At 40.9% G+C, this 57,671-nt stretch carries 57 protein-coding genes (1 of these 57 running past the window's edge); 9 read left to right on the top strand and 48 right to left on the bottom strand.

Annotation, left to right across the window (positions count from 1 at the left end; genetic code table 11):
- The 22 genes from G6W43_RS02305 to G6W43_RS02200 form a co-directional block, all read right to left on the bottom strand.
- Positions 1-494 carry the beginning of a polyribonucleotide nucleotidyltransferase gene (locus G6W43_RS02305; RefSeq protein ID WP_194169047.1) on the bottom strand. It extends 1,705 nt beyond the left edge of the window, so only the first 494 of its 2,199 coding nucleotides appear in the window; its start codon is at positions 492-494; its stop codon lies off the left edge, out of view.
- Positions 484-1,182: a sodium:proton antiporter gene (locus G6W43_RS02300; RefSeq protein WP_103570193.1), complete on the bottom strand. Its 699-nt coding sequence runs from the start codon at positions 1,180-1,182 to the stop codon at positions 484-486. Before G6W43_RS02300 ends, G6W43_RS02305 begins: the two co-directional genes overlap by 11 nt.
- Before the next feature lie 13 nt (positions 1,183-1,195).
- A complete protein-coding gene (locus G6W43_RS02295) occupies positions 1,196-3,358 on the bottom strand; it encodes an LPS-assembly protein LptD (RefSeq protein WP_194169046.1) in 2,163 nt (720 codons plus the stop codon).
- A complete protein-coding gene (locus G6W43_RS02290; RefSeq protein WP_194169082.1) occupies positions 3,351-3,800 on the bottom strand; it encodes an RDD family protein in 450 nt (149 codons plus the stop codon). The genes G6W43_RS02295 and G6W43_RS02290 overlap by 8 nt, the downstream gene beginning before the upstream one ends.
- Positions 3,797-5,044, bottom strand: coding sequence for a phosphoribosylamine--glycine ligase (gene purD, locus G6W43_RS02285; RefSeq protein WP_194169045.1), 1,248 nt, complete (start codon positions 5,042-5,044; stop codon positions 3,797-3,799). The genes G6W43_RS02290 and purD overlap by 4 nt, the downstream gene beginning before the upstream one ends.
- 232 nt (positions 5,045-5,276) lie before the next feature.
- Positions 5,277-5,915 (bottom strand): uroporphyrinogen-III synthase, encoded by a 639-nt coding sequence (locus G6W43_RS02280; RefSeq protein ID WP_194169044.1) that lies wholly within the window; start codon positions 5,913-5,915, stop codon positions 5,277-5,279.
- Positions 5,908-7,068, bottom strand: a complete 1,161-nt coding sequence (locus G6W43_RS02275; protein WP_194169043.1) for a multidrug effflux MFS transporter — start codon at positions 7,066-7,068, stop codon at positions 5,908-5,910. Before G6W43_RS02275 ends, G6W43_RS02280 begins: the two co-directional genes overlap by 8 nt.
- 111 nt (positions 7,069-7,179) lie before the next feature.
- A complete protein-coding gene (locus G6W43_RS02270; RefSeq protein ID WP_103611098.1) occupies positions 7,180-7,824 on the bottom strand; it encodes a cupin domain-containing protein in 645 nt (214 codons plus the stop codon).
- Positions 7,825-7,899: 75 nt separating this feature from the next.
- Positions 7,900-9,765, bottom strand: coding sequence for a bifunctional tRNA (5-methylaminomethyl-2-thiouridine)(34)-methyltransferase MnmD/FAD-dependent 5-carboxymethylaminomethyl-2-thiouridine(34) oxidoreductase MnmC (gene mnmC / locus G6W43_RS02265; RefSeq protein WP_194169042.1), 1,866 nt, complete (start codon positions 9,763-9,765; stop codon positions 7,900-7,902).
- Positions 9,762-11,207 (bottom strand): N-acetylmuramoyl-L-alanine amidase family protein, encoded by a 1,446-nt coding sequence (locus tag G6W43_RS02260; protein WP_107833159.1) that lies wholly within the window; start codon positions 11,205-11,207, stop codon positions 9,762-9,764. The genes mnmC and G6W43_RS02260 overlap by 4 nt, the downstream gene beginning before the upstream one ends.
- Entirely contained in the window at positions 11,204-12,295 is a 1,092-nt protein-coding gene (locus tag G6W43_RS02255; protein ID WP_103617123.1) for a nitronate monooxygenase, read from the bottom strand. The genes G6W43_RS02260 and G6W43_RS02255 overlap by 4 nt, the downstream gene beginning before the upstream one ends.
- Positions 12,296-13,504, bottom strand: a complete 1,209-nt coding sequence (gene tyrS, locus G6W43_RS02250; RefSeq protein WP_103607601.1) for a tyrosine--tRNA ligase — start codon at positions 13,502-13,504, stop codon at positions 12,296-12,298. It abuts the gene before it with no gap.
- Positions 13,505-13,513: 9 nt separating this feature from the next.
- Positions 13,514-15,703: a RelA/SpoT family protein gene (locus tag G6W43_RS02245; RefSeq protein WP_107796960.1), complete on the bottom strand. Its 2,190-nt coding sequence runs from the start codon at positions 15,701-15,703 to the stop codon at positions 13,514-13,516.
- Positions 15,690-15,905, bottom strand: a complete 216-nt coding sequence (locus G6W43_RS02240; protein ID WP_004317259.1) for a DNA-directed RNA polymerase subunit omega — start codon at positions 15,903-15,905, stop codon at positions 15,690-15,692. Before G6W43_RS02240 ends, G6W43_RS02245 begins: the two co-directional genes overlap by 14 nt.
- 18 nt (positions 15,906-15,923) lie before the next feature.
- Positions 15,924-16,640 (bottom strand): UMP kinase, encoded by a 717-nt coding sequence (pyrH, locus tag G6W43_RS02235; RefSeq protein ID WP_194169041.1) that lies wholly within the window; start codon positions 16,638-16,640, stop codon positions 15,924-15,926.
- A 73-nt stretch (positions 16,641-16,713) separates the two neighbouring features.
- Complete coding sequence (locus tag G6W43_RS02230) at positions 16,714-17,931, bottom strand: murein hydrolase activator EnvC family protein (RefSeq protein ID WP_194169040.1); 1,218 nt, start codon at positions 17,929-17,931, stop codon at positions 16,714-16,716.
- Positions 17,928-18,743, bottom strand: a complete 816-nt coding sequence (locus G6W43_RS02225; RefSeq protein WP_194169039.1) for an FtsX-like permease family protein — start codon at positions 18,741-18,743, stop codon at positions 17,928-17,930. The genes G6W43_RS02230 and G6W43_RS02225 overlap by 4 nt, the downstream gene beginning before the upstream one ends.
- Complete coding sequence (locus G6W43_RS02220) at positions 18,730-19,401, bottom strand: cell division ATP-binding protein FtsE (RefSeq protein ID WP_004317228.1); 672 nt, start codon at positions 19,399-19,401, stop codon at positions 18,730-18,732. The genes G6W43_RS02225 and G6W43_RS02220 overlap by 14 nt, the downstream gene beginning before the upstream one ends.
- On the bottom strand, positions 19,385-20,572 hold the full coding sequence (trmB, locus tag G6W43_RS02215; RefSeq protein WP_194169038.1) for a tRNA (guanosine(46)-N7)-methyltransferase TrmB: 1,188 nt from the start codon (positions 20,570-20,572) through the stop codon (positions 19,385-19,387). The genes G6W43_RS02220 and trmB overlap by 17 nt, the downstream gene beginning before the upstream one ends.
- Positions 20,572-21,054 (bottom strand): hypothetical protein, encoded by a 483-nt coding sequence (locus G6W43_RS02210; RefSeq protein ID WP_242040031.1) that lies wholly within the window; start codon positions 21,052-21,054, stop codon positions 20,572-20,574. The genes trmB and G6W43_RS02210 overlap by 1 nt, the downstream gene beginning before the upstream one ends.
- Positions 21,055-21,103: 49 nt before the next feature.
- Complete coding sequence (locus G6W43_RS02205) at positions 21,104-21,778, bottom strand: fibronectin type III domain-containing protein (RefSeq protein WP_194169037.1); 675 nt, start codon at positions 21,776-21,778, stop codon at positions 21,104-21,106.
- Complete coding sequence (locus G6W43_RS02200; RefSeq protein ID WP_194169036.1) at positions 21,711-22,682, bottom strand: RluA family pseudouridine synthase; 972 nt, start codon at positions 22,680-22,682, stop codon at positions 21,711-21,713. The genes G6W43_RS02205 and G6W43_RS02200 overlap by 68 nt, the downstream gene beginning before the upstream one ends.
- Positions 22,683-22,734: 52 nt before the next feature.
- Between G6W43_RS02200 and G6W43_RS02195 the strand changes: the two genes are divergently transcribed.
- Positions 22,735-23,841: an FtsW/RodA/SpoVE family cell cycle protein gene (locus tag G6W43_RS02195; RefSeq protein ID WP_021088649.1), complete on the top strand. Its 1,107-nt coding sequence runs from the start codon at positions 22,735-22,737 to the stop codon at positions 23,839-23,841.
- A 651-nt stretch (positions 23,842-24,492) separates the two neighbouring features.
- On the opposite strand, the gene G6W43_RS02190 is transcribed toward G6W43_RS02195, so the two are convergent.
- The 6 genes from G6W43_RS02190 to gap form a co-directional block, all read right to left on the bottom strand.
- Positions 24,493-25,161 carry a DUF2625 family protein gene (locus G6W43_RS02190; protein WP_149706144.1) on the bottom strand — a complete coding sequence of 223 codons (669 nt, stop codon included), beginning with the start codon at positions 25,159-25,161 and terminating at the stop codon, positions 24,493-24,495.
- A 78-nt stretch (positions 25,162-25,239) separates the two neighbouring features.
- Positions 25,240-26,058 carry an enoyl-ACP reductase FabI gene (gene fabI / locus G6W43_RS02185; protein WP_149712083.1) on the bottom strand — a complete coding sequence of 273 codons (819 nt, stop codon included), beginning with the start codon at positions 26,056-26,058 and terminating at the stop codon, positions 25,240-25,242.
- A gap of 17 nt (positions 26,059-26,075) precedes the next feature.
- Positions 26,076-26,735 carry a hypothetical protein gene (locus G6W43_RS02180; RefSeq protein ID WP_103617535.1) on the bottom strand — a complete coding sequence of 220 codons (660 nt, stop codon included), beginning with the start codon at positions 26,733-26,735 and terminating at the stop codon, positions 26,076-26,078.
- Positions 26,732-27,412: a triose-phosphate isomerase gene (locus tag G6W43_RS02175; RefSeq protein WP_194169035.1), complete on the bottom strand. Its 681-nt coding sequence runs from the start codon at positions 27,410-27,412 to the stop codon at positions 26,732-26,734. The genes G6W43_RS02180 and G6W43_RS02175 overlap by 4 nt, the downstream gene beginning before the upstream one ends.
- A 3-nt stretch (positions 27,413-27,415) precedes the next feature.
- Entirely contained in the window at positions 27,416-28,615 is a 1,200-nt protein-coding gene (locus tag G6W43_RS02170) for a phosphoglycerate kinase (RefSeq protein ID WP_149722214.1), read from the bottom strand.
- 16 nt (positions 28,616-28,631) lie between these two features.
- Positions 28,632-29,630 (bottom strand): type I glyceraldehyde-3-phosphate dehydrogenase, encoded by a 999-nt coding sequence (gene gap, locus G6W43_RS02165; RefSeq protein ID WP_194169034.1) that lies wholly within the window; start codon positions 29,628-29,630, stop codon positions 28,632-28,634.
- A gap of 79 nt (positions 29,631-29,709) precedes the next feature.
- On the opposite strand from gap, the gene nadD reads away from it, so the two are divergent.
- Positions 29,710-30,591, top strand: coding sequence for a nicotinate (nicotinamide) nucleotide adenylyltransferase (gene nadD, locus G6W43_RS02160; protein WP_107697517.1), 882 nt, complete (start codon positions 29,710-29,712; stop codon positions 30,589-30,591).
- On the opposite strand, the gene G6W43_RS02155 is transcribed toward nadD, so the two are convergent.
- Complete coding sequence (locus G6W43_RS02155; RefSeq protein ID WP_194169033.1) at positions 30,575-31,558, bottom strand: YeiH family protein; 984 nt, start codon at positions 31,556-31,558, stop codon at positions 30,575-30,577. The genes nadD and G6W43_RS02155 overlap by 17 nt on opposite strands.
- Positions 31,559-31,661: 103 nt before the next feature.
- Between G6W43_RS02155 and G6W43_RS02150 the strand changes: the two genes are divergently transcribed.
- The gene (locus G6W43_RS02150; protein ID WP_149712078.1) at positions 31,662-32,591 is read left to right on the top strand and encodes a sugar transferase; all 930 of its coding nucleotides are present in this window, start codon (positions 31,662-31,664) and stop codon (positions 32,589-32,591) included.
- A 49-nt stretch (positions 32,592-32,640) separates the two neighbouring features.
- Here G6W43_RS02150 and argS read toward each other — a convergent pair whose 3' ends face one another.
- The 19 genes from argS to gpmI all read right to left on the bottom strand — a co-directional run bounded on the left by argS (position 32,641) and on the right by gpmI (position 50,040).
- Positions 32,641-34,224, bottom strand: coding sequence for an arginine--tRNA ligase (gene argS, locus G6W43_RS02145; RefSeq protein WP_103617530.1), 1,584 nt, complete (start codon positions 34,222-34,224; stop codon positions 32,641-32,643).
- A gap of 9 nt (positions 34,225-34,233) precedes the next feature.
- Complete coding sequence (gene tatA, locus G6W43_RS02140; protein WP_194169032.1) at positions 34,234-34,455, bottom strand: twin-arginine translocase TatA/TatE family subunit; 222 nt, start codon at positions 34,453-34,455, stop codon at positions 34,234-34,236.
- A gap of 51 nt (positions 34,456-34,506) precedes the next feature.
- Positions 34,507-35,118: a guanylate kinase gene (gene gmk, locus G6W43_RS02135; protein ID WP_107964797.1), complete on the bottom strand. Its 612-nt coding sequence runs from the start codon at positions 35,116-35,118 to the stop codon at positions 34,507-34,509.
- Positions 35,119-36,669, bottom strand: coding sequence for a Highly acidic protein (locus G6W43_RS02130; protein WP_103617527.1), 1,551 nt, complete (start codon positions 36,667-36,669; stop codon positions 35,119-35,121).
- Positions 36,670-36,725: 56 nt separating this feature from the next.
- Complete coding sequence (gene fliR / locus G6W43_RS02125; protein ID WP_194169031.1) at positions 36,726-37,487, bottom strand: flagellar biosynthetic protein FliR; 762 nt, start codon at positions 37,485-37,487, stop codon at positions 36,726-36,728.
- Between the two features lie 90 nt (positions 37,488-37,577).
- On the bottom strand, positions 37,578-38,222 hold the full coding sequence (locus G6W43_RS02120) for an ABC transporter ATP-binding protein (protein ID WP_002941236.1): 645 nt from the start codon (positions 38,220-38,222) through the stop codon (positions 37,578-37,580).
- Positions 38,222-39,286: a translation elongation factor Ts gene (gene tsf / locus G6W43_RS02115; RefSeq protein WP_084109562.1), complete on the bottom strand. Its 1,065-nt coding sequence runs from the start codon at positions 39,284-39,286 to the stop codon at positions 38,222-38,224. Before tsf ends, G6W43_RS02120 begins: the two co-directional genes overlap by 1 nt.
- Complete coding sequence (rpsB, locus tag G6W43_RS02110; RefSeq protein ID WP_194169030.1) at positions 39,286-40,074, bottom strand: 30S ribosomal protein S2; 789 nt, start codon at positions 40,072-40,074, stop codon at positions 39,286-39,288. The genes tsf and rpsB overlap by 1 nt, the downstream gene beginning before the upstream one ends.
- Before the next feature lie 190 nt (positions 40,075-40,264).
- Positions 40,265-41,404 carry a beta-aspartyl-peptidase gene (gene iadA, locus G6W43_RS02105; RefSeq protein WP_107805185.1) on the bottom strand — a complete coding sequence of 380 codons (1,140 nt, stop codon included), beginning with the start codon at positions 41,402-41,404 and terminating at the stop codon, positions 40,265-40,267.
- Positions 41,405-41,414: 10 nt separating this feature from the next.
- Positions 41,415-41,624, bottom strand: coding sequence for an acetyltransferase (locus G6W43_RS02100; protein ID WP_107805184.1), 210 nt, complete (start codon positions 41,622-41,624; stop codon positions 41,415-41,417).
- Positions 41,614-42,333, bottom strand: a complete 720-nt coding sequence (locus G6W43_RS02095) for a polyphenol oxidase family protein (RefSeq protein ID WP_107805183.1) — start codon at positions 42,331-42,333, stop codon at positions 41,614-41,616. The genes G6W43_RS02100 and G6W43_RS02095 overlap by 11 nt, the downstream gene beginning before the upstream one ends.
- A gap of 10 nt (positions 42,334-42,343) precedes the next feature.
- Positions 42,344-42,958, bottom strand: coding sequence for a riboflavin synthase (locus tag G6W43_RS02090; protein ID WP_194169029.1), 615 nt, complete (start codon positions 42,956-42,958; stop codon positions 42,344-42,346).
- 423 nt (positions 42,959-43,381) lie between these two features.
- Entirely contained in the window at positions 43,382-44,224 is an 843-nt protein-coding gene (locus tag G6W43_RS02085; protein ID WP_194169028.1) for a YwqG family protein, read from the bottom strand.
- An 11-nt stretch (positions 44,225-44,235) separates the two neighbouring features.
- Positions 44,236-45,090, bottom strand: a complete 855-nt coding sequence (locus G6W43_RS10575) for a CbrC family protein (RefSeq protein WP_194169027.1) — start codon at positions 45,088-45,090, stop codon at positions 44,236-44,238.
- 203 nt (positions 45,091-45,293) lie between these two features.
- Positions 45,294-46,229, bottom strand: a complete 936-nt coding sequence (accA, locus tag G6W43_RS02075; RefSeq protein ID WP_021087975.1) for an acetyl-CoA carboxylase carboxyl transferase subunit alpha — start codon at positions 46,227-46,229, stop codon at positions 45,294-45,296.
- Position 46,230: 1 nt separating this feature from the next.
- The gene (locus G6W43_RS02070; protein WP_012140277.1) at positions 46,231-47,442 is read right to left on the bottom strand and encodes a beta-ketoacyl-ACP synthase II; all 1,212 of its coding nucleotides are present in this window, start codon (positions 47,440-47,442) and stop codon (positions 46,231-46,233) included.
- 34 nt (positions 47,443-47,476) lie between these two features.
- Positions 47,477-47,710, bottom strand: coding sequence for an acyl carrier protein (gene acpP, locus G6W43_RS02065; RefSeq protein WP_002941395.1), 234 nt, complete (start codon positions 47,708-47,710; stop codon positions 47,477-47,479).
- An 86-nt stretch (positions 47,711-47,796) separates the two neighbouring features.
- A complete protein-coding gene (gene fabG / locus G6W43_RS02060) occupies positions 47,797-48,540 on the bottom strand; it encodes a 3-oxoacyl-ACP reductase FabG (RefSeq protein WP_021083753.1) in 744 nt (247 codons plus the stop codon).
- 36 nt (positions 48,541-48,576) lie between these two features.
- The gene (gene gpmI / locus G6W43_RS02055; RefSeq protein WP_194169026.1) at positions 48,577-50,040 is read right to left on the bottom strand and encodes a 2,3-bisphosphoglycerate-independent phosphoglycerate mutase; all 1,464 of its coding nucleotides are present in this window, start codon (positions 50,038-50,040) and stop codon (positions 48,577-48,579) included.
- A gap of 79 nt (positions 50,041-50,119) precedes the next feature.
- Here gpmI and mraY point away from each other — a divergent pair, with 79 nt between their 5' ends.
- The 6 genes from mraY (at position 50,120) to G6W43_RS02025 (ending at position 57,530) form a co-directional block, all read left to right on the top strand.
- Positions 50,120-51,184 carry a phospho-N-acetylmuramoyl-pentapeptide-transferase gene (gene mraY / locus G6W43_RS02050; protein ID WP_194169025.1) on the top strand — a complete coding sequence of 355 codons (1,065 nt, stop codon included), beginning with the start codon at positions 50,120-50,122 and terminating at the stop codon, positions 51,182-51,184.
- 3 nt (positions 51,185-51,187) lie between these two features.
- On the top strand, positions 51,188-51,703 hold the full coding sequence (locus G6W43_RS02045) for a hypothetical protein (protein ID WP_194169024.1): 516 nt from the start codon (positions 51,188-51,190) through the stop codon (positions 51,701-51,703).
- Between the two features lie 4 nt (positions 51,704-51,707).
- On the top strand, positions 51,708-52,925 hold the full coding sequence (murD, locus tag G6W43_RS02040; protein WP_194169023.1) for a UDP-N-acetylmuramoyl-L-alanine--D-glutamate ligase: 1,218 nt from the start codon (positions 51,708-51,710) through the stop codon (positions 52,923-52,925).
- Between the two features lie 149 nt (positions 52,926-53,074).
- The gene (locus G6W43_RS02035) at positions 53,075-56,017 is read left to right on the top strand and encodes a hypothetical protein (protein WP_194169022.1); all 2,943 of its coding nucleotides are present in this window, start codon (positions 53,075-53,077) and stop codon (positions 56,015-56,017) included.
- Positions 56,011-56,718 carry a hypothetical protein gene (locus G6W43_RS02030; RefSeq protein ID WP_194169021.1) on the top strand — a complete coding sequence of 236 codons (708 nt, stop codon included), beginning with the start codon at positions 56,011-56,013 and terminating at the stop codon, positions 56,716-56,718. The genes G6W43_RS02035 and G6W43_RS02030 overlap by 7 nt, the downstream gene beginning before the upstream one ends.
- An 11-nt stretch (positions 56,719-56,729) precedes the next feature.
- Positions 56,730-57,530, top strand: a complete 801-nt coding sequence (locus tag G6W43_RS02025) for a hypothetical protein (protein ID WP_194169020.1) — start codon at positions 56,730-56,732, stop codon at positions 57,528-57,530.
- The last annotated feature ends 141 nt before the right edge of the window (positions 57,531-57,671 follow it).

The raw sequence follows: 57,671 nt of genomic DNA, 5'->3' as shown, positions 1-57,671 counted from the left end.
AGCTCAGAGTTGCTTGGATTTATAACAAATTTATCATCTATATAGCCAACTCTTACACCACAAACTGGGCGATTTACAGGGATGTCGCTAAGGTAAAGTGCAACTGAAGCCGCATTTAGGCTCACAACTTGCAAATCAACCTCAGGATCAGCTGAAAGCACCATGACAACGATCTGCGTTGGGTATGCGTAGCCTTTTGGAAAAAGTGGGCGAAGTGATCTATCAATGATGCGAGCCGTTAGTGTCTCAAAGTCGCCTGGCTTGGTCTCGCGCTTGACGTAACCACCTGGGATTTTGCCAGCTGCGTAAGCTTTTTCGATATATTGCACCGTTAGAGGCAAAAAGTCCTCTTCAACTTGCACATCTTCTCTTGCCACAGTTGCTAAAACTACGGTGTTTTTCACCCTTAAAAGCACTGCCCCACTAGCTTGTTTAGCTACTTTATTAAGGTCAAAAATTTCGACCTGATTATTGACTTCTATACTATATTGCATTATTTTTATCTCCTTGTTGTTTTTGTAACGGTAAATAGTGAGGGCTCTCTTCTAATATCGACATGATGCGCTCGCTCGTAGCCTCGATCTTTTTCTCGTAATACGAATCCACATCGATAAAATCAACGATCTTGTTTATCGTGTAAATTTCATCGACCATATCATTTAAATTTGCAAAGACATCAGTGGCTATCATCGGCGTTGCGTATGAGATGGACTTTACCTTCACATCAAGCAGCGTCTTTATACAAATGAGTGCCGTCATGCCAGTCTCACACCCCTCGTCGATCAGTAAAATATTCTTACCCTTTAGCTCTCCTATCAAATTTCCTTTTCGGTATTTATAGACATTTTTTAAAATTTTCTCTTCATATTTTCTATGCGCTTCGCCGTAGATGTAGTCATAGCTTATGTTAAAAGCTTTTATGAGAGGATCGTTTAGCACGATATCCTCAGTTTCACTAACTATCGCTACGTCGCATTCGCTGTTGTTTGGCGCAGGGATTGGCTCGCTAAAGAGCATCTCATAGCTTAAATTTAACCCCCTGCAAACCACATCAGTCAGGATAACTGACTCAAGCGACATGCAAAGAACTATCGTCTTAGCGTCATTTAGCTCTTTTTTTGGCAAGATCTCGATGAGCTTGTTAGCTGCATCTAGTTGATCTTTAAATTTAACGCTTGTCATTTATCTAGCCATCTTATTTGCTACTTGATGAAGTGGTGCTGCTTTGTGAAAAGTCATAGTGCAAGCCGCCCATCGGATAGAAATTTATAGTAAAGTAGATGCCGCTTTTCTTAGTTGAGGCTGAGCCATTTGTCGTTGTTGTAGGCTCGACATCGTGTTGGTAAATTAGCCCGTAGTTCCAGCACTTCCTTTGATGAAGCACGCCAACTCTCCAGCTCTTTGTGTAGCTTCTCTCAAGGTCGTATTGCCAGCCACCGATTAGGCTATATTGATGCGGGAGCTTCACACCAGCACTGCTGGTAAAGTAGCTATCTTTTGTTGCACTATTTTTAGCCTTGCTGTCGCTCTTTTTCATCGTATGGAGCATATTTATCCAAAATAGATCGTGCGTATAGTAAAGTCCGTTTTGCACCTTTTTAAGCTCTCTGTCTTTGTGTGAGTACTCAAGCTTGTTATAAACGCTAAAATTCTCAAACGGATATAGGTAGATGGCATTTTTTAAATTTGAATACTCATCATCTTTTGTGTAGTAACCTTGTGATATGCTATGTTTTACGACTTTTCTACCACTGCCGTTAAAGAAATACTGTGTCAAATAGCCAGAAACTTCCTCTTTGCTCTGATCTTGAGCTAAGAAATTTTCATACTCATTTAGATCTTTATCGTAGATAAACTCATCGTCTAAATTTCCTTTTCTATAGCCTGGCAGCAAGTACTCAGCACCAAAATTTAAAGTGTGATAAAAGCTCTCATACGCCTTTGCAAGGTCTGTGTGAAGGGCAAATTTATGGTAGTTATTTACAAAATTTGCGTGTTTATCTTCTCTTTTGTCATCAAATGAATTTATCTTGTTTTCGTAGTTTATCCTTGAAGCGTAAAGGTACTCGTAAAACGAGAATGTTAGGCTATCATCAAACAGTGGCACATGCACTGAAGCTGGCAAAGTAAATTCATACTGAGTTGCTCTAACGCCTATCTTTCTATCATATCTGTGCGATTGAAGATCGAGCGAGTATAAGATATTTGGCAAGACTATGTCATCTGTAAATTTATGATACTGAAGCGATGGAAGCTCTTGAAGCGTATCTTTGTTTTCGTTCTTTGAGCCGATCTTTTCGGTATCTATGTAGTATTTCGCATAGGCACCAAAGTAGTGATCGTCATTTGCGATGAAGTAGTTAAATTTAGAGGTCACAAGCGAGTCGTAGTCATCGTCTCTGCCCTTTAAATTTAGATAGTCTATATCATTTAGCTTGGTTGCATCTATCCACATGCCCTCTTGCAGATCAGCCTCACTAAGGTATTTTATGAGTTTATCTCTTTCATATTTTAGCCCGACACCTTTGTGAGTTTTGTTTTTTAGCTCAGCTCTGTTTGAAGTCTCGCTTTTTTGCTTGGCTCGGTAGCTATTTTTATCAGTAAATGAACCAAAGCTGATCTCACCTCTTGAATCAGGCGAATCAGTAAATCTAAAAGCACCGTAAATTCCAGCGCCTCTGTTTGTTCTTATCTGCGGATCAAACTCCAGATCCCACTGGTTATAAGGAGCAAAATAGACTGGCTGCTTATAGTAAAAGCCCTCTGACTTGCCATATCCAAGCTCTGGTGGCAAAAGTCCTGTCCTTCTTGTAGTATCAGTTGAGAAGCCAAAGTATGGCAGGTAAAAGACTGGTACGTTTGCTATGCGAAAGACTGGGTTAAAAAGATGCAAAAATTTACTCTGTTTGTTTAGCATGGCTGAGCTTGAGGTGATGCTCCAGTCAGGGTCTTGGACGTTGCAGCTTGAAACCATCGCCTTTCTTACTCTGTAGTACTCGCTATCAGAGCTGCTCTCATCGCTTCTCATCCACACTTCCATGTCTTTGTTCATCATAAAGAGCGACTCAAAGGCAGCGTTGTTGTTTTTTAAATTTAGCTTGGCGTAGTTTGAGCGAGAGACCTCATCTTTGCCTTTCATCATATTGACATTGCCAAATAGCTCAATGACTGAGTTGTTTTGATCATAAACAGCACAATCAGCCGTCACAAGATACTCTTGCGAATATACAACGACGTTTTTGTTTGCCGTTACGATGCCTTTATCTTGCTTCACATCATCAGCCAATAGCTGCACATCTTGCACTGCTGCACTTAAACTAAAAACACAAACCGGAATTAAAAATAAAATTTTACGCATTTATCACCACTGTTTTTGCTATTTTGTCTTGCCACGTCTGCCTTGCAGGGTTTGAAAGTGCCCAAGCAAAGCCAAGATAAAAACAAGCTTCACTAACTATCCTAAAGACCGCCCTAACAAGACTTTGAGTTAAATTTGGCTTATCTAAAATTTCTACATTTATACACATCGTCTTTGTTATCATCTGCCCGAGGCTAGCGCCATAATACCAAACAAAAAATGTGTGATAGATGACTTTTAAAGCAACCACTTGCCAAAATAAATTTAATACCAAATTTCTAGCATCATCATAGTTAGTGCTAGTAGAAAGTGACTCCCAATAGATGATCATAAAAAGAAACGAAACTATGATCTCATCGATAGAAAACGCCATGATCCTCTTAGCAAAAGGAGCAAGTGAAATTTCTTCGTTTTGAAGCTTCTCTTCTATCTGCATACTCATTTTAGAGCCTGCCACGCGATATCTTTTCTATAGTGTGCTCCGTCAAATTTGACATTTTCGCAAAGCTCATAGGCCTTATCACGTGCCTCTTTTATGCTCTTTGCAGTCGCCACGCAGACTAGCACTCTGCCCCCATCTGCGTAAATTTCATCACCCTCTTTGCTCACGCCTGCGTAAGCTATATGGGCATCTTTTACATCATTTAATACTGAAATTTTAGCCTTTGGGCTACTTTTATAAGGATAGTTTTTGCTAGACATTACGACGCCAACAGCAAATTCATCTTTTAAACTAATAGGCTTTAGCTCGCCTTTTGCAGCGTTTAGTAAAATTTCACTCAAATTTCCATCGATCAAAGGCATCAAGACCTCGCACTCAGGATCGCCAAATCTCACGTTAAACTCAAGCACATAAGGCTCATTTTTCACGATCATCAGCCCCACAAAAAGCACTCCACAAAACGGATTACCTTCGTTTTTCATCCCTTTTAGCGTAGGTTTTACCACCTCTTCTTCGACCCTTTTTACTAGCTCACTTGAAGCAAGCGGACTTGGAGCATAAGCGCCCATACCGCCAGTATTTGGACCCTCGTCGTTATCAAGTAGGCGTTTATGGTCTTGCGCCACTGGCAAGCTTACGAAATTTTCGCCGTCACAAATGGCAAAAAAACTAAGCTCAAAGCCGTCTAAGAACTCCTCAACCACCACAAATTTACCAGCATCACCAAAGCTAGCCCCACTTAGCATATCGCTAACTGCCTCTTTGGCCTCCTCTTTAGAATTTGCGATGATCACGCCTTTTCCAGCGCAAAGTCCATCAGCCTTTACGACCATCGGAGCACTTAGGGTATCAATAAATTTAAATGCTTTTTCTTTATCGTTTGTATTTAAATATTTTGCAGTTTTTATATTATTTCTAGCTAAAAAGTCCTTCATATAGGCCTTGCTAGCTTCAAGTCTGGCTGCTGCTTTGCTTGGTCCAAAGATGAGCAAGCCCTCTTTTTTAAAGATATCCACCACGCCTTCGCTAAGAGGCGCTTCAGGTCCCACGATAGTTAGTTCGATACTATTTTTTTTGGCAAAATCTGCTAGTTCATGAAAGTCTTTTATGTTTAAATTCTCGCCAAGGCGTGAGGTCGCACCATTTCCAGGCGCAAAGTATAAATTTATATCGTTTTTTTCACTTTTTAGCTTAAGAGCGATGGCGTATTCGCGGCCGCCACTTCCTATTATGAGAATGTTCATATTATCTCCGTAAATTTAAAAACCCAAGTGGGCGTCGCATAGAAGAGTGGCCCATAAACAAAGCCAATCTTGCAAATAGATGGATACCAAAAGGTTGCAACTTCTCGCTGTTTAAGGCTCAAACGAAGCCACATCGCAAGGCACCCATACCTTTTCGCTAACAAAAAAGTGTTGGACCCCGTAAAATGCTGACTCGCTTCACTCAGGCAATAAAATTATATAAATTCTTTGCTTAAAGTAACGTTTTGGCAAGTGCGATACAAGCGTTTATATCTTGATTTTGGCTCACTATTGGCGTGCTAAATTTTAGCTCTTTTGCAGTGACCTTTCCGATGCTTATCGTCTGATAGCTATCGTCCCAACCAAAATTAGTAAGAAAATTTCTCACATTTATCGGAGATGCGAAGATCAAAATGCTATTTTTTGGTGGTTTTAGCTCCATTTTGCAAGGATTTAAGACATTTTCATAAGCGATGACCGATTTTATATTTACGCCACCCTTTTGTAAAATTTCTAAGAAATTTGAAGCGCTATCTTTACCTTTTAGATAAAGCACATTTTTGCCCTTTAAAAGTGGCAAAATTTCTCTCGCAAAGTCATCTCCGTGAGCGTTTTGTCCAGTGTAAATTTCACTAAAACCAAACTCTTTTGCAGATGTTGCGCAACTATTTGCGATAGCAAAAACTGGTAAATTTATAGGCGAAATGTCATTAAATTTTAAAGACTTAAAAGCATTTTTAGAGGTTGCCACAAGTGCGTCAAATTCGCTTAAATTTATCTCAAATTTCAAAAACTCTATCTTGCTAACGCTTAAATTTACAACGCTCTCATCAGCCGTTTTTGTGTTTGAGACAAGATAAATTTTACGCAACTCTTTTTAGCCCTAAAAATGAGATAAAAGCAAGCACGCTGCAAGCCAAAATGGCTATTGAAGTCGAGTAAAAAATGTCACCAAGCCCAACTAATGGCGAGATGATGCCGCCTAAGAAAAATGGGCAAAATCCAAGCACCGCTGAGGCTGAGCCAGCATACTCTCTGCCCTCATTCATCGCAAGTGATGAGGCTGTTGGTAAGATGAAGCCAGTAAAGAGTAAAAGCAAAAAAAATGCGATGATAACGCCGATCACTTCAAATTTAAAGAAAAGCACAAACGCTATAAAAATGCTAGCAAACAAGGTGCCAAAAAGCCCAGTTTTTAGCGCTTTACGTTCATTTAGCAAGCTTGCAAGCCTAGCACCTATGACGATGGCTAGGCCATTTGCCGCAAAGCAAAAGCTGTAGCTTACTGGGCTTAGCAGGTAAAACTCTTGTAAGATAAAAGAAGATGCCGCGATATAGGCAAACATCGCAGCCATCGTAAATGTCTGGATCGCAATAAATAGCATAAATTTCTTTTTTCTTAAAATTTTGCCAAAGACACTGTAGGTCTGAAGCAAAGGCACTTTTAGGCGGTTAGCAGGGCTTAGGCTCTCTTTGAAGTAAAAATTTGCGATAAATAGCAAAATACCGATGATCGTTAGCGCCATAAAGATGCCGCGCCAGTCGGTAAATTTAAGTAGCAAGCTGCCGCCTATGGGCGAAAATATCGGAGCAAGACCATTTACAACCATCATAAGACTAAAAAATTTAGTCATCTCGTGACCCTTGTAAAGGTCGCTCACAACGGCTCTTGAGATAACCAGACTACCTGCACTTGCAAGCCCTTGGATGATGCGCATAAAGATAAAAAACTGGATATTTTGCGCAAAAAATATAAAAATCGTGCTTATCGTGTAGACGATGAGCGAGATGGTAAGTGGTGTTTTTCGGCCAAATTTATCGCTGATTGGGCCAACTATTAGCTGACCTATCGCAAGGCCTGCCATCGAGGTTGTAAGGGTTAGTTGGGTTGCTGAAACGCTTGTGCTAAACCACTCAGTTATGGCTGGAAGTGCTGGCAGGTAAAGGTCTGTGACAAATGGTCCAAATGCTGAAAGCGCGCCCAAAAATAGTAGTAAAAATGGTTTGGAATTTTCTTTTTTCATAGCTCTTCTTCAAATTTTAAAGAGATTATATTATGACTTTGCTTTTTGGGTTATTAAGGGTAAATTTAATGTGATTTATAAAAGAGAAAAGCCCTAAAATAGGGCTTATTTTTACATTTTGTCTTTTGTGACGATTAGAAGCATTTTGAATTTGTCTTTCACTTTTAGGCCATGTGGGATCTTGCCTGGAAGCACGATACTATCGCCTTTTACTAGATGAAAGCTCTCATCAGCTATCTTTAAATCAAGCTCACCATCAAGCGCGATAAGTAGCGCATCGCCAGGGGCAGCGTGGGTTGAGAGCTCTTGGTCTTTGTCAAAACTAAGTAGTGACATTGAGCCATTTTCGTTTTTGACAAGCGTTTTGCTAACTATCTTGCCACTCTCGTAGCTAACGGCATCTGCGAGACTAAAGACACTCGCTTTGTCTAAATGATCTATCATAACATTCTCCTTAAAATCTATTAGTAAATATTTTGTTTTCTTTGTAAATTTGAGCTTTCGCCAGGTTTTTGCCTCGATAAGGCAGGCCTCATCGCGTCCAAGCTTCATCTGCTTTTCGCCATACTCAAGCTGCGCTTCGCCATCAATGACGAAGGCAAGGCTGTCTATAAAAAGCATCTCGTGATCAAGCTCCTCGCCCTCGTCAAATGCGTATATATCGACACTTGCGTTTTTGTTTTGAAAGAGCCTTTTACTAACGACGCTTTTTTCAACTATCTTTGTGTCTTTGTTGAGATTGTAAATTTGACTCATTTTCTATCCTTTTTTTTGTGAAGGATTATAATGCAAGTTTTGATAATAGTTCTTAACTTATGTTAAGGAATTTGACTATTTTAGTCCTTTTTTTAGCTTTCTTATCAAAAATCTAGCAGGATGAAGCTCGTAAAATAGCGATCTTTCTATGCAAAGTGGGCGAGCAAGCACAAGATCTGTTATCAAATTTGCTCCAAGTATCGCCGTACCAAGGCCACGTGAGCCATGAGCGAAATTTACAAAGAGATTTTTTTCGTAGCTTGCTTTTTTGTTGTTATCTTTATTTTTACTCCAAAATAGCCCTTTGTAGTTTTGCTTGTAAAACGTCTCATCGTGCAAGGCGCCGATTATCGGAAATCTATCTCCGCTGTAACTTCTATATCCCACACGTGAGCCGATGATGGTTGCTTCTCTAGTGTCAAAAAACTCGCTCACGTCGCTTAAATTTTTAGCATTATCCTCAGATTTAGGCGTATCGCAAATTTCATTTCTAGCGTAGGTTGCACCGATGACTTGCACCCCTTTGACGGCTGGGCAGATGTAGCCCTTTGCACTTAGTGGCAAGGTGTTTTTAAGAAGTGGCTTTAGGTGCGTGACTTGACCTCTGACGCTACTTATTTGCATGTCATAGCCTTTAAAAATTTCACTACTTTTACTACCTGTGCAAAAGACCAAGATATCAGCCTTCAAGCTTTTTTTATTTTTAAATTTAACGCTTATCTTGCCATTTTGCAGGTGCGTCCTGCTCTCATACTCGTGGTTAAATAAAATTTCAAAATTACCTGATAGAAATTTACAAATTTCTTTTGGTCTAGCGTATGCCGCCTCTTTTATAAATATCCCAGGATATGGCTTTAAGCTCTCATCAAATTTAAAAACATCCTCCGCGCTTTGATCCTGCCACGATGCGTATCTTTTAACAAGCTCATCATCAAACGCATAGTCGATGCAGCCATTAAATTTGATGAGGCTTTTTGGTAAATTTGCCTTGTAAAATCTCACTGCTTGCAAAAACGCATTTATGTGCATGCGGCCTAAATTTACCCCTGGCTTCGTAACTAATGGCATCAATGCGCCGCAGTGGTTGCCTGAGCCATTTGTCGCGACTTCATTCTTTGCCTCAGCAATCACCACTTTAAAGCCATTTTTGGCCAGTTCTCCAGCAGTGGCAAGCCCAGCTACACCTGCTCCTATAACAAGCGCTGTTTTGCCTTTTACGCTGGCGACTGGCTCGCACCTCGCAAACCAAGCGTCCTTTAAATTTTCATCCTTTTTCTCTAGCACGGCGATACTCATCTGGCGTTTTCTAGCGTAGCCCTCTTTTAGGCTCAGTAAAAAGCCAGCATTTTTTAGCCCATCTTTTACCATTTTTGCGCACGAGTAGGTTCTAACTATGGTACCAACCCTGCTTAGCCTTGCTATCTCTTTAAAGACCTCTTCGCTCCAGATCGAGCCATTTTTGCTTGGGGCAAAGCCGTCTAAGAACCAGATATCAGCGGTAAAATCAAGCTCAGGCAAAATTTGATCTGCCTCGCCGTAGCAAAGATCAAGAGTGATATTTGGCGCAAAATTTATGCGGTGTATGCCTGAGATTAGCGGTGGATAGAGCGAAACTAGCTTTTTAGCATAGGCTTTAAAAATGCCTAAATTTTCATAAATTTTTAAAAGATCTTCTTTTTTGATAGGACTTTTTTCGATGCTAACGAAGTGAAGTTTTTTGGAGCTATTTTTAAATTTCTTACAAAGCGTGAAGAAATTTAGCCCAGCGCCAAAGCCAGTCTCAGCGACTATAAAGCTATCTTTGCTCTGCCAAATTTCATCAAGTGCGCTCGCAAAGACAAATTCGCTCTCAAGCCAAGGCTTGTCAGTATTAAAGTAGATGTCGCCAAACTCTTCATTAAATGGAATTTGTCCTTTAAAGCTTAAATTTGCATTTTTCATCTATTTTTTGCGAAATATCCATCTATGCCGTTTGCGATGCCGTTTGCAAGGGCTTTTTGATAGGCCTCGTTAAAGAGTTTTTCACCCTCGACTGGATGCGTGATATATCCGATCTCGACAAGAACTGCCGGCATAAGAGCGCCCACGAGCACCCAAAATGGCGCCTCTCGCACGCTGCCGTCGCTGGCTGCATAGACCTTTCTAGCACTTGCTAAAATTTCTTTTTGGATGTCGATACCAAGCTTGTTTGAGGCGATGATCTTCTCGCGGTTTAGCACGTTTAGAAACGTTTGCTGCGAAAAGTAGTTCATCTCTTCGATGTCTGATTTGTTTTCAAGTGCGGCTGCGTTTTTGCTGCGCTCGCTCCTTGCAGGCGATAAGAAAAATGTCTCGATGCCGTGCATGCTCTTTGCTTTAGCAGCGTTTGGAGCGGCGTTTGCGTGGATGGATACAAAGAGGTCAGCCATCTTGTCGTTTGCAAATTTCGTTCTTGATCTTAAATTTATAAAAACGTCAGTTGATCTGGTGAAATAGACCTTGTAGCCACGAGATTTTAGTATCTCGCCAAGCTTTTTGGCTACACCTAAAACGGCTGTTTTTTCTTTTAAACTGCCATTTACCGCGCCTGGATCTGTGCCGCCATGCCCTGGGTCGATGACGATCGTTTTGTTGCGTGAAAATTTACCCGCAGCAACTGGAGGCAAGGGCTCTTCTACTGGCTCACTTTGTGCTGGCTCAGACTTTAAATTTGGCTCTACTGCGCTTTGTGCTGGCTTTTCATTTTTATTTTTAAGCTTATGAAGTGGCGCTCTTACATTTTCATTTGAAATGAAATTTTGAGCGCTGATTATTAGCAAATCCCCAGTCGCATTTGCTTTTATCGTCTTTTGCACCTTGTCAGAAAAGATGATCCTGACGGTGTTTTTGTCATACTGAGAGATGTGGATGTAGTCTGAGATGAAATTTTTATAAGTTAGTGGGTTGCCATTTAGCCTGCCATCAATGTCCATGATATTTTTGTAGGCATTTTGCTGTTTGGCAAACGATGTTTTTAGCCTTTCGGTATCTAGCTTTGTGTTAAATTTAAGCACCAAGGTGTCATTTACCTTTGTGGCACTTAGTAGCGTTAAAGCTGGCGAAACCGCTGGCGCGCTGGCACCTTTTACGCCGTTTATCGCATTTAGGTCTCTTATATATGCGCTTGAGTCAAAGCCAAGCGCCTTTGAGCTTGTTATGAGCCTAGTGAGTGCCTGCTTTTTCGTGTTTTTGTCGTTTTTAATGATCGCATCGACGTAGATATTTTTTATATCGTTGTGAAGCTTGATCTTAGCACTTCTGTTTAGAGCCATAAAATTTCTATCAAATTTGGCAAAAGTCTCCGAATTTGTCGCCGCAAAAAGAAAACTAAATGCTAGAAAAAGAGATATTAAAACCCGTTTCATTCACCATGTACCAGCTTATGCATTAGCTCTTTTACGCTTATTAGCTCTTTTAGTTTGTAGCCGTTTGCTCCCGTGAAAAATAGCCCGCTCTCTTTTTTGCCGCTATATGCGTCAAATAGCCTATCCGCGATGCAGTATCCCACCTGCTTTGCCTCTTTGCCTCTTTGGCAAGGGCTCACGCAGTTGCTTATGCACTGGATCTTTGGACCCATTCTTTTATCGACTAAATTTATCAAATTTGTTCTTATCCCGCGAGCTGGGTAGCCAACTGGGCTCTTTATAAGCTCGATGTCTTTCTCTTCAGCTGCTAGCAAGACCTCTTTAAAGCCGATGTCTGCGTCACACTCATGGGTGCCGATGAAGCGTGTGCCCATCTGAACGCCATTTGCTCCAAGCGATATCGCCTTTTCGATGTCGTTTTTATCCCAAATTCCACCAGCTGCGATGAGAGGGAAGTCGCCCCACTCTTTGATCTCAGCTTTTACCTGCGGGATGAGATTAAATAGTGAAAACTCAGGATCAAGGCACTGCTCGTATGTAAAGCCCTGATGGCCGCCACTTAGAGGTCCTTCAAGCACGACAGCATCTGGCAAGCGCTCATATCTTTGAAGCCAGCGCTTACAGATGATCTTTAGTGCTTTTGCACTTGAGACGATCGGCACTAGTGCTATCTCTTTAAAATTTTGTGTAAATTCAGGTAAATTTGTAGGCAAGCCTGCACCTGAGACAATGATGTTTATACCAGCCTCGCAAGCATCTTTTACCACCCTTGCGTAGTCGTTTGCAGCATACATTATATTTACGCCAAGTGGCAAATCACCGCAAATTTTACGTGCATTTTCTATGACTGCTCGAAGACCTCTTGTAGAGTAGAAATTTTCGCTTCCAAAAGGCTTTGCGTTTAGCTCTTTATCTATAAATTTGCGGTTTTCATAGTAGCCTGTGCCGACTGAACTAATTATGCCAAGACCGCCTTCTAAGCTCACATTGCCAGCTAGTTTGTCCCAGCTGATGCCAAGCCCCATACCGCCTTGAAATATCGGGTATCTTATCTCGTATTTACCTATTTTTAATGGCTTTAACTCCATTTATTCAACCTTTATCTTCGCAAATTTACGTTTTCCAACCTGCAAGATATACTCGCCTGCTCCTAATTTTAACTGCTCATCACTAATTTTTTCTTGATTGACGCTAACTGCATTTGCTTTTATATCTCGCCTTGCTTGAGAATTTGACTCACTTAGCCCACACTGAGATAAGGCTTCAACTATCCAGATCGGCGCTTTTAAACTAAATTCTTTCATATCAGTTGGGAGCTGATTTTGAGAGTGCACGCTGTTAAATTCAGCCATAGCAGCCTTAGCAGCCTCCTCGCCATGATACCTCGCTGTTATCTCATAAGCAAGATCCTCTTTCGCCTTTTTTGGATGATATTTGCCACTATTTACGTCATTCATCAGCTCTTCTATCTCGCCAAGTGTTTTTGTGCTTAGTAGCTCGTACCAGCGCCACATAAGCTCGTCACTTATGCTAAGCGTCTTTGCAAACATATCATTTGCATTTTCAGTAACGCCTATGTAGTTGCCAAGGCTCTTACTCATCTTATTTACGCCATCAAGCCCCTCAAGAAGTGGCATCATGATGACAGCTTGCTCTTTGCCGATATTATATGTTCGCTGCAAAGTTCTACCCATTAGAAGGTTAAATTTCTGATCTGTGCCACCCATCTCGATGTCGCACTTCATAGCAACGCTATCATAGCCTTGAAGAAGCGGATACATAAACTCTGAGATTGATATAGGATTGCCCGCTTTTATCCTCTTTTCAAAGTCATCTCGCTCTAGCATTCTAGCTACTGAAAATGTGCTAGTTAGCTCGATTATCCCAGCAGCGCCAAGCTCATTTGACCATTTTGAGTTAAACATGATCACGGTTTTTTTAGGATCTAAAATTTTAAAAACTTGCTCTTCGTAGGTTTTTGCATTTTTTAAAACGGTCTCTTGATCTAGCTTTTTTCTAGTGGCTGACTTGCCTGTTGGATCGCCTATTTGAGCGGTAAAATCACCTATCAAAAACTGCACGATCGCGCCATGTTTTTGAAGCAAAGCCATCTTGTTTAAAACGACTGTGTGACCTAGGTGAAGGTCTGGAGCTGTTGGGTCAAAGCCTGCTTTTACGTAGAAATTTTCGCCTTTTTCATAATAATTTTTAACTAAATTTTCAACTCTCTCAGCATCGATCATCTCGGCAACGCCGCGGTTTATCTCTTGTAAAATATCATCTATATCTTGAACCATTTTTCTCTCCTAATTATGATATGGGTCGCTTTGCGAAACAAAATCAATAATCTTATATCTATCTTTGATCTTCTCTTTGATCTCGTTTGCATCGATATTTTCTGCTATTTCGACGCTTATTTCAAACGTATCTCCGCTAAGATCATTTGCTTCGTTTAGTGAGATTGTAGCTAAATTTATATCAAGTCTAGCAAGATATGTTAAAAATTCAGCCAACGCACCTTTTCTGTTTTCTAAATTTAATAAAATTTTATACCTATGCGGGGCATTTCTCGTCCATTTGACAAAGATGATCTCATCGCCTTTATCCATTAGCTTGCCAGCGCGCTCGCAAAGCTTGTGATGCACTGTCACGGTGTGACCATTTTTAAAGCCAACTATGCTATCGCCCCTTTTTGGATTACAACAATAATCAAACTCGACATTTGAAATTTTGTGATTTGAATAGATTACTATATTTTCAAATTTCTGCTTTTTGATCTGGTATTTGTCGCCCAAAGAGATCATAAATGGACGCTCTTTTCTGATGTATTTTTTAAGCATATTTGCCACTTCTTGCAGATACTCGCTATCAGTTGCTGCACGAAAGACCTTTTTGCCTAAATTTTCGCACTCTATCCACTCTAAAATTCTATCTTTTGAAACGTTAAATACTGATTTTAAGATATCGATCGCCATTTTGTAGTTTATATCTCTTATCTTTTGCTTACAAAATGACCTTATCGTCGCCTTTGCCTTGCCTGTTCGCACGCTGTTTATCCATGAACAGCGAAATTTAGCCTCTTCGCCAGTTACTATCCTAACGATGTCACCATTTTTTAGCTCCGTTAGAAGCGGCATCCTAACGCGGTTTATATAAGCTTCTTTTGCGTAAAGTCCGATCTCTGAGTGAATCTCATAAGCATAATCAAGCGCCGTAGCACCACGTGGCAGAGTAAAGACCTCGCCCTTTGGAGAATAAACTGCGATATCTTCGATATAAAGGCTATCTTTTGCGTATTCATATAGCTCTTCAACGTTGCTCTCATTCTCGCTATTTTGCATGCTGATGTCATTTAGCCAGTCAAGCTTTGGATTTAAGAGGCTACCCTCGCCGTTTTTATATTTCCAGTGAGCGGCAACGCCGTATTCAGCGGTTTTATGCATATCATAAGTGCGAACTTGCGCCTCAAAGATGCTTTTGTTATCAAAAATGGTTGTGTGTATCGTTTGATAGCCATTTTGCTTTGGAAGTGCGATATAGTCTTTAAATCTTGAGATGAGAGGGTTAAAATTTATATGCAAATTTCCAAGTGCAAGGTAGCAATCAAGCGGCTTTTGCACGATGATCCTAATGGCAAGCAAGTCAAGCACCTCTTCGATAGAAATGCCCTTTCTTTGCATCTTTAGATAGATCGAGTAGTAGTGTTTTATGCGTTTTTGTATCTCAAAGGTGCCCTCGATAAAGCCATTTTCAAGCAAAATTTGACTTACCTTTTCGTGAAAAGCATTTAGTTTTAGGCTAAGTTGCTGCTTGTTTTTGTTTAGGTAACTATCGATCTTTGCATATTCTTCTGGCATCGCATACTTAAAGCTTAGATCTTCAAGCATGTTTTTGATCGATGAAATTCCTAGCCTATGAGCGATCGGAGCATAGACCATAAGCGTCTCTTCGGCTATGCGTTTTTGCTTTTCAGGCCTTAGCGCTTCAAGAGTTAGCATGTTGTGAAGTCTGTCGCAAAGCTTTACGACAAGGACTCTCACGTCTTCTATGGAGATTAAGAGCATCTTTCTAAAAGTTAGCGCCGAGCTTGCAAGTTTTTCGTTGCTATCTGAGCTTGCGAGCTTGTTTTCTCTAATGGCAACTATCTTTGTAAGCCCCTCAACCAGCTTTGCCACCTCATCGCCAAATTCAGCCTGAAGCTCACCTAACGTTACATCGGTATCTTCGACCACATCATGAAGAAGTGCAGCTATGACCATGCTCTCATCGCCGCCCATATTTGCTACGATAGAGGCTACTAAGATGGGGTGGATGGCGTATGGTTCGCCACTTTTGCGGTATTGTCCAGCGTGAGATGTGACGCAGCTATCTACGGCTTTGTCTAAAATTTCACTTCTCTCACAAAGAGAAAAGAGCAGTTTTATCGCTTCAGAAACGTTTTTACAAGCTAAAATTTGCTCTATCAACTGCTCTAAAAAAAGACTATTTTCCTTCAACTATTGCCTCTAAGCCTATTTTGCCCTCAGCCACTTCAAGTAGTGCGATGTCGGCAAATTTCATCTTTGAAGTATCAGCATCGACTAAAGCTATTGCACCATTTGCTAGCGCTTCTGCGCGCTTTGCAACGATAAGTGAAAGCTTATATCTGTCATCTCCTACTTGTTTTAGTGCTCTTGCTGTGATTTGTTCTGTTCTCATTTTTATCCTTTTTGAAATTTATTTTACAACTGAGTATAGGGCTGCTTCTTCTTCATTTATTATTTTTAATAAATTTCCAGCCTTAAACATATTACAAACTAAGATCGGCAGTGCGTTGTCCTTTGCCAAAGCTATGGCAGTATCGTCCATAACCTTGATATCATCGCTCATCGCCTTTTCATAGTTTAGTGATTTTAAAAGTTTTGCATCCTTGAATTTTTTTGGGTCTTTGTCAAAAACGCCATCAACTTTTGTCGCTTTTATGATCATATCTGAGCCGATCTCGATAGCTCTTAGCGTGGCTGCGGTGTCTGTTGTGAAGAATGGATTGCCCGTGCCTGCTGCAAAGATAACAACTCTGCCCTTTTCTAAATGACGCTGCGCACGTCCCACGATAAACGTCTCACAGATCGCTTCCATCTTGATCGCGCTTTGCACCCTTACTTCAAGCCCGCTTCTCTCCAATGCTTCACGCATCGCGATCGAGTTGATGACAGTTGCTAGCATGCCCATGTGATCACCACTTGTTCGCTTGATGATACCATCTTTTGCAGCACTCACGCCGCGCACTATGTTACCACCGCCGATGACGATGCCAACTTCGATATCATTTTCTATAAGCTCTTTTATCTCGCTTGCTATAAATTTAAGCACAGCTGTATCTATACCAAAACCATTTTCTCCAGCCAAGGCCTCGCCTGAAAATTTGACCAATACGCGTTTTCTCTTACTCATTGTCATGCTCCTTGAAATTCACGCATTTTAGCCAAAAAGGCTTTAAATTTAGCTAATAACGCTTACAAAGTGACTATTTTGAGATCATTTCAAGCGGGTCGATATGGTAGTTTCTTTGCGTTACTTCAAAGGTTAGATCGTTCCTTACCCTACCTATAACATAGCCTTTTTGCACGACTGAGCCGACCTTTACAGTTGGCGCGATCTGGCTTAGGTGGGCGTAGATCGTGTGGATGCCATTTTCGTTTTCGATGATGACGACATTTTCAAGCATAGGGGTCGCTTTTGCAAAGACAACCTTGCCATTTAGCACGCTTTTAACCTTTGCATCTGGCGTGCTTGAGCGAAGTATGACTGACTCGTTGAAAATTTTGATGTTGTATATCGGATCTACGTAATTGCCAAATTTTTGCTTTACAGAGTAGCTATCAAGCGGAGCGATCGTCCTTGCGCCTGAGTATCTCTTAACAGAGCTTGTCTGATAGCTCCCACCCATTGGCTGGCTCTTTTCGCCCTTTTTGCCACCTTTGCTAGCTGCTCTTTCTTGCTTTTCTCTAGCTGCACGTGCTGCTTCATCCTCTTGCTTTTGCATGATAGCAAGCTGCTCAAGTGTCTTTCTTAGCTCATCTTGTTGGGCTTGAAGCTTGGCTAACTTTTTGCTGTAAATTTCTTTATCGCGTTTTAGCCCGTTTATTGTATTTTTCTGCGTGCTCTCTAGGCTTTGTAGATCATTTTGCTTGCGCCTATAGTTTTTTATGCTTGAGTTTATCTCATTTATCTTACTTGATTTATTTTTTATCTTTTCTATCGTATCTTCGTAGTTCTCACTAAGCCTTTTAAAGTCCTCTTTTGCTATGGCATTTAGTTTGGTTAAAATTTGCGACGAGATGATGCTCTCTTCGCTTTGTTTGCCCTCGCTTGCAGACATCATGAGATCAAATGAGAGGTCTTCTGCGATGATCCTTATCATATTTTGCTCTAGCTCTTTTTGGGTGCGCTCTAGCTCTTTGTTTTGCTTTGTTAGATCATCAAGCTCAAGAAGCGCTTTTGAAGCATTTGTCTCAAGAACTGAAATTTGACCTTTTAAATTTGTGATATCGCCGCTTATGCCGCGAAGTTTTTTCTCGCCATTTACGATATCTCCAGCCAAGTCATCAAGCTTTTTACTAAGCTGCTCGCTCATCGCCTGCGTCGATCTTAGCGAGTTTTTAGAGTCTTTTATCTTCTCTTTAGTATTTGATGCAAAAGCTAGGCTAAATGCTAGCAAAAGTGTAAAAATTCCTTTTTTCATATCGTGCTTTTTCTAGCCTTACTCATCACTAAACTAACAGCAAAAATGCTTAAAACCACAGCCACGCCAAATAAGATAAAAATATCTCTTGAAAGATCAAGGCTAGGCAAGACTACATCGATGCTTGCGGCATTTTCTCTAAATATTTCAAAATTTGGAAAGAAAAAGAAAAATGCGCCAACAACAATGGTCGCAACTATGCTATCAACCATGGCTGATTTATAGAGCATGGCTGATTTTAACCAAAATGGCGCGCCAAAAAGCGTCATGATCTCGATGCGCTCTCTATGCTCAAATAGCCAAATTTTAGTCTGTTTTAGCATAAGCATAAGCCCAACAACACAAAGTATCACCATAAATGCATACGATATGCTTTTGGCTAAATTTAGCATCTTAAAGACCTTGTCATGGGTCTTTGAAAATGTCTCGACCTTGCTTATACCATCAAATTTCAAAAGCTTTTGCTTTATCTCCTCCATATATTCTGGCGATGGAAATTCGCTAAGTCTTAGCGAGTAAAATTTAGGCAAGGCATTTTGAAGGATGGATAAATTTTTAGCCGAGATGTCGTTTGATAGGCGGTCTATTATCTTTTGCGGGCTTAGTGGCTCGACACTTGCCAGCGTGCTAACCACTGGCTTTAGCACTGGCTCGCTTAGCTCTTTGTTTGAGACCACCACGATGTTGTAGTCATTTCCCATAAGCCTCTCATACTCTCTTACGATCTTGTCCGCTGTGAGGCTAAACTGCACTGAAAATAAAAGCGCGATTAACGGCAGGATAAACCCGAGGTGGTTTTTAAGCGATCTCATGCACGCCTCCATTTTCTATGACGAAGTGGCGGTATGGGATGCGAAGCGTTGATGGGATGTGATGCGTCACCACGACGACGCTTGTGCCTAGAAATTCTCTAGCTGATTTTAGAAGCGACCAGATGACGTCGCTTGAGTATTCGTCTAGATTTCCCGTTGGCTCGTCACATAAGAGCAAATTTGGATTATGCGCGAGTGCTCTTGCCATGGCAACCCTTTGCTGTTCGCCGCCACTTAGCTCGCGAGGGTATTTATCGGCTTTGTGAAGCATATTTACATGTTTTAAAAGTTTAGCCACCTGCTTTTTGCTCACATTTTGATTGACGCCTTTAATGATGAGTGGCAGCATGACATTTTTTTCGACATTCCACTCATTTATCAAGCGATAGTTTTGAAATATAATACCAACTCGCTGCCTAAGCTCGCAAAGTCTTTTGTCATCGATATCGTCCATTTGCGTCATGCAGACATTTAGCTCGCCAGCTAGGGGCGAAATTTCTCCGTAAAATGACTTTAAAAGCGTGCTTTTTCCGCTTCCACTCTTGCCTGTGATAAAGACAAAGTCATTTGCGTAGATGTCTAAATTTACGCTATTGATCACAACCTCGTTGCGCTCATAAGCTAGGCTTAAATTTCTTGCGCTAATTATCTCTTGCATCAGCCAAATACTCCTTCAAAAGCTCGTGTGCTGCTAAATTTTCACGTATTAAGATCGGTTTTTTTATAAAATATTCGCTTTTCTCATCGCTTATTTTGATGAAACATTGCTCTGGTTTGTTAAACGCTCCAAAGGCGACTTTTAACAAAATTTCACCATCGTTTATAGTGTAAATTTCCTCAAAATGTAAAAAGTGATCCTCTTTTTTTATTATGAAATTTTTGAAATTTTTAATGATATTTTTTACGCTTGTCTTTTCTTTAAAGCTAAAATCTCCAGCCAAAACGCTCTCATCGCTTTTAACTTCACAAGTATAAATGACGTCGTAAATGTCCTTATCTTGGCGTCTCCAGCGGTCTTCATACTTGCTAGTTACCTCTAAATTTCTATTTTTAAAAGCCTCTATCTTTGAGTTTGCGGGCTCTAAAAATTTACTCAAACTAAAGTCGCAATACTCCTTACTATCAGTCCTTAGCTCAAATTTACCACCAACTTTTAGTATCCTCTCGCACTCAAGCGCAAACGCCGATGAGACCACGCGTCTATGCTCGGCCTTGTCCCACGGCACTGGAAAGTGTAAAAATACTCTATCAACTAAATTTGATCCAACAAGCGAGAGTAAGAGCCTTGCGTCGGTGTTTATTAGACGCACATTTTCTAGGGCATTTGCCCTAGCTAGCTTTGCTACTTGCTCGATGCTTGGTTTATAGACCTCTATGCCGATAACTAGGGCATTTGGGTTGTTTTTAGCCTGATAGAGCAAGTGCCTGCCAGAGCCAAAGCCGATCTCGATAAAAATCTCTTTAAATTTATCTTTTAGCTCGCAAAATGCTGGCACAAACTCTTCAAGACTTAAAATTTCACTCACTTTTTTGGTCAAATTTGTCTTTTTCACGGCAAATGCTTGGCTGATGATGCCGTTGCAATTTTGCTCTTTAAAAAGCTCAAGCGCTTCTTGTAAAAGTCCGACTTTAGCAGGCTTTGTAAGCTTTTCTCCCTTTACGACGATGCCGTTTTTAGCTGGCTTTACGACTAGAAAAAAGCCTTCATCTTCATTTTTTGTGTAGATGAGCCTCTCGTTTCGGCCATTTGCCTGCCAAAGAAATTTGATCTTTTCGTTACCAAATGGAAACGAGGGCTCTTTTAAGGACGAAGCGATGAAATTTGGCATTATTTTATGCTAACTTCTGCTTTTGATGACTTATCAGAAGCGATGCCGTACTCATCGACTGCTACGACGCTATAAGTGTAGCTAGCACCAGCTTGGACGCTGTCGTCTCTTATGCTTGTTTCACTGATATTGCTAAATACTTTTTCGCTTGCGCCACCTCTATAAAGAGTGTACGAGCTAGCTCTCTCCACCGCGCTCCAGCTTACATTTACGCCGCTGCCATCGTAGCTAGCACTTATGCTTGGAGTTTTTGGTGCGCCAAGTGTGCTACCAACGATCGGCTCTTCTTGTTTTAAGCTCTCAAGACCGTCTTTATCGACCGCTGTCACTCTATAATATCTTGTCGCAGCGTTTGTATTTATAAGGTCCTCATAAGTGTTGCTAGTCGTTTTTGCTAGGTATGTGTAAGGCAAAAATTTACTAGTCGTTCTATAAACCTTAAAGTACGAAAAGTCCTCAGCCGGCGCATAATCCCACGTCAAAATGATCTTTTTTGGGGCGTTTTTGGTGGCTTGAAGATTAGTTACTGCCCTAGGGTAACTCCTTTGTTGTGGCGCTTATATTTTGGCTTGGTTTTGAGATGACGCCTGATGAAGTTTTGACGAGAATTCTATACTCATAAGCCTTGCCGTCTTTTACATCAGTATCGATATACTCGGCGTTTAGTCTGCCATTTACCTCTGCTACTTGGCTAAATTTATTAGCTCCTGCATCGCTTCTTTGGATGATGTAGCTAGCTACTGTGCTATCAGGATGTGGTCTCCAGATCACTTTTACGCGGCCTGGAAGTCCTGTGATAGCTTGTGCAAATGGCACAGAGTCAAGTAGTGGCTTAGTTGTCGCAGTTGCGATCGCACCTGGTTGAGAGATGGCGTTGCTTGAGTAGGTTCTCATTTGGTATGAGTAAGTCGTCTCTGGAGCTAGGTCGCGATCCACGTAGTGCGTAGCAAAGCGGTCTTTTATGTTTGCAACTAGTTGCATTTTTGAGTTTGCATCATTTGGATTTGAGCGGTAAAGGTAGTAGCCAACGACACTCTCGTCGCTCACTGGGTTCCACTCAAAGCCAACTTCTGTCATATCTGAAATAGTTTTTAAGCTTGTAATAGTTGGTAGTGATGTGCTTTGCTGAGTCGGTACGCTAGAGCCGCATCCCGCTAAGAAAGCTACTAAAAATGGTGTCAATATGCGTAGGGCAAATTTTTTCATCAAAAATCTCCTTGGGAATTTTTTTGTAAATTATTTGGTTAAAGTCATCATACGTTTTTGCGGTAAATTCTACCCTTTTGCCAGTTCGCGGATGGATAAAATAGAGCATATAAGCGTGAAGCATAACCCTGCTTATTTTATCGCCTTGGCTCTTAAATCCGTATAAATCATCGCCTAAAATGTGGCGATTTATGCTAGCAAGATGCACTCTTATCTGGTGCGTCCTGCCTGTAAAAAGCTTTGCAGCTATCAAATTTACTCCACCTTCGCTTAGTAAATTTACAAAGGCACTTTTAGCAAATTTAGCGTCTGTGACGATCGCTTTTTTTAGACGGTTGTTTGGATTTCTGCCGATTGGCTTGTCGATGATGACGTCCTCTTTTAGGGGCAGGTCGGTGAGCGCTAGATAAATTCGTCCCATGCTCTTATCGCTTAGCTGCTCGCTTAGTTTTGCGTGGGCGAAGTTGTTTTTAGCGACGACGATAGCGCCGCTCGTGCCCTTATCTAGGCGGTGGACGATGCCAGCTCTTACGTCTCCGTTTAAATTTGAGAGCATAAAGCCCTTTTTGTTTAACCACTCAACAAGTGTCGCCTCTTTGACGCTTGGGGCTTGGTGAACGACTATTTGAGGGGGCTTGTTTAGCACTATGAGATCGTCGTCCTCGTAGATGATCGGGATGTCAAAATTTACTTCGTATTCGTTTTGCACCTCTTTTTTTGGGGCAAAATTTACGCAAATTTCATCATTTTCATTTAACAAAAAGCTTGGTTTTGAGACTGGTTTTAAATTTACGCTTACAAGGGAGTCTTTTATCAAATTTAAAGCTTGATTACGTGAAATTTGAAGCTCATGTGCTACTGCTACGTCGAGTCTTGAGCTATTTAAAACATTAAATTTAACCAAAATCAAAGCCTTGTTTGTGATATAATCTAGCCCAAAAATTAAGGTTTGCTTCTTGATAAAACTAGATCGGCGTATTTTAACACATTTTGATTTTATTCAGCCGTTTTTAATCATCCCAATCATAGCCATCTCATACATCCTAGTTTCCGAAGCAAACGACATTTTGGCAAACAAACAGCTTGTATATTTTGGCATCGGATTTGTCTCATTTTGCATCGCATTTTTGCTGCCTATTAGACGCATCGACTGGATCATCCCGATGTTTTACTGGGTCTGCATAGTGCTACTTTTAAGCGTTGATATCTTTGGTGTTAGCAAGCTTGGAGCTAGGCGCTGGCTTGAAATTCCCTTCGTTCACTTCACACTTCAGCCCTCAGAGCTCATGAAGCCAGCCTTTTTGCTGATGCTAGCCTATCTAGTTAAGCAGCGCCCGCCAGAGGTCGATGGATACGGGCTAAAAGACTTTTTAAGGCTTAGTTTTTACATACTTTTGCCATTTGCTCTCATCATGAAAGAGCCTGATCTTGGCACCGCGCTCATACTTTTGATAGTTGGCTACACCATCCTTTTTGTAATCGGCGTAAATAAGAAAATTTGGATCTGTATCATCCTTGCCATAGGATTTTCGGCGCCAGTTTTGTATGAAAATTTGCATGATTATCAAAAAAAGAGGATCCACGACTTCATCGCCGAAGAGCCAAGCTACCACGTCAAACAAAGTATCATCGCCATAGGTAGCGGCGGGCTAAAAGGCAAGCCAAAGGACGAAGCGACGCAGACACACTTTAAATTTTTGCCAATCGCCACAAGTGACTTCATCTTCGCCTACAATATCGAGCGTTTTGGCTTTTACGGGGCGCTTCTTTTGCTTGGGCTTTATGGAGCGCTTATAACGCACCTTCTTAGCCTAAACTACGGGCTTAAGAATGATTATTTCACGCAGGTGACCGCCACTGGCATAGCCGCGCTCATCTTTGTCTACGTGGGGGTAAATGTCTCGATGACGATCGGTTTTGCGCCAGTTGTGGGCGTGCCGCTGCCATTTTTTAGCTACGGCGGAAGTAGCTTTGTCACTTTCATGGTACTTTTTGGGATACTGCAAAATCTGCTAACGTTTAGGTTTGATCAGACCTACCGCTCGGTGAAATTTAAATTTTAAAATTTGTGACCACGAACTAAAAATATTTAATTTTTTTACAAAACATTCAAACGAATTTTAAAATTAGAGCTGGCATATTACGGCTCTAAATTTAGTAGTCTGCTAAGACGAGTTGAGTAAGATTTTAAAATTTACAAATTTATTTTGTCAAATCAGACAAGCGCCAGGCAAATTTTAAAATTTCATGAACGAGTAATTTCGACTCTAAAATTTGAGCTAAGCTGCAAGCGAATCCAAATTTTAGTAGTCAATTCTTGCGAGTGAATGGAATTTTAAAATTTGCAAAGCAACCTAATCAAATTTAAATGTTTGCCTCTTTGTTAAGGGGGAAGAGGCTTGAATTACGGTCTGCTTGCAGTTGCGAGCTAGCGACGCAAAGAAGCTCCCTCCCCCCCCCCTTAACAATCCCCTGTCTGCCCGCAGTTACGAGACGAAGTCGATGTAAAAACCCCTCGCACGTTAGAAGTGGCATGCGAAAGTGCTTTGCGCCGCATGCGTTCTATTCTAGAAAGTCTCCCTCAAATTTTAAAATTTATGAACGAGCATATCACGGCTCTAAACTTAGTGGCAAACGATAACGAGACCTGAATTTGGTAAGTTACTAAGGCGAGTGAATGGAATTTTAAAATTTGTAAAACTACTAAAATTTATCTATTTCTCCCCCTTAAACAAAGAGGCAAAATACTCATCAATATTAATGCCATCCTTTTTCATATCTTTTAGCCTTGCCCTTACGTCGGCGTCTTGCCAAAGAAGTGGTGGTAGCGCAAACATAACCTTATCAAGGCTAAAATTTCTCACATCTTCGCGCCAGCCATCCCAGCGGTAAAGCTCGTAAAATTTAGATATATCCCCACTTAGCGCCCAGTATAAAAACTGCGAGTAGCCAAGCTGCGTATCTTTCCATTTGCCGCTATCTGGTGCGTAGTAAAAGACGTTGCCAGCTTTGCCACCAAAGGCGCCGCCATTTACCGCGAAAAATCCGCCCAAAACATCATCCGCTACTAGCAAATAGCTAGGCATCTGCCCTGCTTCGCTAAAGCTTTTGCCAAGGTTGAAGCTATAAATTCCGCGCTTCATCTGCTCGCATCCTGAGCCAAGCAGGCGCAACCAACCGCCATCTATCACTATGCCGCCGCACCCATAAACAAGCGCTCCCATCGGCGAACGAGTGGTGATCTGAAGCCCCAAAAGCTCACTTTGCGCCCTGCTCTCATCTCGAGGCAAAATTTCATAGTCGTTTTTGGCCTCTTTTAGCCACTCTTCGATTAGCGCCCAGCCTGGCTCATTTGTATCTATAAGCTCGTCTAAAGCTCTCATTTTCTGTCCTTGCGATAAATTTGGTGAAATTTAAAAGAAGAATTTGGCGAGTTGCCCCGCCAAATTTATATTGGTAGGTTATTTTGCGTCCCAAGCTAGGATCGTGTTGCCCTCGGCGTCGGTAGCCACGTCGCCCATACCCATGATGTTGTAGCCGCAGTCTACGTAGTGAACTTCGCCTGTTACGCCGCTAGCTAGGTAGCTAAGCAGGTACATAGCGCTGTTGCCGACATCTTCTGTGGTGACGTTGCGTTTTAGCGGGCTATTTACTTCGTTGTAGCGCAAGATCATTCTAAAATCACCTATTCCGCTTGCGGCAAGCGTTTTGATAGGGCCTGCGCTGATCGCATTTACGCGGATATTTTTAGCGCCAAGGTCGTGTGCTAGGTAGCGAACCGAGCTTTCAAGTGCTGCTTTGGCAACGCCCATGACGTTGTAGTGTGGCACAAATTTTGGTCCGCCAAGGTATGTAAGAGTAAGCACCGAGCCGCCCTCTTTTAGCACCGGTAGGACCGCGCGAGTAAGGCTTAGTAGTGAATAAACGCTAGTGCCCATCGCTATGTCAAATGCCTCTTTTGTGGTATTTACAAACTCACCCTCAAGCGCCTCTTTTGGTGCGTAAGCCACTGCATGCACGACAAAATCGATCTCGCCAAGGTCTTTTTTGATTTGATTTGCAAGCCCGTCTAGGTGAGCTTGGTTATTTACGTCAAGCTCGTAGACAAATTTGCTACCAAACTCCTCGGCGATCGGCTCTACACGCTTTTTAAGAGCATCGTTTAGGTATGTAAATGCCATCTGCGCACCTTGATCGTGACAAGCTTTTGCGATGCCGTATGCTATTGACTTGGCGTTGGCAACGCCTACGATTAGACCTTTTTTACCTTTTAGTATCATCATTTCTCCTTTTTAAATTATTTTACAACCTTCCATCTTTTGCTAGTGTGATAGCAATTTGAAAGACCTAGATACTCCTCTGTATCTTTAAGATATTTTTCATTTTCAGGCAATTTGACATAAAACGGCTTTGTTATATATCTCGGTAAACTATCATAAAATCCGGTTAAATTATCTCTACCATGCAAAACCAATGCTCTTCTTTCACCAACTGGGTAAAAAAGTGTTGGTTCACCATCAATAACTTCAACATCAGTCGAAATATTACCTCTATCATAAAATAGACGATATTTTCCAGCTTTTAGGTACAAAATCGTATATTCCCAAACATGTAGATTAGCGATTAATTCATCATTTATATAAATTTTGCGTTCTGTAATATCAGGCTGTGATGATTCTGGTACTAATCCAAAACCATCTTTATCTGGGAACATAAAATATTTACAATAAGTACAACCATATGCATATATATACAAAGACCCATATCCATCTTTTAACTTCTCCTGAGTAGATGTTGTAGGATCTGCTCTACACTGCATATCATAATACTCTTCCACCTTTTTCTTCGCTTCAGGAGATGCATTTTTCCACTGGTGGTTAGTTATTACAGTGCCCAAAGTACATCCACTAAAAAATATTGAAGCAAAAACAAACAATACAAGATATTTTAATTTCACATAGTTGCCTTTATTAAATTTAAAAAATTATTCGCATCCCAGCTAGCTGTGCCTACCAAAACCCCATCACAGCTTTTTATACCTGCGATATCAGCGATATTTGCTGCATTGACGCTTCCGCCGTAAAGTAGCGGCACATTTGCCTTTATCTTTAAAAAACTTAGCACCTCATCTATCTGCTCTATGCTAGCGCTCCTGCCCGTTCCTATCGCCCAGATCGGCTCATAGGCGATGACTAAATTTTTATAATCTAGATCGATGTTTTCAAGCTGGCGGCTTAGAAATTCTTTGGTCGCTCCGCTCTCATTTGTGCTTAAATTTTCGCCGATGCAGTAGATCACATTCCAGCCATTTTTTGCAGCAAAGTCAAATTTCGCTCGCAAAAACTCCTCGCTTTCGTTTAAAATTTCACGCCTCTCGGAGTGGCCGATAAGCACATCTTTTATGCCAAATTCATCAAGCATCGCCTTGCCGATCTCACCAGTAAATGCCCCACTCTCGCATGGGTAGAAATTCTGCGCCCCAAGACTAAAAATATGCCTTTTTTCATCAAAAGCACTAGCTGGAGCAAATACGCTCACATCGTCGTTTGCGCTTAAATTTTCGTCTAAAATTTTCGCGTACTCTCTAAAGCTTGCTCTTGTGTGGTTGCACTTTAAATTCGCTAGAAATTTCAAGACCTACTCCTCTTTTCTAAGCGGCTTTATGCCAGGCAGCTCTTTGCCCTCTATTAGCTCCAAGCTAGCACCGCCGCCAGTTGAGATAAATGTCATCTCATCAGCGTCTCCTGCGCGCTCGACCACGTCAGCCGTATCGCCGCCGCCAACGACGGTTGTCGCGTGAGTGTCGATGATAGCGTGGCTCATTTTGATGCTACCTTTGCTAAATTTATCCATCTCAAAAACGCCCATAGGTCCGTTCCACCAGATGGTTTGAGCATCGGCGATGACCTCTTTAAATAGCCTAATCGACGCTGGTCCGATGTCAAGCCCCATCCAGCCATTTGGGATCTCTTGAGCTGGGACGTATTTTACGGCACTTTCAGCTGAAAATGTCTGAGCAGCGACGACGTCCACTGGCAGGTAAATTTTCACGCCAAGCTCCCTGCCCTTGCGTAAAATTTCGCGCGCGTCTTCGATAAGGTCCTCTTCAAGGAGAGAATTTCCGATGTTTTCGCCAAGTGATTTTAAAAATGTAAATGCCATACCGCCGCCAATTATGAGCTTATCGACGCGTGGCAGAAGGTTATGTAGGGCTTGAAGTTTGCCACTCACCTTTGAACCGCCCACGACTGCGACAAATGGACGTGATGGATGTTTTATCAAATTTTGAGCGAAATTTATCTCTTTTTGTAGTAAAAATCCCGCTGCCTTGTGCTTCTCATCGTAAAATTTAGTGATCGCCTCGACCGATGCGTGAGCCCTGTGGCAAACGCCAAATGCGTCATTGATGTAAAATTCGCCAAATCCTGAAAGCTCTTTTGCCAAAGCCTCGTCATTTTTGGTCTCGCCCTTTTCAAAGCGTAAATTTTCTATCATTAAAATTTCGCCTGGCTTTAGAGCCGCAGCCTTTGTTTTAGCGTCATTTCCGATCACATCTTCAGCAAATATCACCTCTCTATCAAGCAGTCTTGATAGCCTCTTTGCCACGCCTTGAAGTGAAAATTTCTCTTCATAGCCGTTTTTTGGGCGTCCGAGGTGACTAGCCAAAACCACGCTGCAGCCATTATCCAAGCAGTAGCGGATAGTTGGTATCGCTGAGCGGATCCTGCGATCATCAGTGATGTTTAAAAACTCGTCCATAGGCACGTTAAAATCGCACCTTATAAAGACTTTTGCACCATTAAGCTCAAGGTCGTTGATCGATAAAATATCACTCATTTTTTACCCTTTAAATTTACTTTGTAGCCACGATCTTAGCAAGATCTACAAGCCTTGTTGAGTAGCCCCACTCGTTGTCGTACCACGCAAAGACCTTCACCATATCATCAGCGATAACCTGTGTAGTGTCGCTAGCTACGATGCTGCTAAAGGTACTCGTGCAAAAGTCACTGCTAACTCTGTAGTCGTCATCGACGAATAAAATTCCCTTTAAATTTGACTCCGCAGCCGCTCTAAATGCCTCGTTTATCTCCTCTTTGCTAGCTGGCCTTTTTAAAACCGCCGTTAGATCGACCATAGAGATGTTTGCTACTGGCACGCGCACTGCTTGGCCGTGCAGCTTGCCGCTTAGCTCTGGGAGCACTTTAGCGATCGCTTTTGCAGCTCCGGTGGTCGTAGGTCCGATATTTAGCGCTGCTGCGCGTGAGCGGCGAAAGTCTTTAGCTTTTACATCAACTAGGCTTTGGCCATTTGTATATGCGTGGATCGTAGTCATGAGCCCTTTTACGATGCCAAATTTATCGTTTAGCACCTTTGCTACTGGAGCTAAGCCGTTTGTGGTGCAGCTTGCGTTTGAGACGATCGCTTCGCCTGCGTACTTATCGTCATTTACGCCGACTACAAATGTCGCCGTATCATCTTTTGCTGGAGCGCTCATGACGACTTTTTTGACGCCGCGAGCTAGATATGGCTCACATTTTTCAGTGGTTAAAAACTTGCCAGTGCACTCTAAAACAACGTCTGTGCCATAGTCTGCGTAGCTAAGCTCGTTTAGATCTCTTGTAGAAAAAACTCTTATCTTTTTGCCATTTACTTCTATAAAATCGTCGCTTATCACCTTAACGTCTTGCTTAAATTCGCCATGAACGCTGTCGTATTTGAGCAAATACCTCGTCATATCCCTTGTTGCGGTGTCGTTAATAGCGACAAGCTCAACATCATCACGCTCTAAAATAATACGCGCAGCACACCTACCGATACGCCCAAAGCCGTTTATTGCTACTTTAACTGACATCTTAGCTCCTTTTGATATAATTACGCCTAATTCTACAAAAAAGAATTTTAAAACAAATATAAACAAGGCACTTTAATAGATGAAGTTAGCACTTTTTGGCGGGAGCTTTGATCCAGTTCATTTAGGACACGATAGCATTGTGAAAATGGCACTAAGCGGCCTTGACATCGACAAGCTCATCATCATGCCAACTTTTATAAGTCCCTTTAAGAGCGAATTTTCAGCTCCGCCAGAGCTTCGCCTAAAGTGGATAAGAGAAATTTGGGGCGGCCTAGAGAAGGTCGAGATCTCAGACTATGAGATAAATTTAGCTCGCCCAGTGCCTACCATAGAGACGGTTAAGTATTTGTATAAGAAATTTAAGATAGAGAAATTTTATCTCATAATAGGCGCGGACCACCTAGCTACGCTTGATAAGTGGCACGGATATGAGGAGCTAAAAAATTTAGTGCAGTTTGTGATCGCCAAACGCAATCACATAGAAATTCCACGTAATTTACAAAAAATGGACGTGCACGTGGATGTTAGCTCGTCGCAGATCAGGCACCAAAAAGGGCTTGATGAGCTGCCTAGCGAGATAAAAGATGAGATTATAAATTTTTACCAAGGATTAAAGATGCAAGAGAGATCGATGCAAGAGCGCACCGAAAGTATAGTTAAGGTTTTAGACGCAAAAAAGGCTGAAGAGATACAAGTGTTTGATATGAGCGGAGATGATTATTTCGTAAAGGCCGTAGTTATCGCTACTACGCTTGGCGAGAGGCACGCTTACTCGCTGGCTGAGGATCTAAAAGAGGAGCTTAAGCCTCTTGGGGAGAAATTTATAGGCACGGAGAGCTCGCCTGATTGGATCGTGATGGACCTTGGCGACATTTTGATACACCTTTTGAGCCCAGCTTACAGAGCAAAATACAACATCGAAGAGTTTTTGCAAAAGCTAAAAACTAGCAAAGAGTCTTAACAAACACAAGCGATGAGCAAATAAGCCATAAAAATATAAAAAATGCTAGCAAAAATGGCTTTTTGCCCGTCGCTTTAAAAATGCTTCTATCTATCCCAAACCCCAAAGCACACATCGCGACGCAAAGGCAGATGCTGGCGGCTAGCTTTAAAATCTCCACCAAATTTTCAGGGAAAAATGGCAGAGATCTAACGCAGATCGCCACTAGGAAAAATAGCGCAAACCATGGTATGCTCTTTAGCTTTGAGCCGCCGCTATTTTGGCTTAAATTTAAGAAATTTAGCAAAAACAAAAATGGCACTAGCATGATGACGCGAAGCATTTTTATGATGACAGCGGTGCTACTTGCTGTGCTATCAAATGCTGCTGAAGCTGCCACTACATGGGCTACTTCGTGAAGTGAGCCGCCTATAAAAAAGCCAGTTTGGTGTGGCGTGAGAGCTAGAAATTTAGCGATAAATGGATAGATAAACATGCCAATCGTCCCAAAGAGCACCACCGTGCAAATGGCGATAGCAAGCTTGTTTGCGTCTGCTTTTATCTCATTTTGTGTAGCCATAACAGCAGCTGCACCGCATATACTTGCCCCTGAGCCAATGAGCACGGCACTATCCTTGCTAAGCCCCAAGGCTTTAGCGGTAAAAAGCGCAAAGCAAAAGGTCGCAAATACCATAAAAGCTGCATATATAACGCCTAGAGTGCCGACACTTGCGATCTCGCTAAGGCTTATGTTAAAGCCAAAAAGTATGATGCCTAGCCTTAAAATTTGCTTCCCAGCGATCGCTACGACGCCACTACTTTTTAAAATTTGAGTCTGCTTGGTGAAAAGATTTGCAAAAATGGCGCCTAAAATGATAGAGATAATGAGCGGGCTGGTGTGAAATTTAGCCAAAAGTGTGTTTGAGAGCGCAAAAGAAACGCCGCAAATCAGCGCTAAAACAAGCACAGCGAGAAATTTATGAGACATATTTTAACCTTAACTCTTTTTTTAAAAATGCAATTAGCACGTTTGGGTATAATTAGACGAATTTTATAATGCAAATTTAAAATAAAGATAAAGGGATAGGCCTATGATCATCCTTGGCGAAAAATATGCTTTCACCAAACTCGAGCTAGAGAAACTTAGGAAGAAATTTGGCCAGGTAAATTTTTTATCCCCTGAAAATAGCGACGCAAAAGCCCTGCGAAGTGCGCTAGAAAATCTCATAAAATCAGGCGATCAGAGGCTAATAGTGCTAAATACCCAAAAGCCCGTTGATAGCAAGCTGGTGAGATTTCTCACGCTTTTGCAGTTTAAGACGAAGTATAAAAAGATCAAATTTCTAAATGTGGAGAGCTTTTTAGAAATTTATCTGCAAAAGTGCTACATCCCAGAAAATGGCGAAAATTTAAACTTTTTAAACGATATCAAGCCTTACAATGCCTTTGAATACGCCTTAAAACGCGTGATCGACTACGCAAGCTGCTCACTGCTTCTTGTGATACTTTTTGTGCTTAAATTTTACGTAAAGAAAAAGATAGACGAGCAGTCCCCTGGTAGTCTTTACTTCTTGCAAAATAGGGTTGGGCTGGATACTAAAATATTTAAGTGCTATAAATTTAGAACGATGCATGAAAACTCGGAACACAACCCATACACGCAAAAAAACGACACAAGAGTATTTAAATTTGGCGAATTTATGCGCAAGACTAGAATGGATGAAATACCTCAATGTATTAATGTATTTCGCGGCGATATGCACCTAATTGGACCACGTACAGAATGGGATATATTAGTTCATGACTACGAAAAAAAGATCCCTTACTACAATGAACGCCACATCGTCCGCCCTGGAATCACTGGCTGGGCACAGGTAAACTACCCTTATGGAGCAAACACACACGACGCCAAGCAAAAGCTGATGTATGATCTTTACTACATAAAGCACTGGTCACTTTGGCTGGAGATAAAGATCATAGCAAAAACTATTGCAATTATATTTGAAAAAAGAGGTATTTAGTCAAACCCATATATCTCTTTTTGACTAAATTTGTCTGGTGGATATAAAGCTACATCCTATCTTTAGCTGTGATTCCCATTATATTAAATGCTGTTTTTATCGAGACAGCAACGACTGCAAAGACTTTTAGCAAGCTATCTTCATTTTCATTTCCAACCACGCGGTTTTCATTGTAAAATTTATGAAAGCTAGCAGCTAGTGACTTTAGATAGTCTGGTATTTTTTGAAGCTGCCTTGAAGCAAAAGCATCTTCTAAAATTTCAGGCAAGACAAGCGCTTCAAAAAGTAAATTTTTGGCATTTTCATCTAGGCACTCAAAGTCTGCATTTATCACGTCACTGACGCTTTTTCCGGCCTTTGCAAAGACCTGATTTATCCTAGCGTGAGCGTAATTTATATAAAAAATAGGGTTTGAGCTATCCTCTTTTTTAAGCTCATCCACGTCAAATTCCAAACTGCTCGTGTTTGCTTTGCTTATAAAGATAAACCTAAGTGCCTCAGCACCGATCTCACTCGCGATATCGCTCATCAGCACGGCATTGCCAGCGCGCTTGCTCATTTTGTATGGCTTACCCTCTTTTAACAGACTAACCATCTGCATAAGTATCACTTCAAGCCTGTTTTCATCATACCCAAGGAAATTTATCGCAGCCTTTAGCCTTGCGATATATCCGTGGTGATCCGCGCCCCAAATATTTATATAGTGGTCAAAATTTTTCTCAAATTTAGCGTTATGATAGATGATATCGCCAGCTAAATATGTCGGTCTGCCGTCATTTCTAACCACAACCCTATCGTTATCGTCGCCAAGTGTGGTAGAAGCGATATATATAGCGCCCTCTTTTTCATACATTTGGTTTGAGCGTTTTAGCTTGTTTATGGTTGGCTCCAGGCGGTCGTAAAGAGCTTTTTCGCTAGCCCAGCTCTCTATAAATATCCCAACATCAGCCAAGTCTTTTTTGATGATCTCAAGCACGATATCCTTGCCAAACTCGGCAAGTTCAAGGTTTCTGCTCTCGTCATAAAAAATTTCCTTGCCAAATTTCTCATTTGCAAGCTTAGCGATATCTAAAATATAATCCCCGCGGTAATATTTCTCTGGATAGACGACACTTTCGTTAAAAAGCTGCTCTTTAGCCGCAAGTGATATCGATGTGCCAAGCAGATCTATTTGATTGCCCGCATCGTTTATGTAGTATTCTGTTGAGATAGCGTAGCCAAGTCTTTTGCCAAGCCTTGCTAAAGTATCGCCATAAACTGCGCCTCTAACGTGTCCGATGTGAAGCGGTCCAGTTGGATTTGCGCTGATGTATTCTATTAAATAGCTATCTTTTTTCGCATCTTCTTTTGCAAAATTTTCACTATCTAGCAAAATTTGCTTTGAAATTTCATCTAAAAATTCACTCTTAAGCTTGAAATTTAAATAGCCATTTACTGCGCTAGCTTCCACTATCTTACTATCACTAAATTTATCAGCAAACTCGCTAGCTATCATAGCTGGAGACTTTCTTAGCTCTTTTGCGAGGCTAAAAAGTGGCGTTGCATAGTGGGCTAAATTTTTATCCTTTGGCTTTTCAAGCACAAATTCTCGCTCTAAAACCTTTAAAATTTCAGCTTTTACTTTATCTTTCAACTCTAAAACCTACGCGTTTTTAGCTGTTTCTTCTATCTTTTGACTAGTAGCACTCTCTTCTTTATGCTCGACTTTTTCGCTCTTTTCAGGGGTTGTATCCTCCATCTCAGCCTTAAAAGTCTTTATGCCTTTGCCTAGTCCTTTCGCAAGCTCTGGGATCTTCTTTGCTCCAAAAAGTAATACAATGATCGCTAAAACGATCAACCAGTGGCCAATACTAAAAGAACCCATCTTTTCTCCTTATCAAATTTTCTCAAAATATTATCATAAATTCCTGAATTTCTAACAATCTATCCACTCGTCGATGACGTTTCTTAAGTTTATCTTAGCACTTTTTAACCTCATCGCTCGAAGGATTGATTTTAGCCCTTTATAGCTCTTTTCTATATCATCATTTACTAAAAAATAATCATACTCTAAAATATGCTCCATCTCACCAACTGCGTTCATTAAGCGGTTTTCTATCGTCTCGTCGCTATCTGTTCCGCGGTTTTTCAAGCGCCTTTTTAGCTCTTTTTTATTTGCAGTTGTGATAAAAACTGAAGTGATGTAGCTTTTAAATTTCTCAAGTGCGATGTGAAAACCCTGCACATCGATGTCAAATATCACTATCTTACCAGCCTCAAGTGCCTCTAAAACTGGCTTTAAGCTCGTGCCATAGTAGTTTTTATGCACCTGCGCCCACTCTAAAAACTCGCCCTTTTCTATGCCACTTTTAAATTCATCTTCTTTTATAAAATAATAATCCACCCCATCAACTTCGCCTTCTCTTTTGGCTCTTGTTGTGCTTGAGATAGAAAAATATAGGTCTTTCTCTTCCTTTAAAAGACGGCCCAAAAGCGTGCTTTTACCGCTTCCACTAGGTCCCGAAACTACTAAAATTTGTCCTTGCAACTACTTTTCCTCGAAACTTATATTTATCTTGATATTCATATCTTTTAGCACATCTCTTAGCGAGCTCTCATTTAGCGACTCGTGGACGTGTTTTGTGATCTTTTTAGTTAGCTCTTCTTTGTAGTCTTCTTTTGCATTATTTTTTGAGCTTGTTTGAGGCATATCTTTTAGTCCAAATGCCGATAACATCGTGTTTTCATCTATGTCATCTATCGATGCCACGTCAAAATTTAACTCACTTGATGCCGCGTCTTTGCTCTCTTTTTGCGTGTCTTCTTCTTGAGCATTTTCTTCTTCGAAAGTTTCATCTGCGAGCCCTAGATCTTCTTTGGCTTCTGGCTCGCTCACATCTTCTAGCTCTTCTACTGGCATCTCGTTAGAAGTGTTCTCGCTAGGCTCTAAATTTTCTAGCTCCTCGCTTGAAATTTCATCCAAAGCCTCTTCTTCTATATCCTCTTCTGCTTTTTCATCATCTACTTGAATTTGCTCTTCATCAGCATTAGAAGTCTCATCTAAATTCTCCTCATCTTTAGGCTCATCTTCCAAATTTATCTCATTTTCAAGGCTATCTTCATCATCAAATTTAGCTAGCTCGTCTAAATTTAGCTCTTCTTGCTCTAAATTTTGAACATCTAGCTCAGTATCGTCTAAATTTTTATTTTCTTCGTCAGCCTCTTCGCTATTTAGCTCTTCATCAAGTGAATCGATCTCACTAAGCTCAAATTTACTCTGATCTATCTCATCAAGCTCGCCACCCGTATTCTCATCATCAACCAAGCCTGCAACGTCATTTTGGCTAATAATATCATCTAAATTTTTATTTAGCTCTTCATCTGCTTCAGACTCTTCTGGCATATTTTCTATCTCATCGACAAGCGCGCTAAGCTCTGCTAAATCGCCATCTTTGCTCTCTTCGCTCTCATTTGCATCACTTATCACTTCGCTAGTCTCTTCATCCACACTCTCATCAGCAAGGTCTTCGCTAGCAAGCTCTTGCAAGTCCTCAAGCTCTTCTAAAGACTCCACATCGCTAGCTTCATTTTCCTCTTGCAAGTCGCTCTCGTTAATCTCATCGCTTGGGCTATCTATGCCGCTTTCTAAAAGCTCTTTATCAAGGTCTGCGAAATTTTCTAAATTTGTATCGATATCAGGCAGCTTAAACCCTGACATCTCGTCAAAATTTATAGCCTCGTCGCTAAAATCACCAAAGTCGCTTTCGCCCTGCTCACTAGCATTTTGCTCGGCAACTGGCTCATCTTTTGGGATATTTTGCTCAAAAACACTTATAAATTCAGTCGGTAAAAATGGTTTTTCAAGCATCAAAGTAGCAAATTCTGGTTTGCTCTCGCCACGACTTGCTAGATACATCACCTTTTTATCTGTAGCTAGCTCGCTACTATCCACGTCACTGTCGATTATGATAAAGTCAAACTGAGCATCGTCAAATCCATTTAGATCCTCAAATTCGCTATATTCGGTACCGATTTTATTCAGACTTAAAGTTATCAGACGTGAAACTGCTGGATTTTTATTTATTAGAGCAACTTTCATCATCCCTCCTTGTAATAGTAAAAGCCTATTCTATGATAAATTTCATTGCTATTTTCTTAAAAAAACAGAGCCGGCAGATCATTTATCACTTTTAAAAGTAGGTCGCTCATGATCTTCATAATGCCTGCTAAAATGGCTATCAAAACGGAAAATCCGATCGTCACTTTGATAGGATAGCCGATGACTAGTAGGTTAAACTGCGGCATCGTCTTCATGAGCATGCCAAAAATGGAGTCTGAGAGCAAAGATAGGGCGATGATGGGAAATGACATGATAAAGCCAAACATAAACAAATTTGTAAATAAATTTATCGCATAGCTCATGATGCCAGGTCGTGGATAAAAGTCACCAAGCGGCATAACAGCAAGCGAGCTAGCGTAAAACTGAAGGAGCAAATGGTGACCGTCAAAGGCTAGAAATGTTAGTAGCGCGATGAAATTTATAAGGTTTGCAATAACTGGAGAGTTTGTGCCAGTTTGCGGATCAAGCACCGACGCCATCGAAAAGCCCATGACCATCGAGATTTGCTCGCCTGCCATTTGAAGTGTGGCAAAGATGATGGTTAGCATAAGTCCGGCACTTAGACCCAGCATGACCTCGCCTAAGATCTCGCCGATTAAGAAATTTATAGAGTTTGCATGAGCTTTTGAGAGAGGAAAAAGCACGACGCAAAGGACAAAAACTAAAAGCGTTTTTACGCTAAGAGGAATTTGATTGTGCGAATAAAATGGAAAAAAGACGATGAGACCGCTTAGGCGTGCAAACAAAAGCATAAAAACTATGGTCTTATCGGCTCCAAAAAATTCTACTAGTTCCATTTTGCTCTTTTAAATTTTTTACTAATTTTACAAAATTTTACTTTGTTTTTTAAATTTAAGCGGTAGTTTTTAGAAATTTGAAGCTAAATTTTAAGAAATTTGCACAAGCTCTTTGTTCTCAAGCTTGTATGAGTTGTCACATTTTGCGGCTAGGTCGTTGTCGTGAGTGACTAGAACAAGAGCAGCATTGTTTTCATTTATATAGTCAAATAAAACTTGCATCACTTCATTTGCTGTTTGCTTATCAAGGTTGCCCGTTGGCTCGTCTGCAAAGATGATCTTTGGCTTTTTAGTAAGTACTCTAGCGATGCTGACACGCTGCTGCTGACCGCCACTTAGCTCTCCAACTTTTTGATTTATCACACTTGAAATTTTAAGTGCTTCAAGATCATTTTTTTCTATATTTTCGCCAGATAAGATGCTTGCAAGCTCGATATTTTCATAAGCGCTAAAACCTTTAAAAAGATAGTGCGACTGGAAAATGATGCCAAAATGAAGCCTTCTAATGGCCAAAAGCTCGTTTTGAGAAAGCTCATAGATCGATCTATCTTGGTAGATGACCTCGCCAAAATTTGGTTTTAAGAGTGTTGAAAGTATGTGTAAAAGCGTTGATTTGCCACAACCGCTAACGCCGGTTATCGCGATGCTTTGTTTTTGATTGAGAGTTAAATTTATATTGTTAAAGAGCGTATAATCATACGCAAAGCCTAGATTAGACGCTCTTAAAATTTCCATTAGCCTATTTGAGCAGCAACTTCTGCAGCAAAGTCATCTACTTTTTTCTCTAAGCCTTCGCCAAGCTCGAAACGAACGTATTTTACGATCTCGATCTTGCCGCCAAGCTCTTTGCTTTTTTCTTCGATAACTTGTTCGATAGTCTTTTTATCGTCCATTACATAAAACTGACCTAAAAGTGTGAGGCGTTGGTCAAGCACTGTGTTATCAGCGTAAAATCTCTCGATCTTACCAGGGATGATCTTGTCCCAAATTTTCTCAGGTTTTCCCTCAGCTTTTAGCTCTTCCTCGATCGCTTTTGTAGCTTTTGCAAGCTCTGCCTCACCTATCTGGCAGCGGCTAGCATACTCAGGGATGTGATGAAGTGGCTTGCCTAGGCGTTTTAGCTCTTCATTTTCTTTTTCAAGCTCAGCACGAAGTGCGATAAATTCTTTCTCAACAAAATCTTTATCAAGGTCTTTATAGCTTATAACGCTTGGCTTCATAGCAGCTGCATGCATACATAAATTTCTTATAAAATCAGCTGCTTTATTTGCAACTTCTGCGCTTTCGCAAGCTGCACCGATAAGTACACCAACACGACCATTTGAGTGAACATAGCCATTTACCACGCCTTTATCATCAGCAATAATAGTCTCAAAGCGGCGCACTACAAGATTTTCACCGATAGTTGCGATCTGAGTTTTGAAATAATCTTCAAATTTAACACCATTTAAAGTGCTTGCATTTAGCTCTTCAACTGTTTTTATGCCGCTTGATTGGATGTGAGCTGTTGCGTCTTTTGCAAGTGCTTGAAACTGTGGGTTTCTAGCAACGAAGTCGGTCTCAGAGTTGATCTCACTGATAGTTGCTTTTTTGCATTTTGAACAAACTTCAACGCTTACTAAGCCCTCGCTTGCAAGACGGTCAGCCTTTTTAGCAGCTTGGCCTAGGCCTTTTTCACGAAGGATGTCAACAGCTTTTTCCATGTCGCCATTTGCTTCGCCAAGTGCCTTTTTGCAGTCCATCATACCAGCTCCGGTTGATTCGCGGAGCTCTTTTACCATTTGTGCAGTTATTTCCATTATTCTTCGTCCTCGCCAAAGTCTTCTTCGCTCATAGCCTCAGCTACAACCGCGTCTTTCTCATCTTGGCTCACTTCTTCGCCAGCAACTTGCTCGCCACCATCTTGTTCAAGAAGTGATTTACCTTCGTTGATCGCTTCAGCCATCTCTTGGCAGAAAAGTTGAACAGAGCGGATCGCATCGTCATTTCCTGGGATCGGATAGTCAACAACGTCAGGATCGCAGTTTGTATCGATCGGTGCTACAACTGGGATTTTTAGGCGATTTGCCTCTTGAACAGCGATCTTTTCTTTGACAGTATCAACAACAAATATCATATCAGGTAGGCTTTTCATATTGCGTATACCGCCAAGAGTTGCTATAAGCTTCTCTTTTTTGCGGCGAAGCATCAAAGCCTCTTTTTTAGTTAGTAAATTTATCGAACCATCTTCTTCCATAGCCTCGATAACTTCTAGTTTGCGGATAGACTGGCGGATAGTGCCGAAGTTTGTCATCATACCACCTAACCAGCGGTGATTTACATAAGGCATTCCACATTTTTCAGCGTACTCTTTTATAGCGTCGATAGCTTGTTTTTTAGTACCGACAAATAGCACTGACTTGCCCTCAGCAGCTGCGTCACGAACGATGTTGTAAGTGTAGCGGAAGTAGCGGATAGTCTTTTGTAGATCTATAATATAGATACCTTTTCTCTCGCCAAAGATAAATTTTTTCATCTTTGGGTTCCAGCGGCGTGTTTGGTGACCAAAATGTACGCCACACTCTAATAAATCTCTCATAGTTACCATGAGTTTCTCCTTGTTTTAGGCATTTTGCCTTGAATTTAGTTTTATCCTCCACGACCATTAATGCTTTCGCACAACCAAATTTAGGATTGTCGTGTGTGAAATAAAGCTTGGATTATATTGAAACTTGGCTTTATTGAAGCTAAATTTAAAGATATTTTTAGCTACAAATAAAGCTCAAATTTCCATAAATTTACTCGAAAAAGCCTTTTTTAACGACCTTTTCGTCTTTAACGCAAAACTCGCCTTTTGCGATCACGTCATATAAATTTAGCTCCTCGTCAAAGACACAAAGATCAGCGTCGTTGCCAACTTTTATCTCGCCTTTTTGGCTTAAATTTAGATATCTCGCCACGTTTTTGCTCATCAAAGCCAAGGTATCTTCTATCTTTAAAATTTTATTTCTCACCAAAGCTTGCAATACCTCTAAATTTGACGCACATGAGGCACAGCCATATCCGACAAGCTCGCCATTTTCGTTAAATTTAGGCACGCTGCCGTTGCCATCAGAGCTCATCGTTAGGCGCTCTAAATTTAGCCCATTTTCAACGCCATAAGCCACCACCTCGTGAAGCGGGGCAAATTTACTTCCGCCGCTTGTGATATCGACGTTTCCGCCCATTTTTTGAAATTTCAAAGCCTCGTTAAACAGGTCTTTCGTCCTAGCGCAGTGTGTCGGCGAGAAGTAATGAACTGGGAATTCGTAGTCTTTTATCACCTTAAAGACATTGTCAAATTTCTCACTCAGTCCGCCCATGTGCATGTGAAGCACGCCGCCTTTTTTAGAGACCATGCCGCCTATGCGTATCTTGCTTAGAATTTTGATGAGCTCCTCTTTTGAGACGTAGCTACCGCGGTTGTCGGTCAGTGCGATCTTTACGCCGATCACTTTGTCGATTAGTATGAGATCCTTTGCGATGTCGCCGGTAAATGTCACACAGGGGCTTGCGTATGAGCCGGTGTGGATGAAGGTCGAGATGCCCTCAAACTCGAGCGCTTTTGCTTTGGAGTAGAGATTTTCTAGGCTTCTAGTCACACCATCAGTCCCCAAAACGCCAACAAGCGTCGTAGTGCCGTATTTTACGATCTGGCTAAGCGTGATCTCAGGCGTTCTTGAGTGATATCCAGCCTCGCCGCCGCCACCCGTGATATGCACGTGCTGATCAATGAGGCCTGGAGCTAAAATTTTGCCCTTTAGGTCGTAAATTTCAAGTCCTTCTACGCTAAAGCTTAGCCCCTCGCCGATGGCTAAAATTTTACCACCACCTACCAAAACATCGCGCTTGCCAAGAAATTTTGGCGTGTATAGATTAGCATTTTTAAGTAAAAGCATCTTTTCTCCTTTATTTGCTGAGTTGCACTTTCTCTTCTATCTCCATCAGTTTTATAAAAATTTGCTCGATATTTTCCCTATCCAAGGCGCTTAGCTCCATCTTTTTTGAGCTAAGTAGCATCTGCACAAACTCTTCATTCATAAGCTGATCAAAGCCCAAATTTCTAGCGTTTTGAGCTATTTTTGCCGCTAGTGGATTTTTAAAGCTCTCATATCCCATTTTTATCCTTAAATTTCACTGCAAATCCGCAAAATCTACCGCACACGCCGTCTCTTCGGTATGAAAAATATCTCTCGTCGCAGTGCGTGCAGACTTCGCTAAAGTTTAAATTTCTAACCCCAAGTGCGCTAAATTCATCTCTCAAGGCTGCGTTCATATCAAAATTTCTACCTATCTTATATGCGTTAAATTCCCCAAGGTCAAGCTCGCCCACCTCGTAGCAGCCGCCTTTTATATTTGCTCCGACAAAGACGCTGATGTCACCCGCTCTTGAGCCAAATTTCTCTCCCATAAGCATAACTGCTTTTGTGCAAATTTTTAGCATCACGCCAGCTCTGCCCGCATGAGCCACGCAAATGGCACCCCGCCTCTCATCTATCATCACGACTGGCGAGCAGTCAGCCACCAAAACGCAGATGCCCACATCACTTAAATTTGTGATCACAGCGTCGCACTCTGGCAGCTCGTCCTGCTCATTTTCAAGGACAAAAACCTTGTCCGAGTGGATCTGCTTCATAAATTTAAGCTGCCTAACGCCTAAATTTTTAGCCAAAATTTCTCTATTTTTGATGACATCTCTTGGCTCATCACCCACGTGATCGCCCAAATTTAGCGAGCTAAATTTACCTTCACTCACGCCGCCAAGCCTGTTTGTAAAGCCAGCAGTGATGCCATTTTTATCAAAAACGATCTCTAAATTTTCACGCATATTCGCTCGCTTAGTAAAGGCTCGAAATTCTCTCGACCTCGTCCCAGCTAAGGCCGCCATTTTGCTTAGCTTCAAGCATCCTAGCCACGTAGCGAGCCAGCAGGTCACTCTCGATATTTACGCGTCTGCCAACCTTGAAAGTGCCAAAAAGGCTATCTCTAAACGTGATCGGTATGATGGTTAGCCTTATGCCCTTTGGCAAAATTTCATTTATCGTAAGGCTCACACCCTCGACGCCCACCGAGCCCTTGTTTGCCATCAGAGCCATCGCCTCACGTGGCAGGTCTATGTAAAAATCAACGCCATTTTCATGCTTTTTTATAGCTGAGATCACGCCGATAAAGTCGATGTGTCCTTGCATCAAATGCCCATCTATGCGCTCTGCTAGCTTCATCGCTGGCTCGATATGCACCAAGCCACTTAAATTTTCAACCGCGACATTTGCCCTGCTCTCTGCGCTTAGCTCCACGCTAAAGCCATCATCATATAGTTTTATGACGCTTAGGCAAGCGCCATTTACTGCGATGCTGTCGCCTAAATTTGGGCGAAATTTAGCCTTTAGTCGTAAAACATTTTGCGAGTAGCTAATGACCTCGGCAAGCTCCCTGATTAAGCCATTAAACATATTTTGCCTTTAAATTTTTTAAGGATTTTACTAAATTTTGCCTAAATTTGGCGCATGGATAGACTTGCTAGTTTTGTGAAATTTAGAAGGTATAAAGGCTAAATATCGCAACTGACATTAAGATAGGTTTTGAGCGGTCACGCAAAAAACAAAAAAACGCGAGTGCAACCTAGAAAAAGAAATAAAAAAGCTAGCAAATTAGCGATGAGCCACTAGTTTGGTAGCAAAAGTCACTTGCAAGGTAAATTTAACTGGCGGCAAATTGCAAAAGGTTTTAAACTTGATCTAGCTAGCATAAATTTCACATGCCATTTACCTTTAAATTCACACGCTCTAATCGCAAAATTTAGATAGCGTGCCAAAAACAGCAATAATAATTTTACTACCAGATGCATATCAAAAGCTTTTGGCTAAATTTCGCCCCTAGCTCGTCTGCAAAACTAGCCACGTCTTGCTAAAGTCGCGCGCCGCCAGGTCGCCCCTCTTTATCCACAGATAAACTCTGCCCTCTCCGTCCCAGTCCATGTCGCTATCCCAGTCGCTATCTATCTGCAAAAGCAGCTGCCACTGGGCGGCATTTTTCTCAAACTCAGCGATATTTGGGTGGTGATAAGCGCTACTATCGCCGCAGTCAAGGCCGTTTGCCACGAGCTCGCACTCTAGCTCCATGCCATCTTGGATGTTGTCAGAGTGACCAAGGAGCTTGTTTTCTTTGGCCTGCCAGCTTGGCTCGATGATCTCGTGATATGCCTCCCACTCCTCCTCTCTAAATTTGGCAAATGGCACGAGCGAGCTTTGCAAACTTGGCAAATTTTGCTCATTTTTAAAGCTAAGAGAGCGTGCGCCAAATGTGAAATTTCTGCTATCCACGTTTTGTCGAGCAAGCTGGTCTTGAGCTACCTCACTAAAGATCACGGCAAAGCCCTTTTTATCAGCAGGGTCGTAACCCCAAATACGTAAATTTATATCATAAAAAAGATATAGCATGCCACTTTTTGGTAGGAGCCTGTCGGTGTCAAATTTGCTCGCCTCGGCAAAATTTATCTGCGCTACAAAGCTAAGCGCGCCGTTTTCATTTGATGGCCAAGGCACGCTAGCTGGCAGATCTGGCTGCCCGCCAAATTTAGACGCTCCAACAGCGATATCACCATCATCTTTAGCCTGCGTATCTATCTTTATAGCATTTTTGGCCATTGGCTTTAAAAACTCAAAAAGCCCCTCCAAACCGCGCTCTTTGCAGCCTTTATAAATTTCATTTAGATCCATATTTTTCCTTTCTAGCAAGCATCAATGTAGATGTGATACTTTTTGCAGTGTAAGCAGCGAAACAAATACCCAGCAAAGTCGCCGCCTGCTACGAGTAGCTCGCGAGCCATTTTGACGTCGTAATCGTCCCTTTTTGCGTAGTCATCAAAGACCTCGTCTGCGATGCCGAGCTCATCAAGCTCCTTAGTGCCCACATCGCCCAAAAATGCGCAATAATCATCACAGCACGCCACCCAGTGCTCGCCCTGCCAGCTCTCATAGCCAGGTGTTCTTCTAAAAAGCTCATCATCTTTTTTGGCGTCATCTGTGGCAAGATTGTCGGCACCCTGCACAAAGGTAGCGTCAAATTTCTTGGCAGCCTCGCCATTTGCGATGCAGGCTGGGCAAAGATAGGTGACGTCTTGCTCGCTATAGACGCCATTGTTGTAATAAATTTCTGTGTTTTTGCCGCAGCACTCGCAAATGACATTCATATCATCTTTAAATGCGCCAGTTTTTAATGGCTCTGGGTGATAGCGAAATTTTGGCAAGGTGGCAGCCTTTGCCTTTTGAGCTAAAATTTGCTCTTTGCTCTTTGGCCTTGGCACCGCCCATTTATCGCCCTCATCCACAAACTGCGCAAGGTAGCCAAGCGTTTTTAGCTGCTTTTTGTCGTTTTTGTCATGTATCTTTAAAAGTAGCTCGTAAGCACTCTTTTGCATAGACAAAAGTTGATAAATATCGACTAAAACGCTCTTTGCCTGCATATCCTCGCTTGTCTCAAGCTCTTCTTTGAACTGATACAAAGCCTCCACGCTCGCCGCATTGCCGTTATTTTTGTAGTAATCTTTTGAAAGTTTTATATATTTTTCTTGAAATTTATCCACAAATAGCCTTTATGAAATTTGCTAAGAATTTTAGCTTTAAAGACTTAAAAGTCGCATAGATGAGTTATTAAAATTTAAAAGAGTGGGATAAAAATATAAAATTGTTTAATTTTTAAAATTTAAAAAAAGGCACATTAAATTTAGCGTAAAGGAGACCGCAAGCAAATTTACTTAAACTTTCAACTCACTTGCGACTATAAATTTTACTCTTCATAAGCCCCGATAGAGAGGATTTTGTCTATTCTTTTTGCGACAAGCTCGTTTATATCAAGCTTCTCAAGCTCGGCTAGCTCTGAGATGAAGTAGTTTGCAAGTGCTTTTGCGGCACCGTCTTTATCTCTATGAGCTCCATTTATCGGCTCGTTTATCACGTCATCTATAAGCGATAAATTTTTTAAGTCATCAGCCGTTATCTTCATAGATTTTGTGGCTTGCTCTTGTTTAGCTGGGTCGTTCCAAAGTATCGCTGCACAACCCTCTGGCGAGATGACTGAAAAGACAGAGTTTTTCATCATAGCAAGTCTATCAGCCACGCCTATTGCTAAAGCGCCGCCACTTCCACCTTCACCGATAACGACAGCTATTATTGGAGTTTTTAAATTTGCAAATTCAAATAAATTTCTAGCTATGGCCTCGCTTTGACCTCGCTCTTCAGCGCCAACACCAGGATATGCGCCCGGAGTGTCTATCAAAAATAAGATAGGTAGATTAAATTTCTCAGCCAATTTTGCTACGCGTAAAGCCTTTCGGTAACCCTCTGGATGAGGCATACCAAAATTTCTTTTTAGTTTATTTTTAGTGCCACGACCTTTTTGCTCGCCTATAACGATAGCCTTTTTACCACCGATATAGCCGATGTAGCAAACTATTGCTGGGTCGTCGCGAAATGCCCTGTCGCCATGGATCTCATAGCCATCAACTAAAAATGAATTTATATAATCAATAGCGTATGGTCTATCTGGATGGCGAGCAAGTTGTAAACGTTGATATTCGTTTAAATTTTTATATACTTTTGATATCTCTTTAGATAGGTTCTTATTTAAAATTTCAACAGCATGTTCATCGCCTCTGATCTTAGCATTTGCTATATCTTCATCAATCTGCTTTATGCTCTTTTCAAAATCTAAATAATTTGACATCTTAATCCAACTTTTTAAATATCACGACGCCGTTTGTTCCGCCAAAGCCAAATGAGTTACTCATAACAGCTTTTATATCAGCTTTTCTAGCTTTATTTGGAACGTAGTCTAGATCACAGTCTGGATCTGGCGTTTCGTAGTTTATCGTTGGAGGGATGATGCCATCTCTCATTGCCATTATAGATATGACAGCTTCGATCGCACCAGCACCACCCAAGCAGTGTCCAGTCTGACCTTTAGTTGAACTAACTGGTGGGCACTTATCACCAAAAACAGCCTTAAGTGCAGCTGTTTCATTTTTATCATTTACTGGTGTTGAAGTACCATGTGCATTGACATAGTCTATCTTTACGCCTTTTGCCATATCAAGTGCTTGTTTCATCGCGCTTAATGGACCTTCAAGTGTTGGTGATGTGATGTGGTGTGCGTCTCCGCTCTCACCAAAGCCAACTACTTCAGCGTAAATTTTAGCACCTCTTGCAACAGCTGACTCATACTCTTCAAGCACAAGTGCGCCAGCGCCCTCGCCCATTACAAAGCCATCGCGGTTTGCATCAAATGGCCTTGATGCCTTACTTGGCTCATCGTTTCTTGTTGATAGCGCTTTCATCGCTGCAAAACCGCCTATGCCAACGCCACAGATAGTTGACTCAGCGCCGATAACTAGCATATTTGTTGCTTGACCGATCATTATGCATTTTGCAGCTTGTGATATCGCATGAGTGCTTGCCGCACAAGCTGTTACGCTTGATAAATTTGGACCTTTTAGTCCGTGATTTATTGAAACTATGCCACCTAGCATATTTACAAGTGCAGATGGGATGAAAAATGGCGAAATTCTCTTTACGCCTTTTTCAAAATATGTGATTGAGTTTTTCTCAATATTTGGCAAACCACCTATACCAGCTGCTGAACTAACGCCAAATTTATGAGCATCAAACTCTTTTAAATTTGCATCAGCCATAGCTTCGTTAGATGCTTTTATGCCAAGCTGTATGAAACGATCTACTTTTTTCACCTCTTTGCCGTCTAAAATGCTATTTGGATCAAAATCAGTTATCTCGGCAGCAATTTTAACAGGGAATTCGCTTACATCAAAGCTCGTGATCTCTTTCACACCTGTTTTACCCTCGCAAATAGCCTTAAAAGAGCTCTCTTTATCAAGACCAAGTGCGTTTATCATGCCAATACCAGTTACAACGACTCGTTTCAATACATCTCCTTAAATCAAACTATGCAAATTTAAATTATTTGCCTAGTTTTTCTATATAATTTACAACGTCTTGAATGCTTACTAATTTCTCTGCTTCGCTATCAGGAATTTCTACTTCAAATTTCTCTTCTAAAGCCATAACTAGCTCTACAACGTCAAGTGAATCAGCGCCCAAATCTTCGATGATTTTAGACTCTAGTTTTACCGCTTGTGGATCTACGCTTAGTTGCTCTACAACTACGTCTCTTACGTCTTCAAATACTGCCATTTAAGGTCTCCTTATAAAAAATGTCTGTTATCTTATAATATTTACGCTTTTATTTATTTTAAATTTCAAAACTTGTTGAAATTTCATTACATATAAAGTCCGCCGTTTATTTTTAGCGTCTCGCCAGTCACGTAGCTAGCGTGATCACTTAGTAAAAATGCCACAGCCTCGGCCACCTCACTAGCGCTGCCAAAGCGTTTTAGTGGGATGTTGTCGCTATAAGTTTTTTTTACCTCATCACTTAGTCCATGCGTCATATCAGTCTCGATAAAGCCTGGAGTTACGCTGTTAAAGCGGATATTTCTACTTGCGCCCTCTTTTGCAAAGCTCTTGCTCATAGCGATTAGTCCGCCTTTGCTGGCTGAATAATTCACCTGCCCAGCATTTCCCATCTCACCAACGATAGATGCGACATTTACGACCGCTCCAAAGCGCTTTTTACTCATCACTTTTAAAGCCTCTCTGCATCCTATGAAAGCTGAAGTTAAATTTGCATTTATCACATCTGTAAATTCGCTAGTTTTCATGCGAAGCGCTAGCTTGTCATTTGTGATACCAGCGTTATTTACGAGGTAGCTTAGCTCACCGTCGCTATCAACTATCAAATTTATACCTTTTATAAACTCATCTTCGTCTGTCGCGTCAAATTTTATCACTGCAGCCTTGCCGCCATTTTGCTCGATCTCAGCTTGCAAAGCATCTGCTATCTCAGGCTTTGAGCGGTAGTTTATCCACACTTTTAAGCCCATATTTGCAAGCGTCTTTGCGATCTGTGCGCCGATACCTCTGCTTGCACCTGTTATTAGCACGTTTTTTCCGCTAAATTTCATAGATTCTCCTTATAAATTTTGCTTATATTATCAAATTTAAAATAACGCCTCGTCCATTTCAGCTGGGATCTCAAGCTCCATGAGCTTTAAAACGCTAGGCGCGATGTTGTTTAGTCCGCCATTTTTTAGCTCTTTTACACCATCAGCCATCACAAAGCAAAAGACATCATAAGTCGTGTGGTTTGTCAGTAGCTCGCCGCTGCTATCACGCATCTCTTCGCAGTTTCCGTGATCGCTCGTGATGATCATAGCGTAGTTTTTCTCTTTTGCCTTGGCGTAAATTTCTCCAAGAGCCGCATCCACCGCTTCGACTGCTTTTATAGCGGCCTCGTAGTTACCAGTATGTCCCACCATATCGCCATTTGCGAAATTTACCACGATAAAGTCTTGCTCGTCATCCATGCCCTTTAGCACAGCTTTGCAAACCTCTGCAGCGCTCATCTCTGGCTTTTCGTCGTAGGTTTTTACTTTTGGACTAGGGATGAGCACCCTAGTTTCGTTGCTGGCTAGCTCCTCGACGCCGCCATTAAAGAAAAATGTTACGTGGGCGTATTTTTCAGTCTCAGCCGTGTGAAGCTGCCTTAGGCCAGCAGCCGCTATGACCTCGCTTAGAGTGTTTTTTATCTTTTCATTTTTAAAGAGCACTTCAAATTTAAAATTTGCGTCGTATTCGGTCATGGTGATTAGATTTTTGATAGCAAATGGTCGCTCAAACTCGCTAAATTTCTCCTCGCCAAGAGCCTGGCAAATCTCTCTTGCTCTATCATTTCTAAAATTTATTACGATCACGCCGTCATCTTCGCCCATGCCACTAAAGCCATTAAAGCTTGCTGGCTTTACAAACTCGTCAGTCACGCCCTCATCGTAGCTTTTTTGTAGATACTCACTTGGCGATAAGCTGCTTAAATTTGCTCCCTTTACCAAGCTATCATAGGCCTCTTTTACGCGCTCCCAGCGTTTATCTCTATCCATCGCGTAAAATCTGCCACAGACGGTTGCTACCTTAAATTTAGCCTCCAAGCTTTTTATGAAATTTAGACCGCTATTTGGGCTAACGTCGCGTCCGTCGGTGATAGCGTGGGCAAAAACTTCGCAGCCACTTTTGCTAGCAAGCTCACACATGCCATCAAAATGCTCCATGTGAGAGTGTACGCCACCGTCGCTATAAAGCCCTATGACGTGGATCTTTTTGCACTTTTTAAAAAGAGCCTTTAGCGCTTCATTTTCTGCTACTGAGCCGTCATTAAAGCCGCGTGAAATTTTGACCAAATTTTGATATAAAACTCGCCCACTTCCTATGCACATGTGCCCTACTTCGCTATTTCCCATCTGCCCTTCAGGTAGTCCCACAGCGTTTCCAGAGGTTTTTATGAGTGAGTTTGGAATTTCTTTAAAAAATTTATCGTAGTTTGGCTTTTTAGCCGCCTCAAATGCGTTAAATTTGCCATTTTTGTTTGAACCAATGCCATCAGTTATTATAAGTATAGTTTTTTGAGCCATTTTTAAATTTTATCCTTAAATTTAGATAATTTTTAAGGCCATTATACTAAAATTGCTTTTTTTTAAAATAAAGGCCCCTATGTTTTACTATATCTACGAAATTTTAAATTTTAATATCTTTCAGTATATCACCGTTCGCGCTGGCATCGCGTTTTTCATAGCATTTATCTTGACAGCTTATCTGATGCCTAAATTTATCGCCTGGGCAAAGGCAAAAAACGCCGCTCAGCCTATCTACGAGCTTGCCCCGCAAACTCACCAAAAAAAGGCAAAAACGCCGACCATGGGCGGACTTGTCTTTGTCTTTACAGCCGTGATCGCTACGATCATCTGCGCAAGGCTTGATAACGCTTTCGTGCTAGCCTCGCTCTTTTGCCTAGTTTGCTTCACTCTGCTTGGCTATAAGGATGACTACAGCAAAATTTTAGGTGCGAAAAACCACGCCGGCCTAAGCCCAAAGGCAAAGCTCTTTTTTCAGTTTCTCATCGCCTTTTTGCTCGCAGCATTTCTCTACTTTAGCAAAGAGCTAAACACCGAGTTTTACCTGCCATTTTACAAGCAGCCGATCTTTGACATGAAAATTTTTGCCATTTTCTTTTGGACGCTAGTCATCGTCGCAGCCTCAAATGCGGTAAATTTAACAGACGGACTTGACGGACTTGCCGCCGTACCATCGATATTTTCGCTTCTAACTCTTGGCGTTTTTGCCTACATCTGCGGCCACGCTGTCTTTAGCTCGTACCTACTTTTACCAAAGATCACAGGCGTTGGTGAGAGCGTCGTCGTAGCCTCTGCGCTAATTGGCTCACTCATGGGCTTTTTGTGGTTTAACTGCCATCCGGCCGAGGTCTTTATGGGTGATAGCGGTAGCCTAAGCGTTGGCGCATATATCGGCTTTATGGGCGTTGCGACCAAAAACGAAATTTTGCTCATCATCATCGGCCTCATCTTTGTCGTTGAGACCCTAAGCGTCATCTTGCAGGTGGGTAGCTTTAAAATTTTTAAACGCAGAATTTTCTTAATGGCGCCTATACATCACCATTTTGAGATAAAGGGCTGGGCGGAAAATAAGATCATCGTGCGCTTTTGGATCATCGCGCTTTTGGCAAATTTGATCGCACTAACGGCGCTAAAGATCAGGTAGATCATGCGAGCGCAGATAGAGCCTGACTTTGAGAGTGCTAGAAAAAAGTATGATGAAATTTTGGAGCAAATTTTAGCTTACACCGACTATTGCGACGAATTTGGCGATGAGGACGGCGAAGAGTACCGCAAGGTGACCGATCGTCTAGCTAAGATAAGTGGCAAGGATATGAGTAAATTTAGCCTGCACGAGTGGTGGGAGGCCGAGGGCGCTGAAAATCTAGCCTTTGACATCGCCTTGCCAGAGCCTAAAGTGGTGCCTGATATAACAAAAGACGAGCTTAGGCAGATCGTGGAGCGTATGTTGGCGCCTGTGCCTGAATTTGAAGATGATTTTTTAGAGGCATTTTATGTAAGAGTGACATTTGCCTGCAAAGGCGCTTATTTTGCAGAGTTTTTAAAGCTAAATTTTGCCAAAACCTTTAGCTTTGAGCTCTTTGATCGCCGCGAGATAGAGGGCGTGATGCGTGAGCTAAGTGCTAACGAGATAGTAGAAATTTTATGGGGCAAAAGAGGATAAAAGTATGAGAAAATCACTATTTGGCTATGGTGGCACGACAAAGGCGATCGCTAAAAACTTCGTAAATGACGGACTTTGGGATATTTATGACGATAAATTTAGCGAAATTTCAAAAGATGAGTTTGGCAACGCTCTTTTGCCAGTTAGCGAATTTGACCCAGCAAAAAGCGGCCTAGAGATACCAAGCCCTGGCATTCCGCCTCACCACGAGCTTATAAAAAAAGCTAAAAATTTAGTTAGCGAATATGACTATTTTTATGAAATTTACAAGGCGCATCTGCCATTTAACGTCTGGATAAGCGGCACAAACGGCAAGACGACGACCACAAAGATGATGCAGCACCTGCTAGAGAGCAAAGGCTCAGTCATGGGCGGTAACGTCGGCATCGCGCTAGCAATTTTAAACCCACACGCTAAAATTTGGATACTTGAGACTAGTTCATTTACGCTGCACTACACAAAGCACGCAACGCCTGGCATCTACGTGCTTTTGCCGATCACTCCAGATCATCTAAGCTGGCATGGCAACATGAGCGAGTACGAAAAGGCAAAGCTTAAGCCGCTTGCTAGCATGAGCGAAACAAGCGTAGCTATCGTGCCTGAAATTTACGCTAAAACGCCCACAAAAGCCAAGGTGATCACCTATAAAGATGAGAGCGACTTGGCTAAATTTTGCGGCGTAAATTTGGGCGATATAGCCTTTAAAACGCCGTTTTTACTTGACGCGCTGCTAGCACTGGCGGTGGAGAAAATTTTATTTGACCGCTGTGACGTTGAGCTTTTAAACACCTTTGTTATTGAAGCAAACAAGCTTGAAGAATTTACTGATAACAAGGGTCGAACCTGGGTAAATGACACAAAAGCGACAAACATAGATGCGAGCATTCAAGCCGTAAAACGCTACAAAGATCACTTTATGCACCTAATCTTAGGTGGCGATGACAAGGGCGTTAGCATGGATGAGCTATTTGAAATTTTAAAGGCTCTTAAAGTCAAAATTTACGCCATCGGCTCAAACAGTGACAAACTTATGAATTTAGCTGCTAAATTTAACGTGCCTGCCCTAAAATGCGACTTTTTACAAAACGCTGTAAATGAGATAAGCAAAGAGCTTAAAAGTGGCGAGATAGCACTTCTAAGCCCAGCAGCTGCGAGCCTTGATCAGTTTAAGAGCTACGCCGAGCGAGGAGATAAATTTAAAGAGTTTATAAGGGCTCTTTGATTTTAAGCTATTTTTTAGATATTAGCGTTTTGTCTAAAATTTGCTACCAAAATTTAAAGAAAAAGCAAAAATTTTCTCTATAAGAGTTTTTTATTGAATACTTTTTAAGTTTATGTTAATATTTGGCGAAAAAATTAAGGAAGAATTTTATGCCAATTACCCCTAGAAATGATGCAAATTTTAAAGAAAACTTAATAGATATCATCAAACTATCATATAGCGCCGACATCAATAAGCCTTTCATCTCTGGCGACAAGCTACTTATGGGCTATAGCTTTAGTCTAAAAGACGATCTAGACGCGATATGCACTCAAATTTATGGTGCTAGCAAAGCAAAAGTGATAGAGGCTATTAGAAAAACAATAACCGACACTACAAGCAAAATCGTGGTTTCAAAGATAGATACAGAAAAGCTTTTTAACGATATAAATGACGCTGCAAGGGCTGCTTATACAAAGGCTTCTGGCGGCGCTGGCTCAGAGTCATTGCCTGAGTTTAAATTTAGCCAAGATGAGCAGCTAAATGCCATTTTAGAGTCAAAGCTAAAGTTACTAGTGGCTGATATAAAAGATAAGCTAAGAGGATCGTCACTTGCAAATTTAGAAGAGGTCAAGCTCACTTCATCTGGGACGTCACAGATCTCAAAAGAGCATGTAGCACTTCTTGCCCTGCTTCACATAAGTAGCAAGAAAAATATCGACCCAGCTTTAGCAAAATACATCAAGAGCAAAAGTCGCTTTAAAGCGTGGTTTTGGCTAGCTCACGAGAGCTTTAGCGGTGATAATCCACACAACATTAAAATTTTAAGAAAAAAGATCTCAGCTCAGTTTGGCCTTTACGAGTCAGACGAAAACAATAAAGCTCTAAGCGACTCATCTAGCACGGCTAGCATGGAGCGTGTCAGCTTTGGCGAGTGTATAGACCTCTTTACCCACCTAAATATCTCAAAAGCTATGTATGTAACAAAACACAAAAACGGCAAAGAGCACAAAGAGGACGTCACACATTTAGAATTTATGCAAAAAGACGAAGAGAGATCAAACAGCACCGCTTCAAAGTGCGAGGGGCTATTTAAGCCATTTGCCGATAAGCTAAATTCTCTTTTAAGCTCTGAAACATCAAAGAAATTTGAGACCGAAAATATCTACTGCGTAAATTTAACCTCCTCTTCAACCTCTAACGCTTCAAGGATAAATAAGCTTTTAAAAAGAAGAGAAGAAGAGCTTTATAAACAAGAGGATATGCTCATACTCTGCCCTATCAAGACGGCTACTCCTATTAGGATATTTCAGCCTAAAAAGAGCAACTTTACCATCGTGCTGGCTAGCCAAAGCGAATTTGACTGCAGCGAGCTAAACCCAAAAGAGCTAAATCCTAGCAGACCAAACTATGGCAAGCTAAATTTATGCGAGCTAATACTAACTGACTTTAAATTTGACACTTACGAGAAAGAGAACAATGGTGCTTCATCTGATAGAGATATCAAATTTAAAAACGCAAAGACCAAGTCAGATAGTGTGATCCTTTATAAAGAAAACGATGATGGCAAAGATGATAAAAACAAGACAAAGGGCGCTTGCTTTACTAGCATAAGGCAAAGTAGCGATGAGATAGAGTACAAGCTAGAAGATGGTGTTGTAAAGATGAGCCACTTTAAGCTCCCCTCATCTAAAGACGAATATCTAAATTTCAACCTTCTAAATTTCGCTAAGGAGAATAACTTTACCCTTAGAGATGATAAAGACTCAGCCATGTTTGATATGAAGCTTCGTCTAGCTATTGGTAATAATGTAGTACCTACATCAACATCTAGCTCAAGCCTAGCTCTAACACTAGATAATCTCATCATTGAAAACGAAAAAGGTGAAGCTAGTGATATAGATAAGATATATCTTCACCACTGCGGTGATAAGAGTATATATGAGAGCAGCTCTTTAGTTAAAAACAAAGAGTCAGATATGAAAAACTCATATACAGCTACATTTAATATCCCTATAGATAGAAATGATAAGAAAGATACCAAGCTTATAGTCTATTCATCTGATCTAAGTAAAATTCATGATACTAAAGGGATACATGCCTACACTGGTACAGCTATCATATCTATAGGATATAAAGATAAAAGTGGTGCTAGCTTTAGCTATACAAACAAGGTATCTTTAAGAGATATAACAGATCATATAGTAAATGTAGTATCTGATAGCCAGTATCCATTTAAGACAAATGAAGAGATAAGTTTAAAGGCTATATATAAACAAGAAAAAGGAGACAAGAGGTATAAAGAGGTACTTTGGGGATATAAGGTCATAAAAACCATAGAGTATAACGAAGTATCTAAATCAAATCCTAAAGATGTGGTAGAGCTAAAAGATAAAAAGGGTAAAGAGATAGCATTTAAAATTTCAGATGTTATAAAGAAAGATCATTTAGATAAGCTAAAGCAAGGTGGTCATACTATAGTATTTTTTGCATATCTTGAAGGAGAGAGTGATAAATTTAAATATCAAAGCGTATATGGTAAAAACCATATAAGGATAGATATAAAGATACCTCTATATATTAAATTTAAAGATGACAAGCTCATCATATATGAGTTTGAGCATGCTATAAAAGAGAAGAGCTTTAAAGCTAGTTTAAATCATGATGATGCCTTAGTAAATAAAAGTGGCTACTTATATATAAATAAAGATATGTCAGCACAGGATATAAATATCTATGAAGATGACAAACTTACTAAAGAGATAAAGAGTGAAGATAGTACAAGTAAGAGATATCAAATTTACATAGATGAAGCAAATTCCGCAAACAATCAAAACCCAAGCAACACAAACCAAACAGGTCAAACAAAGATAAACCAAGATACCAAGTATGGTATCAATCTACTAAGCAAAGATAATATGAATAGCTTTATAAACTCTTTTAATGAGTCAAAGAGTATAACAAGAGTAGATAAGGGTATGTGGGTGGATGGGGATAGAGGAGCAAATGTTTTAATAGAGATCAAAGACTATCCTTTTACGCTAAGTATGCTAAAGCAGGTATTTACCAATATAAAAACAAATCAAGAATATATATATTACAAGAGATGGTAGATGAGCTAAATAGAAGAGATGATGAAGATGGAATTCAAATGTATGTAAAATATAAGCTTGATACTAGAAATAGATTAGAGCATTTTTTTGGGCAATGTGCGGTAGAGGTAGAAAGTAGCTTCTCAAAACTGACAGAGAGCTTAGATTATAGTGTGGAAGGTCTTGTGGGGTCTAATATTAGCTATTTTAAAAATAATTATGATAGAAGCAAAAAAGTAGGAAGAATAGGAAACAAAAAAAGTGGCATAACTCAGTATGCCAATGAAGAAGCCATAGCCAATCTAGGCTATGCTGATGAAAATAGACCAGAAAAATTAAAACTAGGAAATAAGCAGGAAGGCGACGGCTGGAAATATAGAGGCAGAGGGATAATACAAATAACTGGCAGGGAAATATATACTGACTTTAATACATTTGCGCATGAAGTTAAATTAGTAGGAGATGAAGTAAGCTTTGTAGATAATCCAGAGCTGGTAGCTGAAAATAAAACCTATGCTTTTGTATCAGCTGCATATTATTGGGCCGAGAAAAGAAAGATTTATGAAAAAGCAGACGAAAGCAAAGTAGGCTCAGAAAATGAAGAGGTAGTAAATAAGGTAACAAAAGTAGTTAATCCTGGAGCAGATGATGGTAATAAACAATTAAGAATAAACTCTTATAAACGTATAAGAGAAGCAAATATATTTAAGAAATTTAAATAAAGGACTAAAATATGAAATTTAAAAAAATAGTATTTTTATTTTTAGTAGCAAGCCTTAATTTATATGGATTTGAGCCTATGATGCCAAGCGAATCTACCAATAAAGCGATCGAAAATTTTGAACAGATCGAAGACAAATTTTTTACTGGTGATGACCATTCTTTTAATGATTATGGCACTAAGATATTACCCAGCTTTAATTGTTCTGATAAAAAAGGCAAATATAAATTTAAAGAATACTCTTTAGAAGACTTTGTCTGCCAGTCCAAATTTCTTGCTTTTAGGGATAACTACTTTGCTGATCTTTATAATCTAATAGTAAAAGAAAATCCAAATTTAAAAGACAAAGCTCAAAAGATAGCTAGAGAGAGGATAGCTAAAACTAAAAAAGAATGCATAAATGGGTATTCAAAATATTTTCATGTACTGGTTAAATATAATTATAGTGTCGGCGATTCTATCCATTGTACTAGATCTTACTATAGAAACTCCACCGCAAAGCTAGCTTTAATGCTTTATGAGAACGATAAAGAGCTATTTAAGAGAATTTACGGCGAAGACTATGAGAAATTTAAAGAGGTTTTTGAAGATACTTTAAAGTATGTGCCTATACTTTACTCTTTTAGAGATCTAAAAGACATAAAAAAAACAGACAAAAATCCTTATGCTGAGTTTTTAAGAAAATATGATAACTATACTGGTGATTATGACGATTATCGTATCCACGACCTCCTTTATATAGTCTTGATACAATACTCCCTAATAGATAAAAATGGTCATTTAGTTTTACCAGAGAATAGAAAAGAGGAGTAGTGTGCCTACTCCTTGCCACTTCCCCCTCCCCTCATCTAAAGACGAATATCTAAATTTCAACCTTCTAAATTTCGCTAAGGAGAATAACTTTACTCTTAGAGATGATAAAGACTCGGCTATGTTTGATATGAAGCTTCGTCT

This window comes from Campylobacter concisus (assembly GCF_015229965.1).
Classification (GTDB): domain Bacteria; phylum Campylobacterota; class Campylobacteria; order Campylobacterales; family Campylobacteraceae; genus Campylobacter_A; species Campylobacter_A concisus_BD.
Note: the sequence above shows the minus strand (reverse complement) of the source record. Positions and strands in the feature narration are given on the sequence as shown.

Excerpts from the sequence above, each read along its gene's own strand:
- G6W43_RS02300 (WP_103570193.1), bottom strand. The coding sequence starts at position 1,182 with ATGACAAGCGTTAAATTTAAAGATCAACTAGATGCAGCTAACAAGCTC.
- G6W43_RS02295 (WP_194169046.1), bottom strand. The coding sequence starts at position 3,358 with ATGCGTAAAATTTTATTTTTAATTCCGGTTTGTGTTTTTAGTTTAAGT.
- G6W43_RS02290 (WP_194169082.1), bottom strand. The coding sequence starts at position 3,800 with ATGAGTATGCAGATAGAAGAGAAGCTTCAAAACGAAGAAATTTCACTT.
- purD (WP_194169045.1), bottom strand. The coding sequence starts at position 5,044 with ATGAACATTCTCATAATAGGAAGTGGCGGCCGCGAATACGCCATCGCT.
- G6W43_RS02275 (WP_194169043.1), bottom strand. The coding sequence starts at position 7,068 with ATGAAAAAAGAAAATTCCAAACCATTTTTACTACTATTTTTGGGCGCG.
- G6W43_RS02270 (WP_103611098.1), bottom strand. The coding sequence starts at position 7,824 with ATGAGTCAAATTTACAATCTCAACAAAGACACAAAGATAGTTGAAAAA.
- mnmC (WP_194169042.1), bottom strand. The coding sequence starts at position 9,765 with ATGAAAAATGCAAATTTAAGCTTTAAAGGACAAATTCCATTTAATGAA.
- G6W43_RS02260 (WP_107833159.1), bottom strand. The coding sequence starts at position 11,207 with ATGAAACGGGTTTTAATATCTCTTTTTCTAGCATTTAGTTTTCTTTTT.
- G6W43_RS02255 (WP_103617123.1), bottom strand. The coding sequence starts at position 12,295 with ATGGAGTTAAAGCCATTAAAAATAGGTAAATACGAGATAAGATACCCG.
- tyrS (WP_103607601.1), bottom strand. The coding sequence starts at position 13,504 with ATGGTTCAAGATATAGATGATATTTTACAAGAGATAAACCGCGGCGTT.
- G6W43_RS02240 (WP_004317259.1), bottom strand. The coding sequence starts at position 15,905 with ATGAGAACAGAACAAATCACAGCAAGAGCACTAAAACAAGTAGGAGAT.
- pyrH (WP_194169041.1), bottom strand. The coding sequence starts at position 16,640 with ATGAGTAAGAGAAAACGCGTATTGGTCAAATTTTCAGGCGAGGCCTTG.
- G6W43_RS02230 (WP_194169040.1), bottom strand. The coding sequence starts at position 17,931 with ATGAAAAAAGGAATTTTTACACTTTTGCTAGCATTTAGCCTAGCTTTT.
- G6W43_RS02225 (WP_194169039.1), bottom strand. The coding sequence starts at position 18,743 with ATGAGATCGCTTAAAAACCACCTCGGGTTTATCCTGCCGTTAATCGCG.
- G6W43_RS02220 (WP_004317228.1), bottom strand. The coding sequence starts at position 19,401 with ATGCAAGAGATAATTAGCGCAAGAAATTTAAGCCTAGCTTATGAGCGC.
- trmB (WP_194169038.1), bottom strand. The coding sequence starts at position 20,572 with ATGCCAAATTTCATCGCTTCGTCCTTAAAAGAGCCCTCGTTTCCATTT.
- G6W43_RS02205 (WP_194169037.1), bottom strand. The coding sequence starts at position 21,778 with ATGAAAAAATTTGCCCTACGCATATTGACACCATTTTTAGTAGCTTTC.
- G6W43_RS02190 (WP_149706144.1), bottom strand. The coding sequence starts at position 25,161 with ATGAGAGCTTTAGACGAGCTTATAGATACAAATGAGCCAGGCTGGGCG.
- fabI (WP_149712083.1), bottom strand. The coding sequence starts at position 26,058 with ATGATACTAAAAGGTAAAAAAGGTCTAATCGTAGGCGTTGCCAACGCC.
- G6W43_RS02170 (WP_149722214.1), bottom strand. The coding sequence starts at position 28,615 with ATGAGTGATATTTTATCGATCAACGACCTTGAGCTTAATGGTGCAAAA.
- gap (WP_194169034.1), bottom strand. The coding sequence starts at position 29,630 with ATGTCAGTTAAAGTAGCAATAAACGGCTTTGGGCGTATCGGTAGGTGT.
- nadD (WP_107697517.1), top strand. The coding sequence starts at position 29,710 with ATGAAGTTAGCACTTTTTGGCGGGAGCTTTGATCCAGTTCATTTAGGA.
- G6W43_RS02155 (WP_194169033.1), bottom strand. The coding sequence starts at position 31,558 with ATGTCTCATAAATTTCTCGCTGTGCTTGTTTTAGCGCTGATTTGCGGC.
- G6W43_RS02150 (WP_149712078.1), top strand. The coding sequence starts at position 31,662 with ATGATCATCCTTGGCGAAAAATATGCTTTCACCAAACTCGAGCTAGAG.
- tatA (WP_194169032.1), bottom strand. The coding sequence starts at position 34,455 with ATGGGTTCTTTTAGTATTGGCCACTGGTTGATCGTTTTAGCGATCATT.
- G6W43_RS02130 (WP_103617527.1), bottom strand. The coding sequence starts at position 36,669 with ATGAAAGTTGCTCTAATAAATAAAAATCCAGCAGTTTCACGTCTGATA.
- fliR (WP_194169031.1), bottom strand. The coding sequence starts at position 37,487 with ATGGAACTAGTAGAATTTTTTGGAGCCGATAAGACCATAGTTTTTATG.
- G6W43_RS02120 (WP_002941236.1), bottom strand. The coding sequence starts at position 38,222 with ATGGAAATTTTAAGAGCGTCTAATCTAGGCTTTGCGTATGATTATACG.
- tsf (WP_084109562.1), bottom strand. The coding sequence starts at position 39,286 with ATGGAAATAACTGCACAAATGGTAAAAGAGCTCCGCGAATCAACCGGA.
- rpsB (WP_194169030.1), bottom strand. The coding sequence starts at position 40,074 with ATGGTAACTATGAGAGATTTATTAGAGTGTGGCGTACATTTTGGTCAC.
- iadA (WP_107805185.1), bottom strand. The coding sequence starts at position 41,404 with ATGCTTTTACTTAAAAATGCTAATCTATACACGCCAAAATTTCTTGGC.
- G6W43_RS02100 (WP_107805184.1), bottom strand. The coding sequence starts at position 41,624 with ATGGGATATGAGAGCTTTAAAAATCCACTAGCGGCAAAAATAGCTCAA.
- G6W43_RS02095 (WP_107805183.1), bottom strand. The coding sequence starts at position 42,333 with ATGCGTGAAAATTTAGAGATCGTTTTTGATAAAAATGGCATCACTGCT.
- G6W43_RS02090 (WP_194169029.1), bottom strand. The coding sequence starts at position 42,958 with ATGTTTAATGGCTTAATCAGGGAGCTTGCCGAGGTCATTAGCTACTCG.
- G6W43_RS02085 (WP_194169028.1), bottom strand. The coding sequence starts at position 44,224 with ATGGATCTAAATGAAATTTATAAAGGCTGCAAAGAGCGCGGTTTGGAG.
- accA (WP_021087975.1), bottom strand. The coding sequence starts at position 46,229 with ATGTCAAATTATTTAGATTTTGAAAAGAGCATAAAGCAGATTGATGAA.
- acpP (WP_002941395.1), bottom strand. The coding sequence starts at position 47,710 with ATGGCAGTATTTGAAGACGTAAGAGACGTAGTTGTAGAGCAACTAAGC.
- fabG (WP_021083753.1), bottom strand. The coding sequence starts at position 48,540 with ATGAAATTTAGCGGAAAAAACGTGCTAATAACAGGTGCAAGCAGAGGT.
- gpmI (WP_194169026.1), bottom strand. The coding sequence starts at position 50,040 with ATGGCTCAAAAAACTATACTTATAATAACTGATGGCATTGGTTCAAAC.
- mraY (WP_194169025.1), top strand. The coding sequence starts at position 50,120 with ATGTTTTACTATATCTACGAAATTTTAAATTTTAATATCTTTCAGTAT.
- G6W43_RS02045 (WP_194169024.1), top strand. The coding sequence starts at position 51,188 with ATGCGAGCGCAGATAGAGCCTGACTTTGAGAGTGCTAGAAAAAAGTAT.
- murD (WP_194169023.1), top strand. The coding sequence starts at position 51,708 with ATGAGAAAATCACTATTTGGCTATGGTGGCACGACAAAGGCGATCGCT.
- G6W43_RS02035 (WP_194169022.1), top strand. The coding sequence starts at position 53,075 with ATGCCAATTACCCCTAGAAATGATGCAAATTTTAAAGAAAACTTAATA.
- G6W43_RS02030 (WP_194169021.1), top strand. The coding sequence starts at position 56,011 with ATGGTAGATGAGCTAAATAGAAGAGATGATGAAGATGGAATTCAAATG.
- G6W43_RS02025 (WP_194169020.1), top strand. The coding sequence starts at position 56,730 with ATGAAATTTAAAAAAATAGTATTTTTATTTTTAGTAGCAAGCCTTAAT.